The sequence below is a fragment of the Janthinobacterium sp. SUN073 genome, from assembly GCF_030397665.1.
GTDB lineage: Bacteria > Pseudomonadota > Gammaproteobacteria > Burkholderiales > Burkholderiaceae_D > Janthinobacterium.
This window is the reverse complement of sequence record NZ_JAPUBT010000007.1, coordinates 172,265-229,935: the sequence shown is the minus strand read 5'-3', so window position 1 is coordinate 229,935 and position 57,671 is coordinate 172,265. Positions and strand designations below refer to the sequence as shown.

Annotated in this window: 50 protein-coding genes and 1 tRNA gene (2 of these 51 running past the window's edge); 12 read left to right on the top strand and 39 right to left on the bottom strand. The window is 62.2% G+C overall.

What is annotated here, in order from left to right:
* The 4 genes from O0882_RS19640 to O0882_RS19625 form a co-directional block, all read left to right on the top strand.
* Positions 1–335 carry the 3' end of a LysR substrate-binding domain-containing protein gene (locus O0882_RS19640; RefSeq protein ID WP_289950681.1) on the top strand. It extends 595 nt beyond the left edge of the window, so 335 of the gene's 930 nt are visible here — the last part of the coding sequence; the start codon falls outside the window, past its left edge; it ends in the stop codon at positions 333–335.
* A 74-nt stretch (positions 336–409) separates the two neighbouring features.
* Positions 410–1,552, top strand: coding sequence for a hypothetical protein (locus tag O0882_RS19635; protein ID WP_289950679.1), 1,143 nt, complete (start codon positions 410–412; stop codon positions 1,550–1,552).
* Positions 1,553–1,794: 242 nt separating this feature from the next.
* Positions 1,795–5,391: an indolepyruvate ferredoxin oxidoreductase family protein gene (locus O0882_RS19630; RefSeq protein WP_289950676.1), complete on the top strand. Its 3,597-nt coding sequence runs from the start codon at positions 1,795–1,797 to the stop codon at positions 5,389–5,391.
* A 263-nt stretch (positions 5,392–5,654) separates the two neighbouring features.
* A complete protein-coding gene (locus O0882_RS19625; RefSeq protein WP_289950674.1) occupies positions 5,655–6,563 on the top strand; it encodes a hypothetical protein in 909 nt (302 codons plus the stop codon).
* A gap of 26 nt (positions 6,564–6,589) precedes the next feature.
* On the opposite strand, the gene O0882_RS19620 is transcribed toward O0882_RS19625, so the two are convergent.
* Positions 6,590–7,612, bottom strand: a complete 1,023-nt coding sequence (locus tag O0882_RS19620) for a substrate-binding domain-containing protein (RefSeq protein WP_289950672.1) — start codon at positions 7,610–7,612, stop codon at positions 6,590–6,592.
* 436 nt (positions 7,613–8,048) lie between these two features.
* On the opposite strand from O0882_RS19620, the gene O0882_RS19615 reads away from it, so the two are divergent.
* Entirely contained in the window at positions 8,049–8,381 is a 333-nt protein-coding gene (locus tag O0882_RS19615; protein WP_289950671.1) for a hypothetical protein, read from the top strand.
* A gap of 1 nt (position 8,382) precedes the next feature.
* Here the strand turns inward: O0882_RS19615 and O0882_RS19610 are convergent, their stop codons facing one another.
* Positions 8,383–9,426: an MBL fold metallo-hydrolase gene (locus tag O0882_RS19610; RefSeq protein WP_289950669.1), complete on the bottom strand. Its 1,044-nt coding sequence runs from the start codon at positions 9,424–9,426 to the stop codon at positions 8,383–8,385.
* Between the two features lie 151 nt (positions 9,427–9,577).
* On the opposite strand from O0882_RS19610, the gene O0882_RS19605 reads away from it, so the two are divergent.
* Complete coding sequence (locus O0882_RS19605; protein WP_289950668.1) at positions 9,578–10,201, top strand: TetR/AcrR family transcriptional regulator; 624 nt, start codon at positions 9,578–9,580, stop codon at positions 10,199–10,201.
* On the opposite strand, the gene O0882_RS19600 is transcribed toward O0882_RS19605, so the two are convergent.
* Together O0882_RS19600 and O0882_RS19595 are read right to left on the bottom strand one after the other, a co-directional pair.
* Positions 10,174–11,271, bottom strand: coding sequence for an exo-alpha-sialidase (locus tag O0882_RS19600; protein ID WP_289950665.1), 1,098 nt, complete (start codon positions 11,269–11,271; stop codon positions 10,174–10,176). The genes O0882_RS19605 and O0882_RS19600 overlap by 28 nt on opposite strands.
* A gap of 1 nt (position 11,272) precedes the next feature.
* Complete coding sequence (locus O0882_RS19595) at positions 11,273–11,542, bottom strand: MoaD/ThiS family protein (protein ID WP_289950663.1); 270 nt, start codon at positions 11,540–11,542, stop codon at positions 11,273–11,275.
* A gap of 92 nt (positions 11,543–11,634) precedes the next feature.
* Here O0882_RS19595 and O0882_RS19590 point away from each other — a divergent pair, with 92 nt between their 5' ends.
* Positions 11,635–11,946 (top strand): hypothetical protein, encoded by a 312-nt coding sequence (locus O0882_RS19590; protein ID WP_070258491.1) that lies wholly within the window; start codon positions 11,635–11,637, stop codon positions 11,944–11,946.
* A 1-nt stretch (position 11,947) separates the two neighbouring features.
* On the opposite strand, the gene O0882_RS19585 is transcribed toward O0882_RS19590, so the two are convergent.
* The 13 genes from O0882_RS19585 to O0882_RS19525 all read right to left on the bottom strand — a co-directional run bounded on the left by O0882_RS19585 (position 11,948) and on the right by O0882_RS19525 (position 25,091).
* Positions 11,948–12,244, bottom strand: a complete 297-nt coding sequence (locus O0882_RS19585) for a 2Fe-2S iron-sulfur cluster-binding protein (RefSeq protein ID WP_289950661.1) — start codon at positions 12,242–12,244, stop codon at positions 11,948–11,950.
* 9 nt (positions 12,245–12,253) lie between these two features.
* Positions 12,254–13,405, bottom strand: a complete 1,152-nt coding sequence (locus O0882_RS19580; RefSeq protein ID WP_289950660.1) for a Gfo/Idh/MocA family oxidoreductase — start codon at positions 13,403–13,405, stop codon at positions 12,254–12,256.
* Positions 13,406–13,414: 9 nt separating this feature from the next.
* Positions 13,415–14,467, bottom strand: coding sequence for a sugar phosphate isomerase/epimerase (locus O0882_RS19575; RefSeq protein WP_289950658.1), 1,053 nt, complete (start codon positions 14,465–14,467; stop codon positions 13,415–13,417).
* 79 nt (positions 14,468–14,546) lie between these two features.
* Complete coding sequence (locus O0882_RS19570) at positions 14,547–15,518, bottom strand: substrate-binding domain-containing protein (protein WP_289950656.1); 972 nt, start codon at positions 15,516–15,518, stop codon at positions 14,547–14,549.
* Between the two features lie 61 nt (positions 15,519–15,579).
* Positions 15,580–16,590, bottom strand: a complete 1,011-nt coding sequence (locus O0882_RS19565) for an ABC transporter permease (RefSeq protein ID WP_289950655.1) — start codon at positions 16,588–16,590, stop codon at positions 15,580–15,582.
* The gene (locus tag O0882_RS19560) at positions 16,571–18,058 is read right to left on the bottom strand and encodes a sugar ABC transporter ATP-binding protein (protein ID WP_289950653.1); all 1,488 of its coding nucleotides are present in this window, start codon (positions 18,056–18,058) and stop codon (positions 16,571–16,573) included. Before O0882_RS19560 ends, O0882_RS19565 begins: the two co-directional genes overlap by 20 nt.
* On the bottom strand, positions 18,058–19,083 hold the full coding sequence (locus O0882_RS19555) for a LacI family DNA-binding transcriptional regulator (RefSeq protein WP_289950651.1): 1,026 nt from the start codon (positions 19,081–19,083) through the stop codon (positions 18,058–18,060). The genes O0882_RS19560 and O0882_RS19555 overlap by 1 nt, the downstream gene beginning before the upstream one ends.
* Before the next feature lie 117 nt (positions 19,084–19,200).
* Positions 19,201–19,788 carry a hypothetical protein gene (locus tag O0882_RS19550; protein ID WP_289950650.1) on the bottom strand — a complete coding sequence of 196 codons (588 nt, stop codon included), beginning with the start codon at positions 19,786–19,788 and terminating at the stop codon, positions 19,201–19,203.
* Positions 19,789–19,816: 28 nt separating this feature from the next.
* Positions 19,817–20,728 (bottom strand): glycerophosphodiester phosphodiesterase family protein, encoded by a 912-nt coding sequence (locus O0882_RS19545; RefSeq protein WP_289950648.1) that lies wholly within the window; start codon positions 20,726–20,728, stop codon positions 19,817–19,819.
* Positions 20,703–22,343 carry a hypothetical protein gene (locus O0882_RS19540; RefSeq protein WP_289950646.1) on the bottom strand — a complete coding sequence of 547 codons (1,641 nt, stop codon included), beginning with the start codon at positions 22,341–22,343 and terminating at the stop codon, positions 20,703–20,705. The genes O0882_RS19545 and O0882_RS19540 overlap by 26 nt, the downstream gene beginning before the upstream one ends.
* A 1-nt stretch (position 22,344) precedes the next feature.
* Entirely contained in the window at positions 22,345–23,202 is an 858-nt protein-coding gene (locus tag O0882_RS19535; protein WP_289950644.1) for a hypothetical protein, read from the bottom strand.
* Positions 23,203–23,229: 27 nt separating this feature from the next.
* Positions 23,230–24,267: a hypothetical protein gene (locus tag O0882_RS19530; protein WP_289950642.1), complete on the bottom strand. Its 1,038-nt coding sequence runs from the start codon at positions 24,265–24,267 to the stop codon at positions 23,230–23,232.
* Positions 24,264–25,091, bottom strand: coding sequence for a hypothetical protein (locus O0882_RS19525; RefSeq protein ID WP_289950640.1), 828 nt, complete (start codon positions 25,089–25,091; stop codon positions 24,264–24,266). Before O0882_RS19525 ends, O0882_RS19530 begins: the two co-directional genes overlap by 4 nt.
* Before the next feature lie 125 nt (positions 25,092–25,216).
* On the opposite strand from O0882_RS19525, the gene O0882_RS19520 reads away from it, so the two are divergent.
* The 4 genes from O0882_RS19520 (at position 25,217) to O0882_RS19505 (ending at position 29,652) form a co-directional block, all read left to right on the top strand.
* Positions 25,217–26,602 carry a caspase family protein gene (locus O0882_RS19520; RefSeq protein WP_289950639.1) on the top strand — a complete coding sequence of 462 codons (1,386 nt, stop codon included), beginning with the start codon at positions 25,217–25,219 and terminating at the stop codon, positions 26,600–26,602.
* Positions 26,603–26,687: 85 nt separating this feature from the next.
* Positions 26,688–27,509: a hypothetical protein gene (locus tag O0882_RS19515; RefSeq protein ID WP_289950637.1), complete on the top strand. Its 822-nt coding sequence runs from the start codon at positions 26,688–26,690 to the stop codon at positions 27,507–27,509.
* A 31-nt stretch (positions 27,510–27,540) separates the two neighbouring features.
* Positions 27,541–28,272 (top strand): hypothetical protein, encoded by a 732-nt coding sequence (locus O0882_RS19510; RefSeq protein ID WP_289950633.1) that lies wholly within the window; start codon positions 27,541–27,543, stop codon positions 28,270–28,272.
* Between the two features lie 114 nt (positions 28,273–28,386).
* Positions 28,387–29,652: a DUF6445 family protein gene (locus O0882_RS19505; protein WP_289950632.1), complete on the top strand. Its 1,266-nt coding sequence runs from the start codon at positions 28,387–28,389 to the stop codon at positions 29,650–29,652.
* Positions 29,653–29,714: 62 nt separating this feature from the next.
* Here O0882_RS19505 and O0882_RS19500 read toward each other — a convergent pair whose 3' ends face one another.
* The 20 genes from O0882_RS19500 to O0882_RS19405 all read right to left on the bottom strand — a co-directional run bounded on the left by O0882_RS19500 (position 29,715) and on the right by O0882_RS19405 (position 54,055).
* On the bottom strand, positions 29,715–30,656 hold the full coding sequence (locus O0882_RS19500; RefSeq protein ID WP_035823672.1) for a LysR family transcriptional regulator: 942 nt from the start codon (positions 30,654–30,656) through the stop codon (positions 29,715–29,717).
* Between the two features lie 93 nt (positions 30,657–30,749).
* Positions 30,750–31,724: a glycoside hydrolase family 43 protein gene (locus O0882_RS19495; protein ID WP_289950630.1), complete on the bottom strand. Its 975-nt coding sequence runs from the start codon at positions 31,722–31,724 to the stop codon at positions 30,750–30,752.
* A gap of 3 nt (positions 31,725–31,727) precedes the next feature.
* Positions 31,728–32,702, bottom strand: coding sequence for a galactofuranose ABC transporter, permease protein YjfF (gene yjfF / locus O0882_RS19490; RefSeq protein WP_289950628.1), 975 nt, complete (start codon positions 32,700–32,702; stop codon positions 31,728–31,730).
* Positions 32,699–33,769 (bottom strand): ABC transporter permease, encoded by a 1,071-nt coding sequence (locus O0882_RS19485; protein WP_289950626.1) that lies wholly within the window; start codon positions 33,767–33,769, stop codon positions 32,699–32,701. Before O0882_RS19485 ends, yjfF begins: the two co-directional genes overlap by 4 nt.
* The gene (locus tag O0882_RS19480; protein ID WP_289950623.1) at positions 33,766–35,319 is read right to left on the bottom strand and encodes a sugar ABC transporter ATP-binding protein; all 1,554 of its coding nucleotides are present in this window, start codon (positions 35,317–35,319) and stop codon (positions 33,766–33,768) included. Before O0882_RS19480 ends, O0882_RS19485 begins: the two co-directional genes overlap by 4 nt.
* A gap of 9 nt (positions 35,320–35,328) precedes the next feature.
* On the bottom strand, positions 35,329–36,291 hold the full coding sequence (locus O0882_RS19475) for an ABC transporter substrate-binding protein (protein ID WP_099761061.1): 963 nt from the start codon (positions 36,289–36,291) through the stop codon (positions 35,329–35,331).
* Between the two features lie 159 nt (positions 36,292–36,450).
* A complete protein-coding gene (locus O0882_RS19470; RefSeq protein ID WP_289950620.1) occupies positions 36,451–37,485 on the bottom strand; it encodes an arabinan endo-1,5-alpha-L-arabinosidase in 1,035 nt (344 codons plus the stop codon).
* Between the two features lie 23 nt (positions 37,486–37,508).
* Positions 37,509–39,038, bottom strand: a complete 1,530-nt coding sequence (locus O0882_RS19465) for a glycoside hydrolase family 43 protein (RefSeq protein ID WP_289950619.1) — start codon at positions 39,036–39,038, stop codon at positions 37,509–37,511.
* 94 nt (positions 39,039–39,132) lie between these two features.
* Positions 39,133–40,683 (bottom strand): alpha-L-arabinofuranosidase C-terminal domain-containing protein, encoded by a 1,551-nt coding sequence (locus tag O0882_RS19460; RefSeq protein ID WP_289950618.1) that lies wholly within the window; start codon positions 40,681–40,683, stop codon positions 39,133–39,135.
* A 241-nt stretch (positions 40,684–40,924) separates the two neighbouring features.
* Positions 40,925–41,692, bottom strand: a complete 768-nt coding sequence (locus tag O0882_RS19455) for an SDR family oxidoreductase (RefSeq protein WP_289950617.1) — start codon at positions 41,690–41,692, stop codon at positions 40,925–40,927.
* Positions 41,693–41,726: 34 nt separating this feature from the next.
* Positions 41,727–43,304, bottom strand: a complete 1,578-nt coding sequence (locus tag O0882_RS19450) for an aldehyde dehydrogenase (NADP(+)) (RefSeq protein WP_289950616.1) — start codon at positions 43,302–43,304, stop codon at positions 41,727–41,729.
* A complete protein-coding gene (araD1, locus tag O0882_RS19445; RefSeq protein WP_289950614.1) occupies positions 43,301–44,293 on the bottom strand; it encodes an AraD1 family protein in 993 nt (330 codons plus the stop codon). Before araD1 ends, O0882_RS19450 begins: the two co-directional genes overlap by 4 nt.
* 12 nt (positions 44,294–44,305) lie before the next feature.
* Entirely contained in the window at positions 44,306–46,048 is a 1,743-nt protein-coding gene (locus tag O0882_RS19440) for an IlvD/Edd family dehydratase (RefSeq protein WP_289950612.1), read from the bottom strand.
* 196 nt (positions 46,049–46,244) lie between these two features.
* A complete protein-coding gene (locus tag O0882_RS19435; protein WP_289950611.1) occupies positions 46,245–47,315 on the bottom strand; it encodes an aldose epimerase family protein in 1,071 nt (356 codons plus the stop codon).
* A 17-nt stretch (positions 47,316–47,332) separates the two neighbouring features.
* A complete protein-coding gene (locus O0882_RS19430) occupies positions 47,333–48,280 on the bottom strand; it encodes a glycoside hydrolase family 43 protein (RefSeq protein ID WP_289950610.1) in 948 nt (315 codons plus the stop codon).
* Between the two features lie 24 nt (positions 48,281–48,304).
* Positions 48,305–49,657, bottom strand: a complete 1,353-nt coding sequence (locus O0882_RS19425) for an MFS transporter (RefSeq protein ID WP_289950609.1) — start codon at positions 49,655–49,657, stop codon at positions 48,305–48,307.
* 194 nt (positions 49,658–49,851) lie between these two features.
* Positions 49,852–52,509 carry a TonB-dependent receptor gene (locus O0882_RS19420; RefSeq protein ID WP_289950608.1) on the bottom strand — a complete coding sequence of 886 codons (2,658 nt, stop codon included), beginning with the start codon at positions 52,507–52,509 and terminating at the stop codon, positions 49,852–49,854.
* A 244-nt stretch (positions 52,510–52,753) separates the two neighbouring features.
* Positions 52,754–53,332 (bottom strand): PIN domain-containing protein, encoded by a 579-nt coding sequence (locus O0882_RS19415; RefSeq protein ID WP_289950607.1) that lies wholly within the window; start codon positions 53,330–53,332, stop codon positions 52,754–52,756.
* Positions 53,332–53,886, bottom strand: coding sequence for a helix-turn-helix domain-containing protein (locus O0882_RS19410; protein WP_289950606.1), 555 nt, complete (start codon positions 53,884–53,886; stop codon positions 53,332–53,334). The genes O0882_RS19415 and O0882_RS19410 overlap by 1 nt, the downstream gene beginning before the upstream one ends.
* Positions 53,887–53,979: 93 nt before the next feature.
* Positions 53,980–54,055, bottom strand: a tRNA-Arg gene (locus O0882_RS19405).
* Between the two features lie 199 nt (positions 54,056–54,254).
* Here O0882_RS19405 and O0882_RS19400 point away from each other — a divergent pair.
* On the top strand, positions 54,255–54,818 hold the full coding sequence (locus tag O0882_RS19400; protein WP_289950605.1) for a c-type cytochrome: 564 nt from the start codon (positions 54,255–54,257) through the stop codon (positions 54,816–54,818).
* Between the two features lie 113 nt (positions 54,819–54,931).
* Here O0882_RS19400 and O0882_RS19395 read toward each other — a convergent pair whose 3' ends face one another.
* Together O0882_RS19395 and O0882_RS19390 are read right to left on the bottom strand one after the other, a co-directional pair.
* The gene (locus O0882_RS19395) at positions 54,932–56,845 is read right to left on the bottom strand and encodes a methyl-accepting chemotaxis protein (RefSeq protein ID WP_289950604.1); all 1,914 of its coding nucleotides are present in this window, start codon (positions 56,843–56,845) and stop codon (positions 54,932–54,934) included.
* Positions 56,846–57,063: 218 nt separating this feature from the next.
* On the bottom strand, positions 57,064–57,671 hold the 3' portion of the coding sequence (locus tag O0882_RS19390) for a M13-type metalloendopeptidase (RefSeq protein WP_289950603.1). 1,462 nt of this gene lie beyond the right edge of the window; the window shows 608 of its 2,070 coding nt (coding positions 1,463–2,070); its start codon lies off the right edge, out of view; its stop codon occupies positions 57,064–57,066.

Sequence of the window (57,671 nt, the reverse complement as noted above, 5' to 3'; positions counted from 1 at the left end):
ATGGCGTGCGCCCGCGCATCGACAGCCGCGCGCGCGAACTGGGCCTGGAGACGGCGAACGTGATCGAGATCAACTCGATCGCCATCCTGAAATCGGCCATCCTGGCCGGCATGGGCGCCACCATCTTGCCGGCCGCCCCCCTGCTGGCCGAACTGGACAGCGGCGCCATGCGCAGCTATGCCATCCACAGCCCCGTGCTGTCGCGCACGGTGGCCCTGTGTGCGTCGAAGAACATTCCCCTGACGAATGCGGGCAACGCCGTGAAAAACCTCGTGCTGCAAGTGGCCGCCGAGCTGTGCGGCAGCGGGCGCTGGGTGGGGGCACACGTGCTGTAACGAGCATTATTTTTCCAGCAATAATTTCTCAAAAGAAATAAAATGATGGTCTTATTCATTTCACCATCGTCATCATGTTATTGCTTACCACTTCCTTGCGCCGCCTGGCGGCAAGCGCCGCCCTGCTGCTGCTGATGCAGGGCGCCCAAGCCGCGCGCCCTCAATCCGAATTTCCCTTGCGCGAGGTGCTGCTCGGCGATGTTGCGCAGCCCATCGAAAGAAAAGAAATCGAGGTGGTGGTATTTATTGCGCCGGAAAGTTGCACGCCCAAGACCCATGAAAGTACCTGGGGCACCATCGTCTCGTCGGACAACACGTCCCTGTTCAAAAGCTGGGCTTGCCGTGCCTATGTCGACGCTGCCAAGGATCCGAAAGAAGAATTCGCCTTCGTCCCCATGCCGCCCGCGTTCAAGCAGCCATCCATCCTCGACACCGTGCAGGGCCTGCCTGCCAGCACGACGGGGCGGCGCTACGTGGCTCTGGTGGACTGGAAATATGCCGATACCACGCTAGGAAAATGCAATAGCTTTGGCTGCTACTCCAGCCTCGTCATGCTCATTGAAACGGTGGTATACGACCGGGTTGCAGCCAAAACGATCTGGCATTCCATCGAAACGACACGCGCCGCGATGAAGGGACTCAGCTACGATGTCAAAGAGGCAAATCGTATAGGGCCACTGCACGTCGCCATTACGCTGAACGCGATCATCGAGCGCAAAACCGTGCAACAAGCCGAGGAACAAGGCATGCGCCGTACGACCGCCCTCGAGCCGTCGAATGTGCCAGGACAGGCGGGCACGGCACTCAACAAAAAAGCCAATCTGATCTTCTTTAACCGCATGCCGCAAGAAACAGTGGATAGCGAGAAATTCGACAGTGGCAGGAAATTCTATAATATCGAGGCCAGCCATCTGCAGGGCCGCGCGAAAAAAACCTCTTACTATAATGACTCCAGGACCCATGTGGCGCTGGAACTGCCGCCGGGCACATACGAAATCGCCTTCTACAAAGACCGCAAGACCTTCGATATCAAGGAAAATGGGCCTCCCGTCTACCTAAGCTTTGATAACGGCATCTTCAGCACCATCAGTATTAATGAACTCAGCCCCCAAAAAGCCCTGGAACTGACGCAAGACTCGCTCAATGCCCTGCTGCCCGAGTTGACGCCAGTGGCCTATCCATTGCGCGCACGCAAGCTGCAATGGACGCAGCCCTAAGCGTGCCCTGCATGCATGGCCTGTCTTGCGGCGCAAGGCAGGCCATCATTTTTTCTTATACCCCCATCGCCAAAGCGTATTTGCCCCTTCCCCTCGGTCGTTCTACACTGACCACATTAACTATTTTAAATTTAAAATAGTTATGTGCCGCCCACACGCGGCCATCCCGTCTGCACAGCGCGCGCCTTACCGGGTGCGCCCCTTGTACAGCCGCTATCTGAAACACCCTTTTGGAGACAGCCATGTCCGTGACCACGGAAAACGGCTCCGCAGCGTTCGCTAGAAACGCCGGTGCCGCGCCATCTACGCCCCCCGACACTTCCCGTTTGACCAGCGTCAGCCTCGACGACAAATATACGGCCACTTCCGGCGCCATCTTCCTGTCCGGCATCCAGGCCCTCGTGCGCCTGCCCATGATGCAGCGCCTGCGCGACCAGGCCGCTGGCCTCAACACGGCCGGCTTCATTTCCGGCTACCGCGGTTCGCCCCTGGGCGGCCTGGATGAAAACCTGTGGAAAGCGAAAAAGCAGCTGGAAGCGCACCACGTGCAGTTCGTGCCTGGCGTCAACGAAGACTTGGCTGCCACGGCCGTCTGGGGTTCGCAGCAGGTGGACCTGATCGGCCCGGCCAAGTACGACGGCGTATTCGCCATGTGGTACGGCAAGGGCCCGGGCGTGGACCGCTGCGGCGATGTCTTCAAACACATGAACCATGCGGGCACATCCAAACTGGGCGGCGTGCTGCTGGTGGCCGGCGACGACCATGGCGCGTATTCGTCGACCCTGCCGCACCAGTCCGACCATCTGTTCTCCGCCTCGATGATCCCGGTCTTGTATCCGTGCAATGTGCAGGAATACCTGGACCTGGGCATCCACGGCTGGGCCATGTCGCGCTTTTCCGGCTGCACGGTAGCCTTCAAGGCTCTGGCCGACACGGTCGAGTCGTCGGCCTCCATCGATGCCGACCCGTTCCGCGTGGAAGTCAAGATCCCGCAGGATTTCATCATGCCCGAAGGCGGCCTGAACGCGCGCCTGTCGAGCATCCCGCTGGGCCAGCAGGCGCGCAGCCAGGAAGCGCTGATGCAGGACTATAAGATCTACGCAGCCCTGGCCTACGCGCGCGAAAACAAGCTCAACCACACCACCATAGCCAGCCCGAACGCCAAGCTGGGCATCATCGCGTCCGGCAAGTCCTACCTGGACGTCCTGGAGGCGCTGGAAGAGCTGGGCATCGACGAGCAGATGGCGGCCGACGTCGGCATGCGCCTGTTCAAGGTGGCCATGCCATGGCCGCTGGAACCGGACAGCGTGCGCGAATTCGCGCAAGGCCTCGATGAAATTTTAGTCGTGGAAGAGAAGCGGCAAATCGTCGAATACCAGCTCAAGGAACAGCTGTACAACTGGCGCGACGACGTGCGTCCGCGTGTCATCGGCAAGTTCGACGAAAAAGGCGAATGGGTGGCGCCGCGCGGCGAATGGCTGCTGACCTCGAAGGCGGACTTTTCCGTCTCGCAAGTGGCCAGAGTCATCGCCAGCCGCATCGCGCGCCTGATTTCCGACCCCGTCACCTGCGACCTGATCAAGGCGAGATTAAGTTTCCTCGACGCCAAGGATGCGGTATTGAAAAAGGCCGTGAACACGCCGTTCCGCCCCGCGTTTTACTGCTCCGGTTGCCCGCACAACACCTCGACCAAGGTGCCGGAAGGCAGCCTGGCGCTGGCCGGCATCGGCTGCCACGTGATGGCCACCTCGATTTACCCGGAAATGAACAAGCTGACCACGCACATGGGTGGCGAAGGCGCGCCGTGGATCGGCCAAGCCGCATTCTCCGAACTGCCGCACGTGTTCCAGAACCTGGGCGACGGCACCTACTTCCATTCCGGCTATCTGGCCATCCGCGCCGCGCAGGCGGCCAAGGTCAACATCACCTACAAAATCCTCTACAACGACGCCGTCGCCATGACGGGCGGCCAGCCTGTCGACGGCTTGATTACCGTACCGATGATGGCGCAGCAGGTGGCGGCCGAAGGCATCGCCCGCATCGCGCTGGTGACGGAAGATTTGAGCCGCTACAGCGACCGTTCGAACCTGCCCGCCCACGTGACCTTGCACGACCGCAAGGACATGGATGCCGTGCAGCGCGAATTGCGCGAAGTGCAAGGCGTGTCCGTGCTGATCTACGACCAGACCTGCGCGGCCGAGAAACGCCGGCGCCGCAAGAAAGGCGAATATCCGGACGTGGCCAAACGCATGGTCATCAACGACGCCGTCTGCGAAGGCTGCGGCGACTGCGGCGTGCAATCGAACTGCGTATCGATCTTGCCGAAAGAGACGGAATTTGGCCGCAAGCGCACCATCGACCAATCCTCGTGCAACAAGGATTATTCGTGCGCCAAGGGTTTCTGCCCCAGCTTCGTCACCGTCGAAGGCGGCAGCCTGAAGAAGACAAAAACGGGCGCGGGCAAGACGGGCGAGACGGACAACTTCGGTCCGCTGCCGGAACCTGTCTTACCCGCCTGCGACGCGCCGTACAATATCCTCATCAACGGCATCGGCGGCACGGGCGTCATCACCGTGGGCGCGCTGATGGGCATGGCGGCCCACCTGGAAGGCAAGGGCGCGTCCGTGCTGGACATGACGGGCATGTCGCAAAAGAACGGTTCCGTCACCTCGCACGTAAAAATCGCCAAGTCCCCCGCACATATCCGCGCGCAGCGCATCGCCACCGGCGAAGCGGACCTGATTCTAGGCTGCGACATGCTGACGGCCGGCGCGCAGGATGCCGTGTCGAAAATGCGTCCTGGTAGAAGCCTGGCCGTCGTCAACCTGCACGAGCAGCCGCCGGGCACGTTTGCGCAAAATGCCGATTGGCAATATCCGACGGCGGAAGTGCGCCAGCTGATCGAGGAATCCGTGGGCGGCGCGGACGCGGCCGACTTCATCGACGCGACCAAACTGGCGACGGCGCTGATGGGCGACTCGATTGCCGCCAACCTGTTCATGCTCGGTTACGCCTGGCAAAAGGGCCGCATCCCCTTGACGCAAGCGGCCCTGCTGCGCGCCATCGAACTCAATGGCGTCGGCATCGAGTCGAACAAGAAGAGCTTTTTGTGGGGCCGCCGCGCCGCCGTGGATGTACGCAAGGTGACACAAATCGCCACGCCGTCGCAAGCGATCCTCGTGCAAATGCCGCAAAGCCTCGATAGCGTCATCAAGAAGCGCGTGGAATTCCTCACCGCGTATCAAAATGCCGCGTATGCGGATGGTTATTCCACCTTGGTGAAACAGGTGCGCGACCGCGAGAATACCCTGGGACTGGGCCAGAAGCTGTCGACCGCCGTGGCGAAGAACTACTTCAAATTGCTGGCCTACAAGGACGAGTACGAAGTGGCGCGCCTGTACACGGATGGCCGTTTCGTGGAGCAGTTGCAGCAGCAGTTCGAGGGGAATTTCTCCGTGAAATTCAATCTGGCGCCGCCGCTGTTCGCCAAGAAAGATGCGAAAGGGCATCTAGTGAAAGCGGAATTCGGTTCCTGGATGTGGCGCGCCTTCAAGCTGCTGGCCAAAGCCAAGGGCTTGCGGGGCGGCACGTTTGACATCTTCGGCTACACAGCTGAACGCAAGATGGAACGCGCCCTGATCGTCGAATACCGCGAACTGCTGGCCGGCCTGCTGGTCAACCTGACGGCGGAGAATGTGGCTACCTGCGTGGAACTGGCATCCCTGCCCGAAAAAATCCGCGGCTTCGGCCACGTCAAGGAAGCGGCTGTCGATACTTACCGCAAGGACAAGGCGAGGTTGCTGGCGGTGCTGGCACAAGGTAGCAAGAGCGCGGCGTAAACCCTGCCGCATGCAGCGCGTGGTGCCCTGCGCCGCTACCGGGATGTTGCCGGTGGCGGCGTTTTTACGTTCAGGGCTGGTAATCGTTGCAGGTCCATTTTCATTGTAATAAAGATATATTTTATGTAAGATTCATGCGCGCAAGTGCCATGTGAACGAAGACGCTCGCCTATCCCGACTCAACGCCCCAGGACAAACAATTGGATTTCATCGATTCGTACAGAGCGCCCGCCTGCCGTATTGTCGCGGCAAAGGAGAGTGCCATGAAAGCAATGCTGTGCCTCAGTTTGCTGGCTTTCTGCTCTGCGAGTGCGGCCAAAGAAAATAAGTGGCAATCATTTACCTTCAGCAAGACCGTGTTGCAAGATGGCACCGTTCTGGGGGCAATACTATTGCCTGTTCGCCTGGACGATCAACGCTGCTTGATGCAATTTGATACAGGGGCGGGACGCAGCATACTCTACCAATCCTTGAAGCTTGCTCCCCCTCATGCCCAGCATGCGACTGCTTCCTATACGCTTCAAATCGGCACCTTCAAGTTGCCCACACCGTTCTTGCCGCAGTCGCCAGCAACGGCTGGAACCGGGACCGTGGCCACATGCAAGGCAACCACGCTCATTGGAACGCTGGGAAATGATGTATTGCAAGATCAGGCCATCAGTCTGGATCTTTCCCAACAGCGCTTTCGCATTGGCAAGAATGGGACTGAAGCGGAACCCAATGACACGATCGTGGATCTTGAAATAACAGCGGCACATGATGGCTTCGTGCCCATGGTCAAAGCCGAGGGATTCGCGACTGGCACGCAAAACCTGCTGTTTGACACGGGCAGTGCAAGCATGGCACTCGGCATCTTCCGGGAAAGTGACTGGCTGCAGGCAGTGGGCCGGACGAGCCGGGAAGGCGCGCAGGTGATAACCGCCAACGCCTGGGGCAAACCGCTGACGTGCTTTCAAGCTCCCATCACGCGCAATATCCGCGTGGGCCTCTTCACGCTACCGGAGGGCGCCGTGGCCAGTTACTGCACCAAGGACAATGTTGCCGTCTTTGCTAGCAGACCCGAATTCGGCCTGCTAGGCTTAAGTCCGTTCGCAGACAAAACGCTCGTCATTGACTTCATGAAGAGCCGATTGCTGATACGTGCGAATACGACGGACACGCCTGGAAAATAAATACGCAGCGCCTCTCTTGCCGCGCCTTACGTATCTGACGCGTCCGCGCAACGCCCCACGGTCGCCCCAGGCAACAGCACCGGTTGCCAGATTTCCTGCAGCCGTTCCGGCGGCGTGCCGGCCAGCAGGGATTGCAGCATTTCCACCATCTTGGCGCCGGCGCGGCGCAGGTCGGGCTGGTCGATGGTGGTGACGTTGATGCCGATCAAGGTGTCTTCCACATTGCCCCAGACGATGACGGAGATTTCCTTGCCGATTTCGATGCCCGCATCCATCAGGGCACGCACCACGCCCACGCCGGACAGGTGGTTGTCGACGATGACGGCCGTGGGACGGGGCGAACAGGCCAGCAATTGCTGCATGGCCTGGTAGCCGCTGCGGCGATCAAAAGTATTGTCGAGCAAATAGTGGGGGTCCAGCGGCAAGCCCGCCTGCGCCATGCAGCGGATAAAGCTTTCCTTGCGCTCATAGGCGAAATGCAAGTCCAGCGGCGCGCTCAGCAGGGCGATGCGCTGGTGGCCATGCGCTGCCAGGAAGGACACGGCCAGGTCGATGCCCGTGTCGTTATCGTAGTCAAAATACGCGTACGGCGCGTCGATGCGCGTGCGGCCATTCGCGACAAAGGGAAAGCCCACCTTCGTCAGGTAGGCGATGCGTTCATCGACTACTTTGGTGCGGCCCACCACCAGGCCATCGACCTGGCGCCCGCGCACCATGGTTTCATACGAGGGCTGTTCATTCTGCGGCGACACGGGGGCGATGATGAGACTCATCTTCGACGCTTCCACGGCGTCCGACATGCCATTCACCACGGAAAGAAAGACGCTGTCGCCCAGGTCGCTGGGCAGCAGGGGATAGATCATGCCCAGTACATTGGTACGGCCGACGGCCAGGCTGCGCGCCAGCGGGTTGGGCCGGTAGCCGACTTTCTTGGCGGCGGCCAGGACGATTTCACGGGTGCGGGAATTGACTTCCGGATAGCCGTTCAACGCCCTGCTGACTGTCGTTTTCGACATGCCGAGGGCAATTGCGAGGCTCTTGAGATTCATGTGTTAACTACCTGTCTGTATGGCAAAAAAAACCAACTCTGACCGTCAATTATAGCCCAGAGCGCCCAGCAGGCCGCGCATTACCGTGCGTCACCATGGTAAAAAAACAACAACACATTGACTATTTAAAAAGCAATGTTTTAAATGTGACCAGTCCTGTCATCTTCGCAGCGGGGTATCTGCCGTGGCAGACAGACAAAGGAAAGCAAGGGAAGCGTGCACTCACTGTGACCATAGAATCGCCAGCTTCGGCATGCCAGTTCGGCAACACAGGGCGCGCAGAAAAATTATCAAGAAAACATAATTAACTGGAACTGTGCGAGAATTTGTCCTACTCTTGATTCAGGTAAAGATTACCTGCAGACATGTCGCGCCCCCCCGGCCTGCATTCTTCCTCTTCTGCGCACGCCTGGACATACTTTCAAAGGTGAACAATGTGGTCACGCTAACGTCCGTCAACAATCTGTCAGCCTCGCTGGCCACGGCGCAACGCCGGGTCGAGCAAGGCCAGAACCAGGTACAGCGTGACAGCGAACAGCTGGCGCAAAGCCGCCAGTCGCTGGCGCGGGAACAGGAGTCGTTGAGCCAGACGCAGCGCAGCAGCCAGCAAGCCCAGGCCGATGCCCCTGTCACCGTGAAGGCGCCGCAACTGGACCAGGCGATCAAGGTGGCCGTGCCGCAGCAAGCGCTCCCCGCCACGCCGAAAAGCACGCCTCAGCTGAACAGCTATGGCCAGACCCTGGGCCGCCTGATCGACGTGACGGCGTAAATTACCGAAGCATCTCTTCTTCCAGCATCGCCAACCACCACTTCTCGCCCTGCTTCGGCTGCCGTAAATCCACCGTCTCGCCCATCTGCGGCGTGGCCAGGTGCACGCCCTGCTTGGCCGCCAGCCCCGTGATGCGGTCGAACGGTTCATGCCAGGCGTGCAGCCCCAGGTCAAAGGTGCCGTTATGCACAGGCATGAGCCACTTGCCGCGCAAGTCCAGGTGGGCTTGCAGGGTTTCTTCCGGCTGCATGTGCACGTCCGGCCACAACTTGTCATACGCGCCCGTCTCGATCATGGTCACGTCAAACGGGCCGTACTTGTCGCCGATCTGTTTGAAACCGCCGAAATAGCCGGAGTCGCCGCTGAAAAACACGCGCACGTCCGGCGCGTCGATGACCCACGACGCCCACAGGGTTTGATTGCCATCAAACAAGCCGCGCCCCGAGAAATGCTGCGAGGGCGTGGCGACGAGTTTCACGCCGACAATCGTGGTGCCCTGCCACCAGTCGAATTGCCGCACCTTGGCAGCCGGCACGCCCCAGGCAACCAGGGTATCGCCCACGCCCAGCGGCGCAACAAAATGTTCGGTCTTGGCGGCCAGTTGCAGCACGGCGGCATGGTCGAGGTGGTCGTAATGGTCATGCGACAGGATGACGGCCTTGATCGGCGGCAAGTCAGCGATGCTGATGGGCGGCTGGTGGAAACGCTTCGGACCTGCCCATTGCACGGGCGAGGCGCGCTCGGAAAATACGGGATCGGTGAGGAAGAATTCGTTGTTGAGTTTCAACAGCAGGGTCGAGTGGCCGAGGCGAAACAGGCTGTTGTCCGGCGCGGCCAGCAATTGCGCCTGGGTCAAGGCTTGCACGGGCACGGCAGCGGCCGGCACTGTGCTGTCGGGCTTGTCAAAGAGAAAGGTCCACATCAGCTTCAGCGTTGCCGCCGTGCCCAGCGTGTGCATCTGCACGGGATTGCGGAACTTGCCGTCGTGGCGTTGTAAGGATTCAACAAGCGCCGCAGGCTCGGCGCGCAAAGTGCAAGAACTCATGATGATCAGGACTCCCAAGAATAAGATGCGATGCATATGCGATCCGGTCTATAAAACACAAGGATTAAATTACACTACACAGTGTAGTTCCTATTTCTGGCAAAGTAAACCAGGAGGTGTAAAATATTGTTTTCAAAGGAGATTTCCCGCCATGGCCGCACCGCAACGCCTCACCGACCGCAAGCGCGTCGCCATCGTCGATGCCGCCATCGCCGAGTTCCGCGAGCACGGTTTTGACGCGACCAGCATGGACAGGATCGCCGCCACGGCCGCCGTTTCCAAGCGCACCGTGTACAACCATTTCCCCAGCAAGGACGAACTGTTCGCGGAAATCCTGCGGCGCATGTGGGAAAGCAGCGTGGCCCAGCCCGCCGTGCCCTATCTTGCGGACCAGCCGCTGCGCCCGCAGGTGCTGGCCCTGGTCGAGCAGAAAATGGGTTTGCTGTGCGACCCGGCATTCATCGACCTGGCGCGCGTGATCTTTGGCGAAACCATCCACTCGCCCACGCGCGCGCAAGCGATGGTGGCGCGCCTGAATGAAAAGGAAACGGGCCTGTATCTCTGGATCCGCGCGGCGCAGCAAGATGGGCGCATCAAGGCGGGCGAGACGGTGGAAGTGGCGCACCTGCTGATGTCGCCTTTAAAAACCTTTGCATTCTGGCCACAGATCACCCTGGGTGAGCCTCTGCTGGGCCCGGCACGCCGGCGCGAAGTGGCGGAACTGGCCGTCGATATCTTCCTGTGCTACTACGGCGTGGCAAAACAGACGGCATAAACGGGCGGCAAGTGGGCAGAGATGGTCTGCCAATGCTCGCCCTCGTCACTCGAATACCAGGCGCCGCCCGTCGTCGACGCCATCAATAAACCGCGCCCATCGTCGGCCAGCGCCAGCCCATGGCGGTAGATCAGGTCGTAGCAATGCTGCTGCGGCAATCCCGCGCGCAACACCTCAAACGTCTTGCCACCATCGCGCGTGCGCGTCACGGCCAGCGCGCCGTCCAGCGGAATGCGCAACACGTCCGCCTGCGCGGGCACGAACCAGGCCGTGTCGCCATCGCGCGGATGCACGGCCACGGCAAAGCCGAAATGCGACAGCGGCGCCGTGGTGACTTCCTGCCAGTGCCAGCCCGCGTCCTGCGAGCGCCAGATGCCGTTATGGTGCTGGCACCACAGCGCGTCCGGCGTGCCGGCGCTGCGCACGATGCGGTGCGGGTCTTGCACGGCTTCGTTTTCATCGAGCTCGGGCGGCATGTAGTCGGCGCGCATGCCCGTCGCGCTCAAGGCCCAGCTGGCGCCGCCATCGCGCGTTTGCCAGACGCCGCCGCAGGACACGCCGACCAGCACCTTGCTGCTGTCGCGCGGATCGACGCAAATGCTGTGGATGCCGGGCACGTCATAGCCGCCGCCAAACCATTGCGCCCGCTGCGGCACGTGCCACAAGGACTCGACCAGCTGCCAGCTGTCGCCGCGGTCGCTTGAGCGGAACAGGCCGCCAGGCAGGGTGCCCGCCCACAGCACGCCGGGCTGGTCCGCGCCGCCGGCCGCCAGCGACCAGATCTGCCGCAAGGTCCAGTCCACCGTATCGCCGCTGTCTTCCGGCTTGGCGGGATAGGCGGGCACGGCGATCTCTTGCCATGTGGAACTGTCCCTGTCCAGGCGGTGCAGCTTGGCGCCGAAGTGCCCAAGGTTCAGGGCCGCGTACAGGGCGCCGTCACGGCCATCGTGCAGCAGCATGGAGACGGGGTCGCCGGCAAACTGCACCAGCGCCAGCTGCCAGGCGTCGGCCGCATCGACATCGAACTGGAACAGCCCCTTGCGGGTGCCGAGATACGCGCGTTGGCTCATGTCAACCTCCGGAAAGTGCCTGCAAAATATACACCTGGCTGTCGGGCCGCAAGACGTCGTCCAGCACGCGCCGCTCGCGGCAGCGCGCGCCATCGATGAAGATCACCACGTTGGGGCGCAACGCGCCCTGCTCGTCGAGCACATAGCCACGCAGGCGCGGCTGCTGCGCAAACGCGGCATCCAAGGCGGCGCGCAGGCGTGGCGCGGCCACGTCCACGGTGGGAGCGTCCAGGAAACGTGCCAGTTGCTGGGTAAAATGCAGATGCGCCATGCTGCCCTTCGACGTCGTCGGCCTCGACTCATTCTAGTCCGCTGTGCGGCCAATACAATTAAAATAGAGGCAAGCACACAAGGAGGCCAGGCATGACGATTACCCCGGAAGAACTAGCGGTGCTGATGCAGGAAGTGGAAGTGGCCGATCCCATCGATTTTGCCGACCTGCCTTTCGACGAGCAGGAATTGCGCGGACTGATCGCCAACCACCTGTGCGAGATGGCCGATGCCATGGAAAGTTTCAGCCCGGAAGATCGTAACCTGGCCCTGCTGGCCGTGGCGGCCAAGCTGGTGCTGGAAAACCTGGTGCTGCACGTGCAACTGCTGCGCCGCCACGGCTTGCCCGTGAGCGACAGCGTGGACGCGCTGCTGCAGCGGCTGAAGGGTGGCAAGCCGTCGTGAATTAATTGCCCGTGCGTACGGCGCGCGCCTGGATGGTGAGATCGCTGTCCGCCACGGCCACGCAGGGCAGGATGTAGCCGTCTAGCCGCTCATCGGGACTGATACCGGGCCAGTCCACCGTGTAGCGGATTTTTCCTTCGGGCATGTGGCACAGACAGGTGCGGCAGGTGCCGTTGCGGCAGGAACTGAGCAGGCGAATACCGGCCAGCTCGGCGGCAGCCAGGATGGTGCTGCCCGCATCGGCCGGGAATTGCCAGCCTTGCGGGACGATGGTGATGGTAAAGGGAGGCGCGCTCATGCGCCCAGTTTAACAGTCCGCCAGCGTGGTCCAGCTCGCGCCAGCCGCATGGCTGCGCAGCACGGCCTCGGCAAAGGCCAGGCCCGCCACGCCATCGGCCACCGTCGGCAGCCAGCGGGCCGCCTCCGGCACGGGCAAGCCCGCTTGCAGGGCGCGGATGGCCAGGGCCGCATCCAGGTACAACTGGGCGAACGCTTCCAAATAACCTTCCGGATGGCCGGCCGGCACGCGCGTGGCGTGGCGCGCGGCCGCACTGTCGACCCGGCCCGGGCGCAGCAGATGGCGGTTACCGCCCTGCGGCGTACACCACAGCGCGTTCGGCTGTTCCTGGTCAAAGTCCAGCTGCGCCTTGCTGCCGAACAAGCGCAGGCGCACCGTGTTTTCGCAGCCCGTCGCCACCTGGCTGGCCCACAGGGTTCCCTTGGCGCCATTCGCATAGCGCAGCATCACCTGCACGTGGTCGTCCAGGGTACGGTGCGGAACAAAGGTCGACAGCTCCGCCAGCACGGCATGCGGCGTCAGTCCGCTGACGAACTGCGCCAGGTGATACGCGTGCAAGCCCACGTCGAGCAGGGTGCCGCCGGGACCGGCCTTGTGCGGGTCGTTATGCCAGTTACCCTCGTTCATGCCGCCGGCCGCGATCGCGTCGGCCAGCCAATCCTGCGAATACTCGACTTGCACGAGGCGCAGCTCGCCGATCTCGCCCGTCTCGACCATGGCTTTCGCATGGCGCAGCAAGGGATAACCGCTGTAGGTATGCGTGAGCGCAAACAGCAGGTTCTGACGTTGCGCCAGCGCCGCCAGCGCCCGGCCCTCCGCCAGCGAGATGCCCAGCGGCTTGTCGCAGATCACGTGGATGCCCGCCTCCAGGAAGGCCGTGGCGACGGGCGCATGTAAATGGTTCGGCGTGACGATGGCCACGGCCTCGATGCCGTCCGCCCTGGCAGCCTCGGCCTGCGCCATGGCGCGGTAATCGCTGTAGCAGCGCTCCGGCGCCAGGTGCAGCGCGGCGCCGCTGTCGCGCGCGCGCTGCGGGTCGGACGACAGGGCGCCCGCCACCAGCTCGTACTGGTCGTCGATGCGCGCCGCGATGCGGTGCACGGCGCCGATGAACGCGCCCTGCCCGCCCCCTACCATGCCCAAGCGTATCCGTCGCTGCATGTCGTCTCCCTATTTCAAGCCAAGCAAGTGATGGATTTGATCCTGGTCAACCGCGCTGCCCGCGAAATCGTCGAACGCGTGCTCGGCCACGTGGATGATGTGTTCGCGGATGAAACGCGCCCCTTCGGCCGCGCCATCTTCCGGGTGTTTCAGGCAGCATTCCCATTCCAGCACGGCCCAGCCGGGGAAATCGTACTGCGCCAGCTTGGAAAAGATGGCCTTGAAATCGATCTGCCCATCGCCCAGCGAGCGGAAGCGCCCGGCCCGGTCTTGCCAGTCGCCATAGCCGCCATACACGCCCTGGCGCCCGTTCGGCCGGAATTCCGCATCTTTCACATGAAACGCCTTGATGCGCGCATGATAAATGTCAATGAAAGCCAGGTAATCGAGCTGCTGCAGCACGAAGTGGCTGGGGTCGTACAAGATCGAGGCGCGCGGGTGATCGCTGACGGCGGCCAGGAAGCGCTCGAAGGTCACGCCATCGTGCAAATCCTCGCCCGGATGCAGTTCATAGCAGAGGTCCACGCCAGCCGCATCGAAGGCATCGAGGATGGGCAGCCAGCGTTTCGCCAGTTCCGCGAATGCCGTTTCCACCAGGCCGGCGGGGCGTTGCGGCCACGGATACAAATACGGCCAGGCCAGCGCGCCGGAAAACGTCACGTGCGCCTGCAAACCCAGGCGCTGCGAGGCGCTGGCCGCCCACAGCAATTGCTGCGTGGCCCAGGCCGTGCGGGCAGCCGAGTCGCCACGCACGTGCTCGGGTGCAAAGCCGTCGAACAACGCGTCGTAGGCGGGATGCACGGCGATCAGCTGGCCTTGCAAATGCGTCGACAATTCCGTTACCTGCAAGCCGTGGCGCGCCAGCAGGGCTTTCACATCGTCGCAGTACTGCTGGCTATTGGCCGCTTGTTCCAGGTCGAACAGACGTGGCGCCGTGGGCAGCTGCAAGCCCTTGTAACCGAGGCCGGCCGCCCACTGCGCCAGGTGCTCGAGCGAGTCGAACGGCGGCTCGTCGCCGAGAAACTGGGCCAGGAAGATGGCCGGGCCCTGGATGGTTTTCATGTCAATGTCCTGTTAACCCAAACCGAAACCCGGGGTCGTACCCTGAGGGTACGACCCCAGCCCTTGCTTTGGGGTGTCGTTAAAAAGGCGAGTTCGGAAAGTAAAACTGCTTGGCGTTCTCGCGCGTGATCAGCACCGAGGGGATGATCGTGTTGGCCGGCAATTTATCACCTTTCAGGCGCGCTTCCGTCGTCAGCTTGATGGCGTCGTACATGAACTTGGGCGAGTACGACACGTCGGCCACGATCAGCGGGTCGGAACCGTCCATGATCTTTTTCACCGCGCCCTTCGCGCCCGCGCCGCCGAACACTTGCTTGATGTCCGTGCGCTTGGCTTGCGCGATGGCTTTTTGCACGCCGATGGCCATGTCGTCATCGGCGGCCCAGACGGCGTCGATCTGCTTGAAGCGGGTCAGATAATCCTGCATGACCTTGAAGGCATCGTCGCGGTTCCAGTTGCCGTACTTGGCGTCGAGCACCTTGATGTCGGGATGGCCTTTCATGACGGCAGAAAACGCGTCAAAGCGCTCGTTGTCCAGGGTGGTCGGCATGCCGCGCAGCACGACGATATTGCCCTTGCCATTCAGGCTCTTCGCCAGGTACTCGGCCGGCAGCTTGCCAAACGCCGTATTGTCGCCCGCAATGTACGCATCCTGCGCCTGCGTGTTCGTCAAGCCGCGGTCCACCACGGTCACGTACACGCCCTTGTTTTTCACTTGCGCCACGGGCTGCGTCAGCGAGGCCGACTCGATGGGGAAGATCACCAGGGTGTTGATCTTGTTCACCGTCAACATGTCCTGCAACTGGTTCGCCTGCTCGGGCGCCGTGGCGGCCGTCTTGACGATGATTTTCAAGCCCGGATGGGCTTTTTCCAGCTCCGCCTTGGCCTGGTTCGCCCACCACACGATGCCGGACGTGAAACTGTGCGTGGCCGTGGGAATGGCCACGCCGACGACCAGCTTCTCCGCCGCCTGCGCCGGCCCCATCGCCCACGCCTGCATCACCAGCACTGCCATCCCTGCTACCCCTGCTACCCGTCTAAAGCTCTTCATGCTGCTCTCCTCCAAGGTTGTGGGCGCCCGGTGGCCGCCCTTTCAGAACGCCGCTGTGTTTTTATTTGCGGCCTCGCTGCAGGAAGGCGACGGCGATGATCACCACGCCTTGCACTGCGGCATTCAGGTAGACACTGATGATGCTGGTCAAATTCAGGATATTGCTGATCACGGACAGCAGGATGGCGCCGATCACGGTGCCGACGATGCGCCCTTCTCCCCCTTTCAGGGCCGTGCCGCCCACGACGACGGCGGCGATCGCTTCGAGTTCCCACAGCAAGCCCGTCGTCGGCGTAGCCGAGCCCAGGCGCGGCACGTACAACACGGTGGCGATGCCCACGCAGACGCCCAGCAGCATGTAGGTGGCGATCTTGACTCTGTCGACGTTGATGGCCGCATAGCGCGCCACTTGCTCGTTGGAACCAATCGCCTGCACGTGGCGGCCAAAGGTGGTGCGATTGAGAATGATGGCGCCGGCCGCCGCGACGAACAAAAAGATCCAGATCGGAATCGGCGCGCCCAGCACGCTCGTGTAATACACGGGGCTGTACAGCTCGGACAGGGTGGCGTCCAGGGTCAGGGCACCGCCGTCGGCCAGGTAAGTGAGCACGGCGCGGAAGATGCCCAGGGTGCCCAGGGTGACGATGAACGGCTCGATATTGCCCTTGCTAATGAGCAAGCCATGCATCAGGCCGAATCCGGCGCCCAGGATCAAGGCCATGGCGATGCCCAGCACCAGCATGGTGATCGGTGCCAGGTCGCCGCCTGCGCCTTGCGCCAGCGCATTCATGAAATAGATCATGCAGCCGGCGATCAGCGCCGCCATCGAGCCGACCGACAGATCGATGCCGCCGGAGATGATGACGAAGGTCATGCCCACGGCGATGATGCCGATAAACGCCGTGCGCGTGAGCACGTTCATCAGGTTGTCCAAGGTGGCGAAGTCGCCGTTGAGCAAGGTGCCCGCGATGCACAGCGATAACAAGCCCAGCACGGGGCCAAAGCCCTTGATGCGCGCGCCCAGCTTGGCGACGGTGGATACTTCAGTAGTGTCAGTGCGTGCCGGTTGCATGGGCAATCAACTCCTCTTCGGTCAGGTGGTCAGCAGACAGGGTGGCTTGCAGGGTGCCGGCGCGCATCACGGCGACCCGGTGGCACAGGCCGATCAATTCGATCAGTTCCGATGAAATCACGATCACGGCGCGCCCTTCGGCGGCCAGGCGGTGGATCAAAAAGTAAATGTCGCGCTTGGCGCCCACGTCCACGCCACGGCTCGGTTCATCGAGCACGACGACACGGGGGTCCGAATGCAGGTATTTCGCCAGCGCCAGCTTTTGCTGATTGCCGCCCGACAGCATGCGCGCGCGGCTGTCGAGGTCGCCCGTGCGGATATTGAAGTCAGCCACGGCCTGGGCCAGCGCAGCTTTTTCCGCCGCGACATCGAGCCACGGCCGCGCATAGCGCCGCAGCGTCATCATGGTGAGGTTTTCGCGCAAGCCCAGGTTCACGTGCAAGCCCTTGCCCTTGCGGTCTTCGCTCAAATACGTCATGCCGTGCTGCATGGCTTGCTTGGGCGTGCGGATGTCCACGGGCTGGCCATTGAGCTCGATCAGCCCCGCGCTGCGCGGGCGCAAGCCCAGCACCGCCTCGAACGATTCCGTGCGCCCCGCGCCCACCAGGCCCGCAAAACCCAGCACTTCACCGGCGCGCACCTCGAACGACAAGTCTTTCGACCAGCCGGGGACGCTCAAGCCATCGACCTTCAGCAGGATCGGGGCGTCCGGCGCCAGTGGCACTTTCGCGGGAAACATGTCGGACAATTCGCGCCCCACCATCAGGTTCGCCATTTGCTGGCGCGTGAGGCTGGCCGTCGGCTCGCGCGTGACGAAACGCCCGTCGCGCATGACGATGACCTCGTCCGTGTTGCGCTCCACTTCGTCGAGCTTGTGGGAAATGTAGAGAATGGTGACGCCGTCGCTTTTCAGCTGCGCCATGACGGCAAACAAACGTTGGGTCTCCGACGACGTCAGGGTGGCCGTCGGTTCATCCATGATCAGGAAGCGGGCGCGGCGCGACAGGGCCTTGGCGATTTCCACAAGCTGCTTTTCGGCGACGATGAGGTCGCGGATTTTCGTCTCGGGCGACACCTCCAGCCCCACCTGTTTCAGGTAGCGCGACGCTTCTTCGCGCATGGCGGCTTCGTCGAGCAGCCAGCCACGGGTTTTCTCATGGCCCAGGAACATGTTTTGCGCCACCGTCAGGTGCTCGGCCAGGTTGAATTCCTGGTGGATCAGCACGATACCGGCGCTTTCCGCCGCACGCGAACTGGTGAAATGCCGGGGCTGGCCATCGATCAGCAGCTGCCCTTCGCTCACGCTCTCGTAGCCGGCGAGGATTTTCATCAGGGTCGACTTGCCGGCACCGTTTTCGCCCAGCAAGCCATACACGCGCCCGGGCGACAAGGTAAAACTGACGCCATGCAAGACGCGCACGGGGCCGAAATCCTTGCAAACCCCCTCGAAACCGACGGCAACGCTCACTATGCACTCCCTCGCAAAATTAATCGGTGTTGCAGCAGCACGCCAGGCACGCTGGCCGCCGGGTTAGCCAGCCGCTGCAGCAATAATCGCGCCGCCGTCTCGCCCAGTTCGCGCATCGGCTGGGCGATGGTGGTGAGACCGGGAGCTATCTGCGCGGCGATGGCGATATCGTCGAAGCCAATCACGGCCACGTCTTCCGGCACGCGTTTTCCCAACTGGCGCAGCGCGCTCAAGACGCCGATGGCCAGGGTGTCGGAGACGGCAAAGATGGCCGTGGGCGCGTCTGGCTGGGCCATCATGCGCAAGGTGGCGGCCGTGCCCGCCTCATAGTCGAGGCTTTGCACCGTGTGCACCCATTGCGGCCGCACGGGCAAGCCGGCGGCAGCCAGGGTGTCCAAATAGCCTTGCTGGCGTTGCCGCGCATACAGATAGCGCTCGTCCGAATTGATCAGGCCGATGCGCGTGTGGCCGCGCGACAGCAGATGTGCGACGGCGTCGGACGCGGCGCGGTGGTTGTCGATGCCGACATAGGGCACGGCCACGGCGGGGTCGAATTCGCAGCAGGCCACCCACGGCAGGCTGACGGATTCATGCGACAAGGCATGCTGCACCGTGTCCGGGTCGAGGCAGATGGCGCCGTCGGCGCGGTGCATGCGCAGCAAGTCGAAATAGGAACGCTCGCGGCCCGCATCCGCGCCCGTGTCGCACAGCAGCACAAAGTAGCCGTGTTCGCGCGCCACCGTGTCGATGCCGCGCACGATCTGCGCATAGAACGGGTTGCCCACGTCGGGCACCATGGTCAGCAGCATGCGGCTCTCGGCCGTGCGCAGGCTGCGCGCCAGGTGGTTCATGCGGTAGCCGAGCGCCGCCACGGACGCGAGCACCTTGTCGCGCGTGGGCGCCCGCACCCCTGCCTGCTCGTTCATCACGCGCGAGACGGTGGCCACCGACACCCCCGCATGCGCGGCGACGGCGCTGATGGAGACGGTTTCTGTCGGCAAAGAGGATGGAACGGCTGGCGGCATGGGATTTTTCATATAAATGTAATCGATTACATTTATAGGCCAGTCGCGCGCGCGATGCAAACATTATCGATGCTGCAATGCGCAAAAAAACGGCCCCGTGCGAGCCGTCGGAAACAGCTATTTCTGGGGCTGCAAGGCGTTCTGCTGCACAGCAAAACCGGCGCGCACGGCGGCGAGGGCCGCCACCCACAGGATCAGGCCAGCACCGAGGCAACCGACGGGATGGATGGGGCCGTGGCGCACGGTGAGCGGATAGCCGATGGCCCACACGCACAGGGCCATGCCGATGGCCAGATGGCGGCGCGCCTTGAACAGCCAGGCCAGCGGAAAGAAATGCAGGCCCACGATCAAAATGACGGCGGGGATGAACCACGCCTGCAAGCCCAGGTTTTTCAAGACATTGCCGACGATGAAGATGGCGATCCATTGCCCCGCGTTCACGATATTGAATAGCCGGCCCACGCGCTTGGCCTGCGGCGATTGTTCCGCCGCCGCATGCGCGGCCCGGTGGCGGCGAAACTGCCGCCACGCCAGCATGAACAGCAAGACGGTGATGCCGGCAACCGGCAGCAACCTTAACGGCTGCGCACCATACGTCTGCACGCACCAGGCGGCCACCCAGACGCCGCCAAACAGGGAAAAGAACATGGCGCCAATGGCACTACGGGCAAGCGCGGCGGCAGGGTCGGGCTGTGGCAGGGTCATGGCAGGATCTCCCGGTCAATCAAAGTGATTACTTCATCATCGCGCAAAACGTTTCGGGATTGCCGTCAAGAATGACACCGCTGGGCCAGCGGTGGCTGCGCTGCTGGGCGCGCAGCAAGGATGCGGCCAGGGCCGAGTCGCCATCGACGGCGTAGACGAAGACGGGCATGTTCAGGCTGGCCGCGTCGGCCAGCAAATTCGGATTGGCGTCCAGGCTGCGCGCATCCACGTGCACGCCGGCGGGCATGCCGATCTGCTGCTGCACGCGCTGCAGCCACGGTTTGTCCAGCTTGGGTGGGCGGGCATTTTTCGCGATGTAGCGGCTGACCCGGTTCGCGCCGGCCGCCTGTGCGTTGCGCGCGTCAAACACGAGTAAACCCAGGTAGCCTTGCGGGTCGGCGCGGCGCGCGCACGCGAGGTTGTTCGGCACGCCCGAGGTCAAAAACCAGTTGCCATGCTTGATGTTTGCCCGCAATTGCCCCACCAGGGTGGCGATCGGCGCGCATGACGACACGACATCCTTGATTTCCGCGTTCAGGGTCTTGGCCGGGAATGCGGTGGCCAGGTCGGCGACATCGGTCACAAAAGGCGGCGTTTCCGCCGTGAGCACGCCGCGGTTCTTCATGCTGGCGGCGCGCCAGTCGTCGGCCGTCAGTTGCTTCACGGTGCGGGGCGAGCCCGTGTCGACGACCCGGCCCGTCAACAGATCGTGGTGCACCACCCAGCTGCCGTCGCCCAGCAGTTGCAAATCCGTCTCGACGCCGTCCCAGGTGCCGAAATACGTGTTGCGCAGGGCGCTCAGCGAGTTTTCCGGCGCATTGCCGGCGCCACGGTGGGCGTGCACCTTCATGCCCAGGCAGTCGGCCTGGACAGCCGTACTGGCCATGCAGAGCAGCAAGGCCAGGGCGGCCGCCTTATTTTTTTTCTGGGTGATAACCATATTCGATTCCCTGCAAAACATTGATGCGGATCGCTTCGTTGACGGGGTAGCTGTAGCCCTGCCCCACCGCCACGACGTGCGTGATATTGGCCAGCAAGCCCTTGCCGGCGATTTGCCAGCGCGTGCTGTCGTCGGCCGCCTGGCGGTTCCAGTCCAGCATCTGGCGGAACAAGTCGCTGCGCGTGACGTTGTTGTCGAGCAAGGACAAGATGCCCCAGGTTCCCAGGAAGGCGCCGGCCAGCACGCCCGTGGCGATCCACGCGGAACGGCGGCTCAGCTGGCCATCGGCGCCCGCCTGCTCGCCCCGGCGCGCCGCCAGCACCAGCAAGCCCACCGTGGCGATCAGGTACAGCAGTTTCGAAAAGTGGCCGATGGCGCCCAGCAGCGAGAAGAACAGGGCCACGGGCGGCACGATGGCCGCACGCGCCGCTTCCTTGCCCTCTGCATAGTACTTGCCGCCCACTTCGAAGTCGCTGCGGCTGGCGCGGTATTCCACCAGCTTTTCCGCCGTCTGGCGCGCGGCGAACTGGTCGAACAGACGGCTGAACTCGGCGGGGCTGGCATACGCATCCTGCACCACGGCGCCCTTCGGCAGCCGCAAGCCCTTGCTCGCTTCGCTGCCGTCGCCGCCGTCCGGCCCGTCGCGCAGCACGGCCTGGATGCCGGGGCGGGCCACGAAGGCGGGGAAGGACAAGCCGGGCGGAATGCGCTCGCCCTTGATGTTCAAGCCCTTGTTGGCCGCTTCCGACGCATAGCGGCGCTTGACGGCGGCGCGGAAACTCAATTGATCGGCCGGATGCCAGTTGGCCGAGACGGGCACCTTTTTACGCACATTATTGACTACCGCCGCGCGCCGGCGCGCCGGCACCGATTCCGGTTGCCAACCATGGCGCGACAGGCTTTGCCGGTAATCGTTCCAGGCCGATTCCTGCTGCTGGCGCAAGCCCGCATCGTCGTCGGGAATGATACCCGAATACAATTTCCACTTCTCGTGCACCTCGCCAATCGCCTGCTGGTACTTGTCATAGTAACCGGCCGCGCCGCCGGCAATCTTGCGGACGTTGAAATTGATCAACTGTTCCTTGGCGGGCTCCATGCGCTCGTCGAGATGGCCGACCGAGACGGCCAGGAAGGGGAACAGCGCCAGGAAAGCCTTGCCTTCGGGCTTGGCAAACAGGGTGGGATCATCGACCAGGCCCTGCAATTGCAGGCTGCCGCCCACCAGCGAGCGCTGCATCAGGGTGGTGTTGAAGGCCAGGCGGCGAAATTGCGCATCGCGCGTTTCGACCAGTACCGTGACCGTGGTTTTCAAAATGCCGAATACGACCGCCGCCGTGGCGACGCAGCAGAAGATGATCTTTTTCCAGCTGGGGCCGCTGCCATTGTTCTTCAGGCGGCGGCGCCACATCAGTTGCAGCACCACCAGGGCGGCGGCGATGCCCGACAGGCTGCGGCCATAGAATTCCACGCCCTCCACGTCATGCGGCTTGACGTCGCCGCCCACCACGTCGAGCAGACGGGCATTGAAGCCCAGCTCGAAGCACAGATAAATGATCGTCAGGACGATCAGGATCAAGGTCTGCCGGATTTGCAGACTGCGCAAACTCGCGGCCATCTTATTTCCTCAAATCGATGACGACGGGCTTGATCTCTTCGGCCTGGAAGATCATCGGCGCCGCCGGTGCAGAAACTGCGCTGCGCGGTGCGGGCAAGCCGATGGCGGCGGGCGCCGCCGTCCTGGCCGGGGTCTCCTGGCGGCGCGGCCTGGCGCTGGCGCGGCTGCCCGTTTTCGGCGCGGCGCCGGGCGCCGGAGCGGCGGCCGGCGGCGCGGGAATCACGCGGCCGCTGTCGTTGCCGGGCATGTTAACGATGGAGGGGCCCGTGCCGCGCAAGGCGTCGTCGGCAAACGGCTGGGCGCGCGTATCGACGCCGGGCGGCACGGCCACGCTGGCGTTGAGCAAGCGATTGTCCGTGTAGATCATGCGCGACAGGCGGTTGTAGTTGGGAAAGTCGATATTCAGCGATTTCGCGTCCGCCGCCAGCTCCACGCGGGGGCGGTCCTTGCAATTGCCGACCGTCCACTGCAGCACGTCCGTGCCCTGGAAAGCCAGCACTTCATAGCGGTAGGCGCAGCCGCGCTCCTGCGTTTCCACGATCACCACGGTGCGCTCGCCCACGTTTTCCACCCTCGCCACGCGGGCCGTGATGGCGTTGGCCAGCGGCACGACGCGAAACGCCTGCGACAGCTTGATCGAATACTTGCCTTGCGGGTCCTTGCGCAAGGTGCCTTCCGTGCCGTCGCGCAGGCGGAAGGTGGACAGCGGCGTGCCGAACAGCTCGGCCGTATCGATGCCCATCAGCACGCCGCCACGGCCGTTCGGCGTCATGGCGCAACCCGTCAACAGGACGCCGGCGGCCAGGCCCATGGCCAATTTGCGCCAGTGCGCGGATGCAAAATTCTTATACGTTGTCATGCTTTATAACTCTCTCTTATTTCTGAATCAGGGATTGATCACGGCCAGGGGATTGCCCGGTCCCGGTGGCGGCAAGACTTTCTGGCGGTTGCGCGACAGCACAGTGAAGGCGCCCAGGGTGTCCGGTCCGGCGACGATTTCCAGCTGCTCGCGCTGCAGCCAGGTGCGGATTTCCGCTTCTGTTGCCTCGGCGCGGAACAGCACGCGCGTGCGCACGCCCGTCTCGACGCCGCTACCGCCGTTGCGGAATTCCGCATTGCCGACCACCGCCTGATCTTTCGGCAGGAACAACCAGGCCGATTGCACCACCATCACGCTGGCGGCCACGGCCGTGACGAGCTTCAGCCAGCGGTTCGCATTGGCCGCCCGCATCGGCGTGGCGATCGGCACCGGCGTCTGTGGCGCGGCGGCATCGGCCGGGGCGATCTGCAACTGCTGCAGCCCCTGGCGCAGCAATTGCCGGTACGCCACGCGGCCATCCTTGCCCAGTTCGCTCGACAAAGGCGTGCCCGTCAGCGCATAGTCGCCGCCGGGCAAGGCCACGCGGGCGATCACGCCGGGCGCCGCTGCCGCCCGATTCGCGCGGCCCTGCGTTTCCAGCCAGCGCACCGCCTGCAGGCGCTCCTGGCTGAACACGCCCAGGCAGGCGCCCAGGTCCGTCACGGCCAACGTCACGGGCATGTCGCACAGCACCAGCCCCGCACGCGGGTCGGCGGGCGCGTCGCGCTGCTCGACCACCAGGCCGCAGGCATCCGCATACGAAGCATCTGGCGTGACGAGCCAGCCGCGCCAGCGCTGCCGCGAGCTGTCCCAGGCATCAAGCAGCACGGCACCAAAGCCGGGACAGCGCGCCAGCAAGTGGATCTGTCCGCCCGCGATGGGCCGCGCGGCCAGCGGCGCGGCGTCGCTGCGGCGCGCAAAGCGTTCCATTAAGTGTTCCGGTATGGCAATGCCGCGCCAGTCGGGGGTATCGCCGCTTACCTCCGCGTCCAGCAATTCGGCGGACGATGGGGGAGATGGCAGGCGCGCGGCAACGATGGCCAGCGAGGGCGTCAATGCAGTCATGCCGGTGGCCTTTCATCAGGGTTCGGGGAGGTGGCTATCGGGTCCAGGTGCAGGGATAACGCAGCCACGCACAAGATATCCAAAACTATTTGCGCCGCCTGCATATCGCCCGCGCTCAGGGCATCGCCCACGCGCAGCTTGAGCAGGTTCAAGACCCAGCTGCCCAGCAAGGTGGCGCGGTGGGCCGGTTCGACGATCTGGCGCCCGGCGCTGTCCGCGTCACCCTTCTGCCTGTGCACCAGGCCCAGCTTGCCACCGTGGTAATGCGCGGAAGCGATCTGCTCGGCCAATTCCTTGACGGGCACGCCGCCGCAGCCGCAATGGCGCAGCAGCAAGATCAAGTCACGCGGCAAGGTGGCGATAAAAACGTCGGCCGCCTCGCGCACTTGCTGCGGCGTCAGCTGGTAGTCGCGCAGCGGTTCTGCATAGGCGTCAGGCGCCGGCAAGTCGCAGCCCTCCCGCGCATCGGCATCTTCGTCATCACGCTGCTTGCGCAACTGGTCGATGATGAAGCGCTTGAAGTACAGGAACAAAGCACCGATGTGGTGGGGCGCGGCGTCGCTGTCGCTGTGGAGGACTTTTTCGATGAAGAACTGGTGGCGCAAATCCGCCAGGGAATCACCGAGCGAGGCCGCCTCGCGCGGGCGGCACGGCGCCAGCGCGGCGATGACGCGCTGGTAAAACTCACCCAGTTCGCCTTGCGACAGCTGCGGACGGCGCGTCCAGAAAGCATGAATCCGTTCAAATTGTTCCGATTGCACAGCCGGTCCGATCGTGTGTTGGGGCGGCACGCGCCACTGGCCGGCGGCGATGCGCACAGGCAAACAAGCAATGCGCTGGCCAGACAAGAGAAACTTGTCAGTAAGGTAAAATGCATTTAAGCAATTTTCTCATATCACAGTAAAAATCGCTAACTTTTGTTACTTTCACGACAATTCCCGAGAAGCCCATGCATCGCCTGATTCCCCTGTTGTTCTCCATCCTGTTTTTGCTAGGCAGCAATGTCGCACAGGCAGCAGTGCCAGCGGCTCCCGGCAAGCGCATCGCCCTGGTGATCGGCAACGCGGCCTATCCGCAGCCGCTATTGAATCCCGTGAACGATGCGCGCGCCATGGCCGAGCGCCTGCGCCGCCTGGGCTTTGAAGTACTGTTGCGCACGGACATCAATGCGCAACAGCTGCAAAAGGCGTCGGCCGAGTTTTCCACGCAGGCACGCGGCGCCGATATCGCCCTCGTGTTTTACGCAGGCCACGGCGCGCAGGCGGGCGAGGCCAATTACGTGTTGCCGCTGGGCGCCAACATGAATGCACTGAGCGCGGCGGCCATCGCCGCCCAGGGCATCTCCGTCTCCAGCCTGGCGGGCGATTTACAACGCACGGGCGCGCGCGGCGCCGTGCTGATCCTCGACGCTTGTCGCCAGGAATATACGCGCGGCGGCGCCATGCTGCCCGTGCCCGGCGGCAGCAATGCGGTCAGCCACGGTTTTGCCGACACGCAAGCGCCACGCGGTGTGGTGATCGCCTATTCGGCGGGACCGGGCGCCCTGGCACGCGATTTCTGGTCGCCCGATTCGCGCAACAGCCCCTACACGAGCGCCCTGCTCGACGCGCTCGATGCGCCCGGCTTGCCGATGAGCGACGTCTTCTCGCAAGTGGCGGCGCGGGTCGCCGCCATGACGCACGATGTGCAAAAACCCCGCGTCTCGTTCGGCGAAACATCGGCGCGCCTGGTGCTGAACATGGGCAGCGGCAAGGGCGTCAGCCAGGCAACACCGGGCGTGCTGGCCGGCGCGCAAGGCCAGGGCGGCATGCGCGCACCGGTCCCGGCGCCAGCGGTGGAAAAGCCGGCCGCCCCCGGCGCCAAGGTGTGGCCTGGCAACGTACTGCAAGATATCAACTATGAAATCCGCATGCAGATCGCGGCGCGGCCATTTCCCCGCCAGCAGCTGGAAAAGCGCGCACGCGGCGGAGATCTGGTGGCGCTGACGGCGCTCGGCTATGGCATCGGCGGCGGCGATGCTGGCGTCAAACAGCCGAAGGCGGGCATACAGTGGCTGGAAAAGGCGGCGGCCAAGGATTTCCCGATTGCCCAGACCTATCTGGCCGAATTGCTGATGGTCAAGGGCGATCCTGCCTCATTAAAACGCGCCGGCGTGCTGCTGGACGCCGCCTCCCAGGCGGGCTACACGGCTGCGCACGCCTACAAATTCGACCTGGCGCGGCGCACGGGTGCGCCGCCGCAGGATGCGGCCCGGCATTTGCAGGATGCCTTCATGGGCTTGATGAAGGATTACCAGGGCGCCGCCAAGGACGTTTTACAGGCGCCGAAAAAATAGTTTCAAATAATTTTAGATTTCCCTGAACTGCCCCCGTTATCCGTGGGTACATGCAATACAGCATGACAGTGACCAGGGAAATCCCATGCAAACATCGATCCCAGCAGCAAGCACCACCGGCCAACGCGGCCGCATCATGACCTACCAAGCGAGCGGCCTCGGCACCGTCAGCATGGATGGCGTGCAATATCCATTTGAAGTCAGCAAGCACTGGCGCTCGGACACCGCACCAGCCCTGAATGCCGTGGTTGATGTCTGCCTCGATGCCACCGGCGCCATCGAGACCCTGCGTGCCGTTTCTACGCAGCAATTGGCACAGGAAGACATGGCCATCGCGGCAAAACTGGCGCGCGCCAAGGGCCATCAACTGTGGAGCAAGGCCGTCGCCATGCTGGGCCTGCCGGTACTCGCCAGCATCGGCGCCCTGCTGGCAGGCGCCTTCCTGTTCAATGTGCTGGACATGCGCCTGTATGGCAACAGCAGTTTCAGCTTCTGGGAAATGCTCGGCATGCCCATCGACAATCTGGAGCGTCTGTCGCAAGGGGCCAGGAGCAGCTTTACCTCGGGCCGCTTCTTCTTCCTGCTGGCGATCGGCGCCTGTTTTACCAGCCTGTTCATCCACAACGCCAAGGCCGCCCTCGGCAAGGCCGCCCCGCTGCTCTTCCTGCTGATCTACACCGCCAAGCTGACCATGACCGTGCGCGACTCGGTCAGCGCGTCGACCGCCGGCGTGCAAAGCCTGCTGGGCGGACGCAACAATGAGATCGCCAGCCGCATGGCCGATGAAATGCTATCCCAGGTCTGGCACAGCATGTCGTTCGGCGCCGGCAGCTACCTGTTGCTGGCGTCTGCCACCGTCCTGGCCGCCTACGGCTATGGCGAATACAAGCGCAAGACCATCGGCTAAGCCACCTCACACATTCACTCAAGGACATATCATGAACCGTACCCTCCCCGCCCTGCTCGCCATCGCCCTGCTTCTGTCCGCCTGCGGCAAAACCGACTCCGCCGCGCCGACCGCCCCTGCCCCCGTCGCCACCAGCACGGCCGACCTGGCCGCGAAAGCGCAAGTCAAGGCGGCGGCCGCCAGCCTGCCGCAAGCGGACGCTGCCACGCCAAGCGCCAGCTATGTCGACATCACCAGCGGCAACCAGTTGATGTACAGCTACATCGCCCTGTCCGGCGTGCCGCCCGATTATGCGGCCGTGGCGCAGCGCATCTCGCGTGAATATGCGGGCAGCAACGACGCCTTCCGCAAGCAGGAAGTGCTCGACGCGCTGAAACCGCAGATCGACGCCAAGGTCAATGAGACCAAAACGAAGCGCTACCTGCGCTACCAGATCAACGGCCAGGGCGCGCTGTCGCCGTACGCGATGGACAAGGCCGCCTTCCCCGCCAAGTTCGCCGACGCGGGCACGTATTACTACATGTACGACAACGGCGACTACAAGCTGGCGTTCACGAATGGCGACGGTTACTCGCTGCTGAAAGTGGACCAGGAGGCGGCGCGCAAGATCGAGGCGGCGCGCAGCGGCTACAAGGACTTCGCCATCGTCGTGTATGCCTACGCCCAGGAAGCGGACATGGCCAGCAACCAGGTCAAGGCGCAGATCGTCAAGGTGGCGATCAAGCTGAACGGGCAGGAAATTCCTGTGCAGCAAGCGCTGTAAACCCAAGGGCAGGTACCGGGGTCGGACCCTCAGGGTCCGACCCCAGCCTTCGTTTGGGTTCACGACCTCGCCACTTGCAGTTACACTATTCGCCAACAACATCGAGAGTGAGACATGGGCGAACAGACACTGGCGGAACAACAGCTGGCCAAGGGCCGGCAACTGCAGCAGCAAGGCAAGCTGATCGAGGCGATCAACGCTTACCAGACCGCGTATAAACAGGACCCGGCCCTGGCCGAAGCGCAGCATTTCCAGGGCCTGGCGATGCTGGAGCTGGGCCAGGGCACCCTCGGCCTGGGCCTGTTAAAACTGTCGCTCAAGCAACAGCCGGACAATGCCCTGTTCCACTACAACCTCGGCAATGTAATGCGCGGTACGGACAACGAGGCGGCGCTGGCCAGCTACGCCACGGCGGCGCGGCTGGCGCCGCACGAGCACGATTTCGCCATCAGTCACGCAGAATTGCTGCTGGGAAAACAGCGTCTGATGGAGACCATCGCCGAACTGGAACGGGCCCACGCCCTGCGCCCGCAGCGTTGGCAAACCCTGCAGGGCCTGGCCGAGCTGTACTACCGCACGGGACAGCAGGCACTGGCGCTGGAGCGTTACGCGCAGGCCCTGGCGCTGCACCCGGCACTGGAACAGACGTGCCGCATCGGCTTTGCCAGCCCGCAAGCGGAACAGACAGAAACGCTGACACCGCTCGACGTCGCGCCATCGCTGCAGGATTTCCTGCGCGAAACGGATTTGCACATCCTCGACGATTTCCTGCCCGACCCCACCGCCTGGCGCGCCCAGGCGCTGGCTCTGCCATTCGAGCAGCAGCGCTATGCGGGACAGAACTATCCGGGCAGCCAGACGGCGGGCCAGCCCAGTCAAGCCATCATGGAACGCATCGCCACGGCGCTGGGCCGCCCCATCCGTTTCATTTCGCCCGACAACGGCTCGTATCGCCTCAGCTATGCGGACGCCATGGCGCGCACGGATATCCACGTGGACAATGAGACGGGGAATAATTTCAATTTCTATGCGGGCGTGCTGTATCTGAACCCGCCCGAGCAGTGCCAGGGCGGCACCACCTTCTGGCGCCACCAGCCCAGCGGCTGGTACCGGCGCCTGCCCGAGGCGGACGTGAAGGCGGGCGGCTACGCCAGCTTCAAGGATTTCCAGAAACGCTGGCTGCCAAACAGTAAAGTACAGAAATTCAACGACTTGCAGGAACAGCGCGACAGTTGGCAAGCGCTGCTGGAAGTGCCGATGCGCCACAACCGATTGATCGTGTACAAGGGCCACTACTTTCACTCGATCAGCAATGTGTTTGGCGACACGCCGGAGAATGGGAGATTGGTGCAGCTGTTCTTTTTTGAAGTGCCCGACTGAACCCCAAAAGCAAGATCCGGGGTCGTACCCTGAGGGTACGACCCCAGTATTTGCCGTTGGGTTTAATACATGTCCGCGGCGGTAGCCCGTACAGCCTTCAACAGCATATCCGCGCCCGGCGACAGCAGATGATCCTGTTGGCGGATGATGCCGAAGGCATCCATCTTGCATGGCAGCTCGATGGGCAAGATGCTCAGCACGTTCAACGATTCGTAATAATGCGCCACTTCCGTCGGCATCACGTGCAGGGAATCCGTCTGCTGCAGCAAGGACGTGATCAGCAGCAAGGCGGTGGTGTCGACCACGTCGACGGGCGGCTCCAGGCTGGCGCGGCGGAACATCATGTCGAAGCGGTGGCGCAGGATGCTGCCTTGCGGCGGCAAGATCCACGGCTGGCCCGCCAAATCTTTCAATTGCAGATTCTTGCGCGACAGCAGCGGGTGGCCATTGCGCGCCACGGCGCTGGCCGGCTCTTCCGTCAACTCCTCGTAGATGAGGCCCGCGCTGCTTTCCTTTTCCAGGATGCGCCCGATCATGAAATCGAGCGTGCCGTGCTGCAGCATGTCCATCAGGGTGTTGCTGTGCTCCAGGTGCACGCCGATGCGCATCAAGGGCGCCTGCTGCTTGATGCGGGCAATCGCGCGCGGCAGCAAGGCCATGGCCGGCGTCATGATGACGCCCACTTCCACCTGGCCCGTCAGGCCCGACTTCAGGGCGACGATGTCGTCATGCGCCAGGGACAGGCTCGTCAAGGCCATGCGCGCGTGGCGTATCATCGTTTCGCCGTAGATGGTCGGCTCCATGCCGCGCGGCAACCTGTCGAACAGGCGCACGTCGAGCATCTCTTCCAGGTCCTTGATTTGCTTGGACGCGGCTGGCTGCGTCATGTGCAATTCTTCCGCCGCGCGGTGGATGTTGCGCTGTTCGTCAAGGGCGATCAACAGCAGCAATTGCCGCGTCTTCAGGCGGGCTCGCAAGAACCAGTTGGGGTTGAGGGTATCCATGAATAAATCATATCATGATCGATATCAGTTTTAACTCAATATCGATATTCCAGATATCGGTGTGTCTCCTTTTTGAGCGTCGTCAAACTGCGTTCAGGATGCCTTGCAGGCGGCGCTGGGGTTGGCTGCCGGGCCAGCCGTTTGATGGATGAATTCGATCGTGCCATCGGCCTTGTATTTCAGCTCTTCCACGGCCACGGAGCGCCGGTATTCTCCGCCGCCGGGCAACTTGTCGTTGTGATAGAAGATATAGGACTTGCCGTTAAATTCGATGATGGCCTGGTGGATAGTTTTCACCACGGCATTCTTGTCCATGATGGGGCCACGGAAATGCCACGGCCCCGTGGGCGTAGGCCCTGTCGAGTACGCTGTTTCTTCGGGGAAGTTGCGCGAGTACGACAGGTAGTAGGTGCCCGCATGCTGGTGCATGTAGGCTGCTTCCGTGAACGCATCCATGCCGAAGGTCAATATCGGGCCGTCGAGCTCCGTCATGTTCGCTTTCAGCTTGGCATACTTCAAGACCGTGTTGCCCCAGTAAATGTAGGCCTGGCCATCCGTATCGATGAAGACGGCCGGGTCGATGTCGTCCCACGGGATCGCCGTCTGTTTCGTCATGTCGTTCGTGATCAGGGCGCTGCCGCGCGCGTCGACGAACGGCCCCGTCGGGCTGTCGGAGACGGCCACGCCGATGGCCTTGCCTGGGATGGTTTTATGGTCGACGGTCGAATAGAAATAGTATTTATTGCCGCGCTTGACGATGTCGCTGGCCCACGCATCCTTGCCGGCCCAGGCAAAAGTGGAAAAGCGCACGGGCGAACCGTGATCCGTCCAGTTGGCCATGTCGCAGGAGGAATACACGCGCCACTCGTTCATGCGGTAATCCGTGTCGGTAGCGCTCGCTTCATCGTGGCCGACGTACAGGTAGACCCTGCCATTGTCGACCAGCGCGGCCGGATCGCCCGTGTAGATGTTTTTCACGATGGGGTTGGCCGCCTGCGCACCAAGTGCGGCACAGGCGAGCGCTAGCGCCATGCCGATGGCTACGGCACGTTTATTCTGCTTCAACATCAATTAACTCCCGTTGGTATGTTTCTGGCCCATGGCCATCAGTCTTTGCACGACGCAAAAGACGAACAGCAAGCCGCCGATGACGATCTTGGTCCACCACGAGCTGAGCGTGCCGTCAAAGGCGATCAGCGTCTGGATGGTACCCAGCACCAGCACGCCGGACAGCGCGCCAGCCACGTAGCCGTAGCCGCCGCTGAGCAGGGTGCCGCCGATGACGACGGCGGCTATCGCGTCCAGTTCCGTGCCTTGCGCATGCAAGCCATAGCCGGACAGCATGTAGAACGAAAACAGCACGCCACCCAGCGCGGCGCAAAAGCCGCTGAAGGCATAAATGAAAACCTTGGTGCGGCCTACTGGCAAGCCCATCATCAGCGCCGACTGTTCATTGCCGCCGATCGCATACACAGCACGGCCGAACGGCGTGGCGTGCGCCAGCCAGATGGCCAAAAGTAACGTCGCCACGGCGATCACCACGCCGGGCGAGACGAAGCCGCCCAGGAAACCCAGCTGCGTCTGCGACATGGCCACGAACAGCGGGTCGGTGATGGTGATGGAATTGATGCTGATCAAGTAGCACAGCCCCCGCGCCAAAAACATGCCGGCCAGGGTGACGATGAATGGCTGCAATTTGAAGTAATGGATCAGCGCGCCCATGCCGGCGCCAAACACGGTGCCCAGCACCAGCACGGTGGCGACCACCAGCAAAGGCGGCCAGTGCGCCACGTTGAGCAGCCAGGCGGCGATCATGGTCGACAGGGCCAGCACGGAACCGACGGACAGATCGATGCCGCCGGAAACGATCACGAAGGTCATGCCGACGGCAATCACCAGCAAAAAGGCGTTATCGATCAATAAGTTAAAAATGACTTGCGTCGACAGCAGGCCCGGATAGGCGGCGCCGCCCAGGCCCAGCATCACCACCAGCAGCAAGACCGTGACGAGCGAGGTGAAATACGGGGTGTGCAGCAAGCCCTTCATGCTTTTCTCCGATGCAGCAATTGCTTGAACTCCGACGATTGCGACAGGCAGACGAGGAAGACGACGACCGACTTGACGACCATGTTCACTTCCGGCGGCACGCCCAGCGAATAGATGGTGTAGGTCAGGGTCTGGATGATGAGCGCGCCGATCATGCTGCCCACGAGACTGAACTTGCCGCCGGCCAGGGACGTGCCGCCCAGGGTCACGGCCAGGATGGCGTCCAGTTCCAGCATCAGGCCCGCATTGTTCGCGTCGGCGCTCTTGATGTTCGAGCTGATCATCAGCCCCGACAAGCCAGCGCAGGCGGCGCAAAACACGTAGACGAAAAAGATCAGGGTCGCCGTCCTGATGCCGGCCAGGCGCGCGGCGACAGGGTTGATGCCGACGGCCTGGATGAACAGGCCCAGCGCCGTTTTGCGCATCAGCACGGCCGTGATGATGAAGACCGCCGCGACGAGGAACAGCGAGAACGGCAAGCCGAACAGGTAACCGCTGCCGATGAAGAAATACGGCTGGTAGTAGACGGTGACGATCTGGCCATCCGTCAGCAGTTGCGCCAGGCCGCGCCCCGCCACCATCAATATCAAGGTGGCGACGATGGGCTGCAAGCCGAGACCGGCCACCAGCACGCCATTCCAGGCGCCGCACAGCAGGGCCGCGCCCAGGGCCGCCGCCAGAGCCCAGCCCATGGGGATGTTGCTCACGTAGGTCGGCACGCCGTTGTCCATCACCATGGTGCCGCCGATCAGCATGGCGGCCACGGTGCCGGACAGGGCCACGACGGCGCCCACGGAAATGTCGATGCCGCGCGTGGCGATCACCAGGGTCATGCCCAGCGCGGCCAGCATCAGCGGCGCGGCGCGGTTGACGATGTCGATCACGCTGCCGTACAGATGGCCATCGCGGATCTCCAGATGGAAAAAGCCGGGGATGGCGAAGAAGTCGACCAGCAACAGCAGAAACAGCGCGGCCAGGGGGCGGCTCAAAGGGTGGTGCAAGACGGTATTCCCCGTAAAAAAAGCCGGGCGCGCCAAGGGCACGCTGGAGGGTGTGGATAAACTCATGTGGCGTCTCCGGCGATCACTTGCAGCACGGAACTGTCGTCGAGTTCGCCGCGCGCATAGTCGCCGCAGGCCTTGCGGTCGCGCATGACCAGAATACGGTCGCTGCAGCGCAACACTTCCGGCAATTCGGACGAGATGAACAGAATCGCCATGCCCTTGCGGCACAGTTTGCTCACATAAGTCATGATTTCCTGCTTGGCCCGCACGTCGATGCCGCGCGTGGGTTCGTCCAGGATCAGCATGGCGGGCGAGGTCACCAGCCAGCGCGCCAGCAAGGCTTTCTGCTGGTTGCCACCCGACAGGCTGCCAATCGGCGTTTCGATACTGGCCGTCTTGATACCGAGCGCCTTCACATACTCGTCGGCCAGCGCCTGCTGACGCTTGAACGGAATGGCGCGCAGCAAACCCGTGCGGGCCTGCAAGGCCAGGATGATGTTTTCGCGCACGGACAGCGACAAAATCGCGCCCTCGTGCGTGCGGTCTTCCGAGCAAAAGCCGATATCGCGCGCAATCGCGTCGCGCGGCACGTTGAAGTGGCGCGGCTGGCCCTGCATGGTGATGCTGCCGGAATCGGCCTTGTCGGCGCCAAACAGCAAGCGCGCCAGTTCCGTGCGGCCCGACCCCAGCAAGCCGGCCAGGCCCAGCAATTCGCCCTGGCGGATGTGGAAATCCATGGGCAGCAAGGCGCCCTTGCGGCCCAGGCCCTGCGCTTCGAGCACGGTGGGACCAAAGCTGGCCGCATCCGCCTCTTGCGCCAGATCCAGCGCCTGTTCCTGCGTGTCGGCCGCCACACCGATCATTTTATTCACCAGCGCCAGGCGCGACAGCTCGCTGCACGCATATTCCCCCTCGCGCTCGCCATTGCGCATGACGGTGATACGGTCGGAGATGGCGTAGGTCTGGTCGAGAAAATGGGTGACGAACAGAATCGCCATGCCCTGCCCCCGCAAACGGCGCAGCACGGAAAACAGCAGATTGACTTCCGCCTCATCCAGGCTGGACGTGGGTTCGTCGAGGATCAGCACGCGGGCCGAAATGTTCAGCGCGCGCGAGATGGCCACCATTTGCTGGATGGCCAGCGGAAAGCTGGACAGTTGCGCCGTGACATCGATATCGATCTGCAATTGCTGCAGCAAGGCACGTGCCTGCTGCTGCATGGAGCGCCAGTCGATGGGACCAAAACGCGCACCAAAGCGGCGCGGATAGCGGCCGATAAAAATATTTTCCGCCACCGACAGGTTCGGACACAGATTGACTTCCTGGTACACGGTGCTGATGCCGAGCGCCTGCGCGTCCGAGGTGGAGGCGGGGGCGATAGGTTTGCCATCGAGCAAAATCTGGCCGCTGTCGGGCGTGTAGACGCCCGTCAGCACCTTGATCAGGGTCGACTTTCCCGCGCCGTTTTGCCCCATCAGGGTGTGCACTTCGCCCGGATACAGGCGCAGGGCAACATCGCTGAGGGCTTTGACGCCGGGAAAGGCTTTACTGATGCCGCGCAACTCCAGCAGGGGAGCCGGCGCGGCGTTGTGATGCGCTTGCGTCTTCATCATGCGGCAAGCTTAGTACTTACGGTTCGGAAATTCCTTGGCGGCCACCTCGGCAGGGAACACGCCTTCCACCGTCGTGATGCGCGCTGGCACGGGCTTGCCGGCCACCACATCGCGGGCGATGGACATCAGTTGCGGGCCCAGCAGCGGGCTGCATTCCACGGTCACGTTCAGCTTGCCGGCGATCATGGCCTCGAACGCGCCTTTGACACCATCGATGGAGATGATGATGATGTCCTTGCCCGGCTTCATGCCCGCTTCTTCGATGGCCTGGATGGCGCCAATGGCCATGTCGTCATTGTGCGCGTAGAGCACGTTGATCTTCTTGCCTTCGGCCTTCAGGAACGCTTCCATCACTTCCTTGCCCTTGGCGCGCGTAAAGTCGCCCGTTTGCGAACGGATGATCTTCATCTTCGGATTCTTGCCCACCACTTCCAAAAAGCCCGCCTTGCGGTCGATGGCCGGCGCGGAACCGACGGTGCCCTGCAGTTCGACGATGTTCAAGGTGGCATCCGGGGTTTTCTTGGCGTGCTCGAGCAGCCATTGGCCGGCGCGGCGGCCCTCTTCCACGAAGTCGGAACCGATGAAGGTCACGTACAGCGATTTGTCGGCCACGTTGACGGCGCGGTCCGTCAGGATGACGGGAATCTTGGCAGCCTTGGCTTCGCGCAGAACGGTATCCCAGCCGGACTCAACGACCGGCGAAAAGGCGATCACATCGACTTTTTGCGCGATGAACGAGCGCAGGGCCTTGACCTGGTTTTCCTGCTTTTGCTGCGCATCGGCAAATTTCAGGGTGACGCCGTCTTTCTTGGCGGCCTCCTTGATGGAGACGGTATTGGCGGTGCGCCATTCGCTCTCGGCGCCTACCTGCGAAAAGCCCATGACGAGGGGCTTGGCGGCGAAGGCGGAAGAAGTAGCGGACAGTGCCAACAACATGGCGCTGGCGAGGAGTGTGCGGCGTGTCAATTTCATTCTTGTCTCCAGTTTTTTTTGGAATACCATCACAGCCGGATGCAGGATGGGCGGTTTTTTATGAACCCATGGTAGGAGAAAGCAACATAGCCATCCAATCAATTCTTTTTCGCTTGCGATACCGATTTACGTATCGCCTGGCATACCTCTCCTGGCCCCTCAGCGTTTGGCGGCCGGCAATTGGCGGCTTTGATAGCGGTTCAAATCGCGCGCATCGACTTGCGGCCAGCCGTCCTGGTCCCACGTCATGGGCAGGATCTTGAGCTTCTGCAAGTAATTGTCCGCCGTCTCATACGCGTGCAGCACCAGGTAATCCTTGCCGTCAAACGTGTACGCACTGTTGTGGCCCAGGCCTTGCCAGTCCTTGTCGCCCTGCAGCACCACGGTGCCGCCGCCCTGCGCCATGTCGCGGCCATCCTTGTCCAGGTACGGGCCTGTCACACTTTTCGAACGCCCCACGGCCAGGTGATAGGTGCTTTTTTCCTTCTGGCAACACAGGCCCCAGGAAACGAACAGGAAATAGTCATCGCCACGCTGGAAGATGAACGGCGCCTCGATTTCCTCGGGCGCGGGCTTGAATTCGCCCGCGCGTGGCGGCAGCGGCGCCCGGCGCGCCAGCGAGTGCCACTCTTGCGGTTCCGCAATCGTTTTCCAGTCCGCATTGAGTTTCACCAGCTTGATGCCGTTCCAGAACGAGCCGAACGACATCCACGGCGTGCCCTTGGCATCGGTGATGATGTTCGAGTCGATGGCGTTCCACTCGTCGCGCTCGGGCACCGATTGCAGCAGCATGCCCTGGTCGACCCAGCGGTAGTCGGGCGAGCGGGGGTTCAGCGTGGTGTTGACGGTCACGCCGATACCGGACGTGTTCTTGCCGAAGCCGGAGACCGAGTAGTACAGGTAATATTTGCCGTCGTGAAATTGCACGTCGGGCGCCCAGATATGGTCGTCAAAGCTGGGAGCGGCTGTCTTGGCCCACGTGGGCTGGCCCGCAAAGACGCGCCCTTCGGGCTGCCAGTCGAGCATGTTTTTCGAACTGTAAAAGGTGATGCCGGGGCCCGTGCTGTACAGATAATACGTGTCGCCTTCCTTCGCCATCACAGGGTCGTGCACGCTCACTTGCGCGGCATGGCAGGACAGCGCCAGCAAGGTGGCGGTAACAGCGGCCAGGCCGCGCTTGAGCGTTTGCATCATTGTTTTCCTTTGACTTTGACTTGTTAGTTGCCCGTGCGGGCGCCCCACAGCGACACGCCATCGGCGGACTGCACCGTGAACGTGACGACAAAGGCGCCAGCATTGCCATTCCACTGGCACGACAGCACGCCATGGAACAGGCCGCCGGACACCAGGGTAATGGCGATCAGATTGTTGCCCTGGTGTATCCACCTCCCCACCTGCGCGCCCGTGATGGTGCCGTCCGCCAGCAAATTGATGGTTTGCGACAGCTTGAGCACCGTGGAAATATCCTTGCCATGATTGACCAATTGATAGCTGCCCGCCACGTCCGCTGCCACCACTTGCGCCGCCAGCGACGTGGCGCTGCGACTCAATGGCACATAACGGAATGGCGCCGCCACCAGCCAGCCATCGCCATTCATGAACAATTCGTGCACGCGGATCTCGTGCAACTCGCCCGTATTCGGGAAGCGCGTATGGAAGATCAGGAAATACTGCTGCGTGGCGGCATCGTATACCGCCGAATTGTGTCCTGGCGACACATATCCCAGCGGCGTGCCCGTCTCGCCAGCGGCCAGCGCGAATTGATGGTTGCCCATCAGCTTCTGGCCAAAGGGCGCGATGCTGGCGTCGTCGAACAGGGGCAAGGCGGGGTTGGACTTGACCTGGCGCATATCGTTGCCCTTGCCATCCACGTACGGGCCGTCCGGCGCGCGCGAACGGGCCACGCGCATATTGTAGGCGCCGTTGGCATCCAGGCCGCCAAACGACGTAAACAGGTAGTAATACTGCGTTTGCGGGCTGTACAGCACGTAGGCGCCCTCGATGCGGCTATGGTTGCCGCCGATCACGTGCTTGCCATAGCCCTGCCCCGCGACAGGCAAGCCCGTGGCCGGGTCCATGGCGAGGATGAAGATGCCGCCCGAATACGAGCCGTAGATCATCCACAGCTTGCCGGCAGCGTCGCGGAAGATGTTCGGGTCGACCACGTTCGGTTGCGTCAGCGCATCGTAGATAGTCACGCCATCCTCGCTGATCTGGCCCCACATGCCCGATTTCAGGAAAATCTTCTGATTGACATATGGGCCTTCCACTTTGTCCGCCAGGGCCAGGCCCATGGCGGAACGGGGCGAATCGCCCTTGCAGCTGTTGTAGTACATGGCGAACTTGCCATTGTCGAGCGCGATCACGTCGGGCGCCCACAGGCCCGTCACTTGCGTCCAGGCAAAGGTGTCAGCCAGGCTGGTGACGACATTGTTGAACAGGGGGTTGCTGGCATTGACGCCGTCGGCCATCTTCGTCCAGTTCATCAAGTCGGTGGATTTGGCGGCCGCCAGGTGCGAGCCGAACACATAATAGGTGCCGGCCACCTTGATCACGGACGGGTCGTGCACGGAGACATTGCTAAAAATGATGGCGCCTTGTACTGGTGGAACGACAGCGGGAGGGACGACCGGCGGCACCACGGGCGGCGTGACGGAGACGACAGGCGCGCTATCGGACGAACCACCGCCACAGGCGGCCAGGGCCATGGCGCTACCCAGCGCCAGCACAGCTTCTCTTCTGTTCATGGAATACTTTCTCTACAACGTGCAGCACGATGCGGCTGGCCGGCGCGGGAAAGCTCCCGCACCGGCACAGAGTAGACAGCAGGAAGCCAGGCGTTTATTCGACGGCGACCACCACCACGGCCTTGGCCGGGATAGACACGGTCAGCTTGCCTCCTTGCGCCTTGGCATTGAACGCCACCGGCTGCACGGCTTGCGGTTGCGCAAAGCTGTTGACAGCATCCATCTTGCCGGCGGTCAGTACGCGGCCCGTGATGCTGGCCACTTGCTTGCCGGCCAGCGCCACATTGACGTCGACGGCCTTGTGCGGGTTCGTGTTGACCAGCGACAAGTACACCTTGCCATCCTTGCCGCGCGCGGCCGAGGCGCTCACTTCCGGAATGCTGACCTTGCCCAGGCTGTATTTGCCATTGCCAGCGATGGCGACCGGCAGGGAGGTGGCATCCTGGAACGGCACGTACATTTCAAACGCATGATACGTGGGCGTCAGGAAATATTTATCCTTGTCCGTGATGATCATCGCTTGCAGCACGTTGACCATTTGCGCGATATTCGTCATGCGCACGCGGTCCGCGTGTTGGTGGAAAATATTGAAGTTCAGAGCCGCGACCAGGGCATCGCGCAAGCTGTTTTGCTGGAACAGGAAACCCGTATTGGTGCCCGGCTCGACGTCGTACCAGGTGCCCCATTCATCGACGTACAAGCCCGTCTTTTTCGAGGGATCGTTCTTGTCGATGGCGGCGAGATTGTTCTTGATCAAGCTATCGATGCGCAGGGTGCGGCTCAGCGTGGAAATCCATTCATTTTCACCAAAGCCGGTGGCAGCGCCCTTCTTTTCCCAGATACCGGTCGGCACCGTGTAGTAGTGGAAACTGATGGCGTCCATCATGTTCGGCTTGATCTCGCGGCTCAGGGTGGCGGACCAGCTGATGTCGTCGTCATTGCCGCCGCTGGCGATGAATTTCGGACGCGCGCTTTCCGGCGTCTTCATGAAGGTGTGATAGTGCTTGTACAGATTGGCGTAGTACTGCGGGCGCATATTGCCGCCGCAACCCCAGGCTTCGTTGCCGATGCCAAAGTAATCGACCTTGTACGGCTGGGCGCGGCCATTCTTGCGGCGCAGCTCGGCCAGGGTCGATTTGCTGTCCGACGTCATGTATTCTAGCCACTCGGACATTTCCTGTGGCGTGCCGGACCCCAGGTTGCCGTTGATATAGGTTTGCGCGCCCAAGAGCTCGGCCAGGTCGAAGAATTCATGCGTGCCGACGGCGTTCGACTCTTCCACACCGCCCCAGTTGGTGTTGACCTTGGTCGGGCGCTTCTCGCGTGCGCCGATGCCATCCTTCCAGTGGTATTCATCGGCAAAGCAGCCGCCCGGCCAGCGCACCAGGGGCACGTGCAACTGTTTCAGCGCGCCCAGCACGTCATTGCGCCAGCCTTTGGTGTTCGGGATCGGCGAGTCCGGCCCCACCCACATGCCTTCGTAGATGCCCGTGCCCAGGTGCTCGGCGAACTGGCCGTAGACGTTCTTGTTGATCACGGGACCGGGCTTGGCCGCGTCGATGGTGACACTGACGGGCGCGGCAAAGGCGCTGCCGGCGGCCATGGCCAGGCTGAGGGCCACGATGCGGGTGTTGATGAATTTCATGCTGTCTCCTGTTTTTTAGTGAAAAGCAAGGGCCGGGGTCAACCCCCGGCACAATCTGGAATGGCGATGCCTCTCCTGCCGCAGGGTTGGGGCGGCATGAGGGGTGTTTCAAAAGGGGAAGGTAGCTGCGGGCAAACCCGCGCCAGACAAAACGCCCAGGGCTAGGCGCAGGGGCGAAGACAGTACGCTAGTACATCAGTACGATGACTTCCGCCCCTGCAACAACGCCCTGGACGTTTTGTCAAACCCAGCCGGCGTCGACGATGAACTCTTGACTGGAGCACATCGCTCCGTCATCGGAGGCGAGGAACAGCACCATGGCGGCGATGTCCTGAGGCATCAGCTTGCTGGGCAAGCACTGGCTTTTCTTGATCTCCACTTCCGCCGCCTCGTCGACCCACAGCTCGATCTGGCGCTGCGTCATGACCCAGCCGGGCGTGACGGTGTTGACGCGGATATTGTGGGCGCCATAATCGCGCGCCAGGCCCCGCGTGAGGCCCACGACGGCCGCCTTGGTGGTGGCATACACGGGGTAGCCGCCCGACTTCATGTGCCAGGAAATCGAGCTGACGTTGATGATGGAACCGCCGCCCCTGCGCTTCATGCCCTCGAAGACGGCCTGGCAGGTAAAGAACATGGGACGTTGATTGATCGCAATACGCTCGTTCCAGTATTCCAGGGTGACGTCCTGCGCCTGATGGCGCTGGTCGTTGGCCGCATTGTTGATGAGGATATCGAAGTCGCCCAGCTTCTCCGCCAGTTCCGCCATGACGGCTTGCAGCGATGCAATATCCGTGATGTCGCAATGACGGAACAAGGGCGCCGTCAGGCCCGCTTCGGCCAGGCGGCGGCACAAGGCCTCGCTCGCTTCCACGGCAATGTCGACAAACGCCACCAGCGCGCCCTGGGCCGCAAACTCCGCCACCAAAGATTCGCCGATGCCGCTGCCGCCACCCGTGATGAACACGCGCTTGCCCTGCAAGCTGCCATATTTCGCCAATTGCTTCATCTTGTCTCCGCCTGTGTATTTTTATTTTTGATGATTAAAGTTTGCCCAGCACGCCATCGTGACGGCGCCAGATACTGAGCGGATTATCATCGCGCAGCGACTCCGGCAGCAAGTCCTGCGCCAGGTTCTGGTAGGACACGGGGCGCAGGAAGCGGTTGATGGCCGCTGTGCCAACCGAGGTGCTGCGGCCGTCCGACGTGGCCGGGAACGGGCCGCCGTGCACCATGGCCGTCGACACTTCCACGCCGGTCGGGAAACCGTTGGCCAGGATACGGCCCACGCGGCGTTCCAGCACGGGCAGCAAACGGCGCGCATCAATCAGGTCGCCGGCATCCATCTGCAGGGTGGCCGTCAGCTGGCCTTCCAGGCTTTCCGTGATCGCCAGCAATTGATCCATGTCGCGGCAGGCCACCAGCAGCGAGGCGGGACCGAAGACTTCGTCGCGCAGATCGTGCCTGGCTAAAAATGCCGCGCCCGAGGTGACGAACAGGGCGGCGGCGCCCTTGCCTTCCTCGCCAGCGTTTTGCACCAGCGGTGTCACGTCGGCATGCTGCGCCAGCGCGGCCACGCCCTTGGCATAGCTGCTGGCGATGCCGGCCGTCAACATGGTGGCGGCCGGTGCCGGCACCAGCGCGTCGGCGGCGGCGGCGGCAAAGGCCGTAAAGTCGGCCCCTTCCAGGCCCAGCACGAGGCCGGGATTGGTGCAGAACTGGCCCACGCCCATCGTCAGCGAGGCGGCAAAACCGCTGGCGATCGCCGCGCCACGGGCGGCCAGCGCCTGCGGCAGCACGAACACGGGGTTGATGCTGCTCATTTCCGCATATACGGGTATCGGTTGCGCACGTTCCGCCGCCACCTTCATCAGGGCGATGCCGCCCGAACGCGATCCCGTGAAGCCCACCGCCTGGATGGCTGGATGGGCGACCAGGGTTTGGCCGATGCCATTGCCCGTGCCTGTCAGCAAGGCGAACACGCCTGCCGGCAGCTGGCAAATCTCGATGGCTTTGACGATGGCGCGCGCCACCAGCTCGGAGGTGCCAGGGTGGGCCGAGTGGGCTTTCAGCACGACAGGGCAGCCGGCGGCCAGAGCCGAGGCCGTATCGCCGCCGGCCACGGAGAAGGCCAGCGGGAAGTTACTGGCCGCAAACACGGCGACGGGGCCCAGGCCGATCATGCGCAAGCGCAAGTCAGGACGCGGCGGCGTGCGCTCGGGCAAAGCTGAATCGATGCGCGCATCGGTCCACGAGCCTTCGCGCAGCAAGCCGGCGAACAGTTTCAGCTGACCCACCGTGCGGCCACGTTCACCTTCCAGGCGCGCGCGCGGCAAGCCGCTTTCCGTCATGGCGCGCACGATCAAGTCGTCGCCCAATTCGCCGATTTGCGCGGCGATGGTGTCGAGAAAATCGGCGCGCTCGGCGTCGCTGGTGGCGCGGAAGGGATCGAACGCGGCTTGCGCCAGGCGGCAAGCGTCGTCGATTTGCGCGGCGTCCACCATGTGAAAGGCAGGCGCGATATGCGCGCGCGCGGCCGGGTCCCACGCTTCGAAAGAGCCGCCATTGCCCTTGACGGCAACGCCGCCGATCAATGCATCACCGGTGATATTGAAACTCATAATGTACTCACTTTCGCAAATGCGGTTGGGAAGACGTCGAGGCGGTTGCGCAAGGCAGGGCCAAAGGCCGGCGCTTCGATTTCAAAGGTTTCGCCCGGCGCCACGCTCACGCCATCGGCAAAGCTCAGGGTCGCCGTGCCAAAGAAGTGCACGTGCACGTCGCCAGGGCGCTTGAACAGCGGATACTTGAAGTGATGGTGTTCCAGGTTGGCAATCGTGTGCGACATATTGTCTTCGCCGCTGACAAAGGCCTTTTCCCAGCGCACATTGCCGGCCGCATCCAGCACGCGCGAGGTGCCGGCGATGTGCGCGGGCAATTCGCCCACCAGCAAGGCCGGACCCACGCTGCACATGCGCAACTTCGAATGGGCCAGGTACAGATAGTTCTGGCGTTCCGTGACGTGGTCCGAGAATTCATTGCCGATGGCGTAGCCGACCCGGTACGGCTGGCCATCGTCGCCGATCACGTACAGGCCGGCGATTTCCGGCTCTTCGCCGCCATCGAGGGCAAAGTCCGGCATGCGCAGCGGCTGGCCGCTGGCGCGCACGATGGAGCCGTCGCCTTTATAGAACCACTCGGGCTGGGCACCGGCCGTGCCGTCGGCCGGCTTGCCGCCTTCCACACCCAGGCGGAACATTTTCATCGAGTCGCTCAGGGAATCGGCATCGCCGCCAATCTTCTTGTGCATGGCGTCGCGCGCACCGGCACTGCCCAGATGGGTCAAGCCCGTGCCCGTCACGTAGCAGTGCGCTTCGTCGGCGTGGTCGAGCGGCGGCAACACGCGTCCGGCAGCGGCCACGTCCGCATAGACATGCGTGGTGTTGCCGACGGTGGCGTTGACCAGCTCCGCCAGGTTGACCTTTTTGCGGATAGCGTCTTGCGCCAGCGCATACGTCGTGTTGTAGCCTTCGATGACGCGGATGACGTCGTCTTGCAGCAGGCCGACGAGGCGGCCGCCATGTTCATTCGTAAATTGCAGCAACAGCATAATTGTCTCCGCTTAATGTGAGTGGCGCGGCACGGCGGAACCGCGATTGCCGACCAGGAAGTCGAAATCGCAGCCTTCGTCGGCCTGCAACACGTGTTCGATGTACAGCTGCTGGTAGCCGCTCTTTGGTCCGGGCGCGCTGCCCAGTTCGCGGGCCGCCAGGCGCTCGGCGATTTCCGCGTCGCTGATGTCGATGTTCAGGCTGCCGGCGTGGCAATCAAGGGCGATCATGTCGCCATCCCTGACGATGCCCAGCGGGCCGCCCGCCATGGCTTCCGGCGCCACGTGCAGCACGACGGTGCCGTAGGCCGTGCCGCTCATGCGCGCATCCGAGATGCGCACCATGTCGGTGATGCCTTGCGCCAGCAGTTTCGGCGGCAAGCCCATGTTGCCCACTTCGGCCATGCCCGGATAGCCTTTCGGGCCGCAATTCTTCATGACCAGCACGGAGTTCGCGTCGACATCGAGGTCCGGATCAAGGATGCGTGATTTGTAATGTTCAAAGTCTTCGAAGACGACAGCCTTGCCCCGGTGCTGCATCAGATGCGGCGAGGCGGCCGACGGTTTCAGCACGGCGCCGCGTGGCGCCAGGTTGCCGCGCAACACGCAAATGCCGCCATCGGCCAGCAGCGGGTTGTCCAGGGTGCGCACCACTTCATCGTTGTAGATCGGCGCTTCGACGCAGTTGTCCCAGATCGACTTGCCATTGACGGTCAGCGCATTCTTGTGCGGCAGCAAATCGCCCTCGCCCAGGCGGCGTATCACGGCCGGCAAGCCGCCCGCGTAGTAGAACTCTTCCATCAGGAAGCGGCCCGACGGCAGCAGGTCGACGATGGTCGGCGTGCCACGGCCGACCTTGGTCCAGTCTTCCAGCTCCAGGGGCACGCCGATGCGCCCGGCAATCGCTTTCAAATGGATCACGGCATTGGTCGAGCCGCCGATGGCGGCGTTGACCTTGATGGCGTTTTCAAACGCCTCGCGCGTCAGCACTTTCGACAGGCGCAGGTCTTCGTGCACCATTTCAACGATGCGGATGCCCGACATGTGCGCCAGCACGTAGCGGCGCGAATCGACGGCGGGAATGGCCGCGTTATGCGGCAACGAGGTGCCCAGCGCTTCGGCCATGCTGGCCATGGTCGAGGCCGTGCCCATGGTGTTGCAGGTGCCTGCCGAGCGCGACATGCCCGATTCGGCCGACATGAACTGGTGCAAGGTGATCGACCCCGCCTTCATCTGTTCGTGCAACTGCCACACGGCCGTGCCGGAACCGATGTCCTTGCCGTTGAGTTTGCCGTTCAGCATGGGGCCACCGCTGACGACGATGGTGGGAATGTCGACACTGGCAGCACCCATCAGCAACGCCGGCGTGGTCTTGTCGCAGCCGACCAGCAGCACGACGGCGTCCATCGGGTTGCCGCGGATCGATTCTTCCACGTCCATCGAGGCCAGGTTGCGCGTCAGCATGGCTGTCGGGCGCAGATTCGATTCGCCGTTCGAGAAGACAGGGAATTCCACGGGGAAACCGCCCGCCTCCAGAATGCCGCGCTTGACGTGTTCGGCCAGCTGGCGGAAATGCGCGTTGCACGGGGTCAGTTCGGACCAGGTATTGCAGATGCCGATGATGGGTTTACCATGAAATTCGTGGTCAGGTATGCCCTGGTTTTTCATCCAGCTGCGGTACATGAAGCCGTTCTTGTCCTGCGAGCCGAACCACTCGGCCGAGCGCAGGGCTACCTTCTTTTTTGTCTCAGACATGCCATTCTCCTGGTTGTGCCATGCCGGATCTAAGGTCGTCGGCCCGGGCAGCGATGTTGGAATACTAAAGAATCCTGCCATGCCTTTCCAATCAATTTTTAATGCGTTCCGATATCGAAAACGGTATCAGCATGCGCCAATGAAAACGCCCTGCGGGCGCGTGGCGGCAGGGCGTGGGCTGTTTTGGCCGGGGTGCCTACTCGGCAGAAAAGCGGTACACCGTGTGCGTCTGATACACCTGGCCCGGCCGCAAGATGGTGTTCGGGAAGTGGGACTGGTTCGGCGCATCCGGGAAATGCTGGGTTTCCAGGCACAGCGCGCCACGGTAACTGTGGGCGCGCAGCTTGCCGTGCTGGCTGCCGTCGAGGAAATTGCCCGAATAAAACTGGACACCGGGCTCCTGCGTGTACACCTGCATCACCCGGCCCGATTGCGGCTCGCGCACGCTGGCGGCGAGCGTCAGCGCCTGGCCTGGCTGTTGATTGAGCACAAAGTTATGGTCGTAACCGCGCCCGATGCGGATCTGCTCATGCGGCAAGTCTATGTTGTCGCCGATGACGGTACTCCGGCGCAAGTCGAACGGCGTGCCCGCCACGTCCGCCAATTCGCCTGTGGGGATAGCCCCCGCATCGACGGGCAGGTAGCGGTCCGCGTTGATCATCACCTCGTGGCCGAGGATGGTGCCCTGCCCCGCCAGGTTGAAATAGCTGTGGTTGGTCAGGTTGATCGGTGTGGCCTGGTCCGTCACGGCGTGGTAGCGCAGGTGCAGCGCGTTGTCGTCGTCCAGTTCATAGGTCAGCGTCACGTCGAGCTTGCCAGGGTAGCCATCTTCGCCGTGCGGGCTGCTGCGCGTCAACGTGATGCCGACCGCGCCATCCTTCGTGAACGGCTCGGCCTGCCACATCACTTGATGAAAGCCCTGCGTTCCACCATGCAAGTGATTCGGCGGGTTATTCACGGCCAGCTGGTAATCCTTGCCGTCCAGACTGAATCGTCCCTCGGCGATGCGGTTGCCGTAGCGGCCGATGACGGCGCCCAGGAACGCGCTGTTGGCCAGGTAGGGTTCGAGACGCTCGAAACCGAGCACCACGTCGGCAAACGTGCCATCGCGGTCCGGCACCTGGATTGCGCTGATGATGGCGCCAAAGTCGAGCACCTTCACTTGCATGCCCTGGCGGTTCGTCAGGGTAAACACCGTCACGGGCTGGCCGTCGGGCAGGATGCCGAACGGCGCTGGCGTCACTGAAGCAGTATCAACTGGGGTCATGGCGTCGGGTCCAGGTTTTACAGGGTCGATGAACGGCCAAACACGGGCATGCCCTGTGCATCCCAGCGCAGCGGTTTGACGAACGTGTGGCGGTCCGGGTTCCACAGCGGGTCGCCGACAATTTCCGTGTAGGTGCGGGCATGGTACACCAGCAACACGCCGTCGCCATCGTCGGCCGTGGTGAAGCTGTTGTGGCCTGGGCCGTAAATGCCGTGCTCGTAGCAGGTGGAAAACACGGGCTCGGGCGACTTCGTCCACGCCGCCGGATCGAGCAAGTCGGCGGACTCGTTGGCCCACAGCAAGCCCATGGCATAGTTTTCATCGGTGGCGCTGGCCGAGTAGCTGATGAAAATCTTGCCGTTGCGCTTCAGCACGGACGGTCCTTCGTTGACCCAGAAGCCGCGGATTTCCCAGTCGAATTCCGGTTTGCTCAGCATCACGGGCGGGCCGGCCAGTTGCCACGGCGTGGCCATCGGCGCGATGTACAGGTTGGAATTGCCCTCGATGGCCACATCTTTCTGCGCCCACAGGTAGTACAGCACGCCGTCGTGCGTAAAAGTGGTGGCGTCCAGGCAGAAGGTGTCGATGCCCGTATCGATCTGCCCCATGAATTCCCACTCGCCTTCCATTGGGTTGGCGTTGGTATTGCGGATCGCATACATGCGGTGCTGGAACAGTTTATCTTTGATTTCGCGGCTGGGTGCGGCGGCGAAATACACATACCAGGCGCCCTGATTGAAATGCAGCTCGGGTGCCCAGACCAGCTCGCTGTATGGCCCCGTTTCCGGCTTGTGCCACACGTCGAGCGTTGGCGCGCCGGCCAGGCCGGCAATGCTGTCGGCGCGGCGCAGTTCGATGCGGTCGTACCGGGGCACGGAGGCCGTAAAGTAATAGTAACCGTCGCTGTGACGGTAGATATGCGGGTCGGCGCGCTGTTCGATCAGCGGTTTCAAGATGTCTGCCATGTTGTTTACTCCACTCAGTTATTCTTACGCGGCGACAAAACCGCGCTTGTGCATCTCTACCTTGACGCCACGGTAATAGTCATCGCTGATGCGGTACTTGAACATCAGCAAGCCCATCAGCAAGTGAAAAAAGCCGGGGATGATCGACAGCATCAGGGCGATGCCGTTCAGGGCGAATTGCGTTTGCTCATGGTTGGGCTGGTAGTCGAAATAGGACAGCAGCATGCCGACCAAAAAGCCCGCCACGGCCATGCCCGCCTTCTGGCACACCGAGATGCCGCCAAAGGCGAAACCGGAGACGCGCTTGCCCGTCTTGACTTGACCATAATCGATGGTTTCGGCAATCGCCGACCAGAACACGGGCGCGTGCAAGTCCACCACAAAGGACAGCAGGAAATACAGGGCGAAAGCCAGCACGGTGTCGCTCGGCTTCACAAAAAAGTAGATCGCCAGGCTGATCAGCGCGACGCCGATTTGCGAGTAGCGGAACAGCTTGACCTTGCAGTAAAACTTGGTGATCCAGGTCGAGGCGATCATCGCCAGGATGGCCGCCACCACGCCCGTGGTCAGGAAGGCGGCCACGGTTTCCGTGCTGCCGCCCAGATAGTATTTCGCATAATAAATGGCGACGGAGCCGCGCACCACGTAGCCGACCGTGCCCGTGACGCACACGCCGCACAGCACCAGCCACTGGTCGTTCTGCAGCAGCACCTTCAATTGTTCCAGCAACGATTGTTTTTCCACCACGTGCACGACGCGCTCGGTGGTGGTGAAATAGCAGAACAGGAACAGGGCCACGCCCATCACCGCCATCACGGCCATGGCCGCCTGGTAGCCGACGGCCGGGTTGCCGCCGCCCCAGCGCTGCGACAGGATCGGCACGACGATGGTCACCATGAAGGCGCCGATCTTGGCAAAGAACAGGCGGTAGCCATTGGCCGACAGGCGCTCGTGCGGATCGCTGGTCAGGCCGCTGATCAGCGAGATGTAGGGGATGCCCACGCCGGCCGTCATGATCGTCATCAGGATATACGTCGAATACGCCCAGATCAATTTGGCGTCATAGCCCCATTCCGGCGTGGTGAACACAAAAAACACGCTGACGCCGAACGGCACGGCCAGCCACAGCAGATACGGGCGGTAGCGGCCAGAGGCAAAGCTGTAGCGGTCGGTGATCTGGCCCATGACGAGGTCGGCGATGGCGCCGATGACTTTCACGGCCACGAACAGCAGGGCCAGGTCCGTGGTTTTCAAGCCATAGATATCGGTATAGAAAAAGGTGATGATCAGCATCATCGACGAGATGACGACATTGAGCGCCATGTCGCCCGCGCCGAAGCCGACCTTTTCAACGGTGGATAATTTTTGCGTCTCCATGCTTTCCGTCCATTCTTTTGATGATGAATCGTGTCTGACTGCCCAACTGCAACGCCAGGGGCGCTGCAGGCCGAAACCATGGCAACGCCCTTGGATACTGCTTTTTTCACTCATGTAAAACGTTCAGGGCAAGGCGCGTTGCCGAAGACAGTACGAGGAGTACGGCGAGGCAATGCAACGCAGCCATGGACGTTTTACATTTTCCAGCGTAAAGACAGGCCGACTGTCCTGTCATAACGGCGCGTATCGCGCGGATACACGCCTGCCTCGTTCCAGTAATCCTTGAATTTGGTGTCGAGCAAGTTATTGCCATCGAGGGTCACGGTGAACTGCTCGTTGATCTTGTATGACAGCGATCCGTCGAGCTGAGCTGTGGCCGCCACTTTCAAATCCAGGCCGGGGCCGCCCTGGTTGTAACTGTCGATGAATTTCGAGCGCCAGTTGTAGGCCAGGCGGGCCGACCACGCATCTTTTTCGTACAGCAACACCAGGTTGTAGGCATAGCGCGACACGCCCGTGATGGCATGGCTGCCCGTCTCGTCGTCGGTGCTGCCGCTCATGTAGGTGCCGTTCGCCTGCAAGCCCAGGCCGCTCAACAGGCCCGGCAAGCCGTCATAAAACTGCTGGTAGCCGATTTCCAGGCCCTGCAGCTTGCCGGCGGCCGTGTTGTACGGGCGGTCCACGTCGTAGGTCTTGCCGGCGATGGTTTCGCTGGCAATGCGTTGCTGGATATAGCCGTCGAACTTGTGGTGGAACACGGTGGCCGTCACGGAACCGGCTGGCGCGAAATACCATTCCAGTGCCGCATCGACATTGTCGCCCGTCACCGGTTTCAAATTCGGATTGCCACCCGCGCCCGTCGCCTTCACCGTTTCCGTCGAATTGACCAGGGCCACGCCCGGGTTCAGCTGTGCAAAGCCCGGACGGCTGATGGTGCGGCCCGCGGCGAAGCGGCCAACCAGGTCGGCGCGCAGCTTGATTTTCAGGGCCACGCTGGGCAGCACGTCGGTGCTGGCCGTATCGCTGATGACGGGCGTGTAGACGCCATCTTGCGAACTGTTGCCTTGCAGGCTTTGCTCGGTGCGCACGACGCGCACGCCCACGGTGCCGTCGACGGGGTAGGCACCCAGTTTAAAAGCGATCTTCGCCTTGGTGTAGATGGAATACGTCTTTTCCGTATCCTTGAAGAACGAGCCCGGGTCCATGGCGCGCGCCGCGCTGCTGCCCGTGACGGCTTGGCGGATGGTGCCCGTGTTATTAAGCAGGAAGCTGGCGCACGGTGTGTACCACTGCTTCAAGCCATAGTCGGGACCGCCGCTGGACATCGGTTCCGACAGGCAATTGAGGCCGGGAATCGACGTCACGCTCTGGCGATTGAACGGAAACGCGGCGCCGGACACGTCCGGTGCTTCCGCATTGCCTTCATAGCTCTTGATCGATTCGGCTTCGCGCTTGACGCCGCGCACGCCGACGCTGATTTCCTTGAAGAAGCCGCCGGCACTGGGCGTGTACGCCAGGTCGGCGCGCACATCGTTCGAGCTGCCCTTGTCTTCGCCGTAGCGGTCGAAAAAGCCCTTCAGATAGTAGTTCGACGGGTCTTGCAGATCGATGCCCGTGTAGTCGACGTGCAAGGTGCCGTTCCGGTTGGTATTGATGCTGGCATTCGGCACGACGGTAATCGCATCGAGAATCGGGTTGCGCCAGGTAAAGGTGCTTTGGGTGCTGGCCACTTCCGACGTGAAACGCCATTCCGGGTTGATATCCCACAAGCCGCCCACGGCAAATTGATGCGTCTTCGTCTGGTTCTTGTTCGCCTGCGTCGACATGATGGTGTTGACGTTTTTGGAGGTCAGCGTTTGCAGCTGGTTGCTGCCGGGAATCTTGGTCGCCGACACGGGCGTGCCCCACCATGGCAAGCCGACGAAGTAATCGGACTCGGCGTCGAGCAGGAAGCGTGTGGCCATGCCTTCGGCGTACAGTTCAACGTCGGCGTTCGGGCGCCATTGCAGCACGGCATTGGCGGTGCTACGGCGGCGGTCGCCCTTGATCGGCAACAAGCCCACCTGGTCCGGCCCAGTCAAACCGGGCGACAGGAAACTTTTATCCACGGGCGCCGTATTGAACGCGCGTTCTTCATGGTAACGGTGCTGCTGCTGTGACAAGCCCAGCAGCGCGCCCACTTCGCCGATGCCCGTCTTCCAGCGATTCGACAGCATGCCACTGATGTTCGGGTCGGTGGCTTTCGACTTGTCGCTGTAGACGGCACGTGTGTTGACGCTGGCGGTAAACTCCTTGAAATCGAACGGGCGATTCGTGCGCACGTCGATGATGCCGGCCACGCCGCCTTCGACCTGGTCGGCGCCCTGCGATTTGTACACATCCACGCGCTGCAGCATGGTGGCGGGAATGTCGGCCAGGTTGACGTAGCGGCCCGTGGTGGTGAACAGTTCGCGGCCGTTGAGCAGGGTCGTGACATCACGCAAGCCACGGATCATGACGGCGCTCGCTTCACCCGAATCGCGGCGGATCTGGATGCCGGAAATGCGCGCCAGGGTCTCGGCCACGTTATTGTCAGGGAATTTGCCGATGTCGTCAGCCACGATGGAATCGATGACCTGGTCCGAGCGCATCTTGATCTGCTGGGAATTTTGCGCCGAGCGGCGCACGCCGCTGACGGTCACGACCGACACTTCCGCCGCAGGCTCGGCGCTGGCATCGGCCGCCACCGCCTCCTGCGCCCAGACCGAAGCCGTGCTCAGCAGGCCGATACCGGCCAATGCCGCAACGGCAGCCTTCAAGGTGAATGGACGAAGGGAAGTGGCCGCGAGCGGACCGGTGGCGTGGCGCATCATGAATCTCCAGATATTGTATTGATATTGTTGTATCGCTTGCATGTCGTGCGCATGCTCGGCGTTTATCTTAGGGGCTGGGCGATAATCTCTCCAATCAATTTTTCCACTGTTTCGATATCAATTTTGATATCGGTGGCTGGAGGACTTTGGAGCTCGTCAACAGACAACGGCAGGGGCGTCAGGGACGTTTCAGGCAGGGCGGCGCCAAAAAAAGCAGCTCAAGTGGCGGAGCGGTGGAGCGGGGCTAGAGCAAGACAATCGCTGAACGCAGCAACTTGCCCAATTGCGGCAAGCCTTGCGCTTCGTAAGTGGCAATCAATTCGGCGGCGGATCTGGGCGGTTTGCGCAATCGCCCCCGGTTTTCCTTGACGACACTGAGCATGCGTATCGGAGCGAGCTCATACTGCGCCACCAGAAAATCATCGGGGTGCAAGACTTCAATGTTGTGCCCGCGCATGATCGCGTCCGGGAAGTCTTTGAGATTGAATGTGACGATGGCGTCTGCATGCCCCACGATCGCAGCCGCCAACACGTGCCGGTCGTCCAGGTCGGGCAAGATCAAGGTATCGATCAGGTATTCGTACGCTTCGATCACGCCATCCTCCACTGCCTCGGCCATCAGCGCGCTGGTGCGCGCCAACGCCGAAGGGTCGAGATCAGGCCGCTTGAGCAGCAAGTTGCGTTGCCACTCCTCCTGTATCTGCGCAGTCCAGCGTGCGCTGAAGATACCGTCCGCCGCCAAACTCAACAATAGATCGCGCAAGGGTGCCGGATATAACACACAGGCATCGAGGACGGCAGTGTAACGGTAGTATCCGGCCATCAATACCCCAGTTCAAGCTCCTGCGCCTGATCTGCCAAGGCTTGCAAGGCCTGTTGCGAGCGGCGCTTGCGCTCATCCTTGTATTGCACCACATCCTCAAAGCGCAGCCGGCGGTGCGTACCCACCTTATGATGGGGAATTTTCCCTGCTTCAAGCAAGCGCACCAGATACGGCCGTGACATATTCAGATACATGGCCGCTTCCTGGGTCGTCACATCAAGCTCTTTGGGCATGACCGTCACGGCCTTCCCTTGCGCCAAGGTGCCCAGCACATCCGCAAATAGGCGCAATACATTCGGCGGCAAGCGCAGCAAAGGGGCGTCGCCCAGGTCCTGCGCGCCCTCTTCCAGAACGGCAATCTGCACGGCACGCGAATGATCGAGCGCACTGACCAGGCAGCGCTGCGCCGCTTTCGCCAGTTCCAGGTCTTCCTTATTTTCCAGACGATCAATCACATTCGACATGGTATTCCTCCCTGCTTCCCGTTCCAGCTTACGAGCCAAACGCAATAAACGCAACCAAAATAGTATAACAATTTGTGCAGGAACAAGCACGACACGACACCAGAACGGCAAGGCGAACAGACACAGGGGGCCTCATCAACTGCGAACAGAGGGGGAAAAATGGAGGGAACGACGGGGACATCTTGGTGCGGCTGGCGGGGATCGAACCCACGACCCTTGGCTTCGGAGGCCAATACTCTATCCACTGAGCTACAGCCGCGTAGGGGGAATTTCTGAAGTGATGCGAAGGATACCGTTTTTCTTTACCTACGTCTACGGAAACTGTCGTATCGCTGGCAATTGCATGTCGCTGCTCAATTTTTGTGCCTATAATTGTGGGTTTCACAAAGGTTTACATCCAAGCATGTAAAAATGCTACCTTACACGGCCATCAGTTTCAAATCTGGACTAAGGACATCATGAGCGACGCACATAACGAACAACAATCAGCGATCAAAACGCCTAAGCAATTGCTTGCCGCCGTAGCTGGCTTCTTCCTCGTCACCGTCATCGGCATCATCCTGCTGGTACAGTTCGTCACGGCGCAAAAACTGACGGGTGCCGGGACGGACAGCCAGTCGCCGGAAGCCATTGCCGAGCGCCTGAGCCCCGTGGCCAACGCCGGCTTTACCTTCAAGGATGCCAGCGGTCCGAAGGTGCTGCAAGGCGGCGAAGCCGTCTACACGGCCACCTGCGTGGCATGCCATGGCGCCGGCGTGGCCGGTGCACCGAAATTTGGCGACGCGGGCAGCTGGTCGGCCCGACTGGCCCAGGGTTACGATACGGTCCTGAAGCACGCCATCGAAGGCTTGCGCGCGATGCCGGCCAAGGGCGGCAATCCCGACCTCGACGATGTGGAAGTGGCGCGCGCCGTGGTCTACATGGCCAACGCTTCGGGCGGCAAGTTCAAGGAACCGGAAGTGCCGGCACCGGCCGCAGCCGCTGACGGCGCTGGCGCACCAGCGGAAGAAGCCAAGAAATAAGCGCGATGCCGCTTCAGGCGGCGCGTTGAAGCGGCCCCAGGGGGTGCTTCGGATGTAAAAAAGCCGCCCGGTTCAACTGAACCGGGCGGCTTTTTCATGTCCGTTCGCGCGCGCTACAGCTTGAATGCGCCGATGATCTGTTCGAGCTTGCCGGTCTGCTCCTGCATCGAATGGGCTGCCGCTGCCGCCTGCTCCACCAGCGCGGCATTTTGCTGGGTGTTGTCGTCGAGCTGGACGATGGCCTGGTTGACCTGGCCGATGCCCGTTTCCTGCTCCTGGCTGGCCAGCAGAATCTCGCCGATGATGTTGGCAACCTTGTCGGTGCCGGCGACGATCTCGTGCATGGTGGCGCCAGCTTGGTCGACCAGCTTGGTACCGGCGTTGACGTTGTGCACCGATTCAACGATCAGCGCGCCGATTTCCTTGGCCGCCGTGGCCGAGCGGTGCGCCAGGTTGCGTACCTCGGACGCCACCACGGCAAAGCCGCGGCCCTGCTCGCCGGCCCGGGCCGCCTCGACGGCCGCGTTCAACGCCAGGATGTTGGTCTGGAACGCGATCCCGTCGATGACGCTGATAATGTCGGCGATTTTCTTCGACGAGTGTTCGATCGCGCCCATCGTTTCGACCACCTGCGTCACCACCGCACCGCCCCGCGCCGCCACCTTCGAGGCGTCCAGCGCCAGCCGGTTGGCCTCCTGGCCGCTGTTGACGTTCTGCCTGACGGTGCCGGTCAACTCCTCCATCGACGCGGCGGTCTGCTCGAGCGCGCTGGCCTGGCTTTCGGTACGGGCCGACAGATCCTGGTTGCCGCTGGCGATTTCACGCGAGGCCAGCGCGATCGACGCCGTGCTGGTGCCGATTTCGCGCATCATCTGCTGCAGCCGTTCGATGAAGGCGTTGAAGCTGCCGGCCACATCGTTGAACTCGCTGCCACCGCCGCCCGGCAGGCGCCGCGTCAGGTCGGCGTCGCCGGCCGACAGCGCATCGATATTGCTCTTGAGTACGCCCAAGCGTCCCATGAACAGGCGGATGCTGCCGATGAACATGGCCAGCAGCAGCAGGGCGATGGGGATCTGCACCATGCCCAGCTTGCTCAAGATGCGGTCGCTTTGCTCGGTCAGCTGGCTGGTCGGCAAACCGGTCGCCAGCACCCACGGACTGCCCGGTATCGCCTTCAGGAACAGCGTGTGGGGCGTGCCGTCGCTGCGATACTCCGATTCGGCCACGCCCTGCGCGTCCAGCTTGGGCAGCAGGCGGCCGATTTCCGCCACCATCGGCGAACTGGATGCCAGATCCTCGACTTTCTTGAGTACGATCTCGTCCTTGATATACGTACTGTTGCTGATGATCTTGCCGTCGCGTTCGACGATCAGGATCTGGCCGTGGATCGCTTTCTCCATGTCGGCCACCAGGCGGTTGAAAAAGCCCAGCGTGACATCGATGGTGGAAACGCCGTACAACTCGTTGTCCTTGTAGATCGGCATGGCGCAGTTGGTGCGCGGCTGCGCACTGGCGTCGTCCTTGTAGGCCTTGGCCCAGTCGCAATGCCCCTTGGCAGACTTGAGCCCGCCCAGATACCAGCTCTGCTCGAAGTACTTCAGCGACTCCGGCGAGTTCCAGTGGGTGTTGACGACCAGCTTGTTGGAGGCGTCGCGGGCGAAAAAGGTGCTGAACTTGTCGCGCTCGGGATCGCGCTTTTTCGGCAGCGGCCAGATGCCGCCGCCAAACACATTCGGATCGGAATACTGGTCGACCAGCCCCGGCAGCAGGACATCGATCGCCGCGCTGTCCATCAGCGCCACCGTCTGGGTGATGCTGCGCTGCTGCGCCTCCACCTGTCGCAACTGCTCGGTAATCCTGGTGGAAATTTTGCTGACGTCAAAACCGACCACCATGCCCTCGGTGCGTTTCAAATCCGGCGTGACGAAAAAATGGATGACAGCCAAGGTCATGACCAGCAACACCACAAAAACAAGACTGAACAGGGTGATAAAACGGGCTTGGCTGGTACGAAATATGTCTCTCACAATGTTTCCTTTTTGATGACATATGGGGCGCTACACAGGTTTATTCTTGTTTTCATCCAGATATAGGCGCTTCAATCTTCGTTGTCAACGAGCAAGGAAAATCACTGCCAACGCACGCAACACTTCGCTGTATACGGCTGGCAAGCAAGCAAAAAAAATGCCGCCCGGCGTAAACCGGGCGGCATTGCTAACATATTTCTATCCAGCCGAAAGATGGCTTACCACATGATGACGCGGTCTTTCGGTGGCAGATACATCTTGTCGCCCGGTTTCACGTCGAAGGCTTGATAGAAGCCGGGCTGGTTGCGCATGGTGCCGTTGGCGCGGAACTGGCCTGGCGAGTGCGGGTCCGTTTTCAGCAAGACCAGTTGCTGCGCTTCACGCATCTTCATGCGCCAGACCTGGGCAAAACCCGCATAGAAACGCTGCTCGCCCGTGAAACCGTCGATGACGGGGGCTTTCTTGCCATTCAGCGACAATTTGTACGCCTTATACGCGATCGCCACGCCGGAATTGTCGGCGATGTTCTCGCCCAGGGTCAGTTCGCCGTTGACGAAGTGGCCAGGGATGGGGCTGAAGCTGTTGTACTGCGCCACCAGTTGCTTGGTTTTCTTGGCGAAGTTTTTATGGTCGGCCTTGGTCCACCAGTCGCGCAGGTTGCCGTCGCCGTCATATTGGGCGCCCTGGTCATCGAAACCATGGCTGATTTCATGGCCAATCACGCCGCCGATGGCGCCATAGTTGACGGCGTCGTCCGCCTTGGCGTCGAAGAACGGCGCTTGCAGGATGGCGGCCGGGAAGACGATCTCGTTCAGTTCCGGGTTGT

Bases quoted from the DNA above. Each gene is read 5' to 3' on its own strand.
- O0882_RS19635 (WP_289950679.1), top strand. From the start codon at position 410: ATGTTATTGCTTACCACTTCCTTGCGCCGCCTGGCGGCAAGCGCCGCC.
- O0882_RS19630 (WP_289950676.1), top strand. From the start codon at position 1,795: ATGTCCGTGACCACGGAAAACGGCTCCGCAGCGTTCGCTAGAAACGCC.
- O0882_RS19625 (WP_289950674.1), top strand. From the start codon at position 5,655: ATGAAAGCAATGCTGTGCCTCAGTTTGCTGGCTTTCTGCTCTGCGAGT.
- O0882_RS19620 (WP_289950672.1), bottom strand. From the start codon at position 7,612: ATGAATCTCAAGAGCCTCGCAATTGCCCTCGGCATGTCGAAAACGACA.
- O0882_RS19610 (WP_289950669.1), bottom strand. From the start codon at position 9,426: ATGAGTTCTTGCACTTTGCGCGCCGAGCCTGCGGCGCTTGTTGAATCC.
- O0882_RS19605 (WP_289950668.1), top strand. From the start codon at position 9,578: ATGGCCGCACCGCAACGCCTCACCGACCGCAAGCGCGTCGCCATCGTC.
- O0882_RS19600 (WP_289950665.1), bottom strand. From the start codon at position 11,271: ATGAGCCAACGCGCGTATCTCGGCACCCGCAAGGGGCTGTTCCAGTTC.
- O0882_RS19595 (WP_289950663.1), bottom strand. From the start codon at position 11,542: ATGGCGCATCTGCATTTTACCCAGCAACTGGCACGTTTCCTGGACGCT.
- O0882_RS19590 (WP_070258491.1), top strand. From the start codon at position 11,635: ATGACGATTACCCCGGAAGAACTAGCGGTGCTGATGCAGGAAGTGGAA.
- O0882_RS19585 (WP_289950661.1), bottom strand. From the start codon at position 12,244: ATGAGCGCGCCTCCCTTTACCATCACCATCGTCCCGCAAGGCTGGCAA.
- O0882_RS19580 (WP_289950660.1), bottom strand. From the start codon at position 13,405: ATGCAGCGACGGATACGCTTGGGCATGGTAGGGGGCGGGCAGGGCGCG.
- O0882_RS19575 (WP_289950658.1), bottom strand. From the start codon at position 14,467: ATGAAAACCATCCAGGGCCCGGCCATCTTCCTGGCCCAGTTTCTCGGC.
- O0882_RS19570 (WP_289950656.1), bottom strand. From the start codon at position 15,518: ATGAAGAGCTTTAGACGGGTAGCAGGGGTAGCAGGGATGGCAGTGCTG.
- O0882_RS19565 (WP_289950655.1), bottom strand. From the start codon at position 16,590: ATGCAACCGGCACGCACTGACACTACTGAAGTATCCACCGTCGCCAAG.
- O0882_RS19555 (WP_289950651.1), bottom strand. From the start codon at position 19,083: ATGCCGCCAGCCGTTCCATCCTCTTTGCCGACAGAAACCGTCTCCATC.
- O0882_RS19550 (WP_289950650.1), bottom strand. From the start codon at position 19,788: ATGACCCTGCCACAGCCCGACCCTGCCGCCGCGCTTGCCCGTAGTGCC.
- O0882_RS19545 (WP_289950648.1), bottom strand. From the start codon at position 20,728: ATGGTTATCACCCAGAAAAAAAATAAGGCGGCCGCCCTGGCCTTGCTG.
- O0882_RS19540 (WP_289950646.1), bottom strand. From the start codon at position 22,343: ATGGCCGCGAGTTTGCGCAGTCTGCAAATCCGGCAGACCTTGATCCTG.
- O0882_RS19535 (WP_289950644.1), bottom strand. From the start codon at position 23,202: ATGACAACGTATAAGAATTTTGCATCCGCGCACTGGCGCAAATTGGCC.
- O0882_RS19530 (WP_289950642.1), bottom strand. From the start codon at position 24,267: ATGACTGCATTGACGCCCTCGCTGGCCATCGTTGCCGCGCGCCTGCCA.
- O0882_RS19520 (WP_289950639.1), top strand. From the start codon at position 25,217: ATGCATCGCCTGATTCCCCTGTTGTTCTCCATCCTGTTTTTGCTAGGC.
- O0882_RS19515 (WP_289950637.1), top strand. From the start codon at position 26,688: ATGCAAACATCGATCCCAGCAGCAAGCACCACCGGCCAACGCGGCCGC.
- O0882_RS19510 (WP_289950633.1), top strand. From the start codon at position 27,541: ATGAACCGTACCCTCCCCGCCCTGCTCGCCATCGCCCTGCTTCTGTCC.
- O0882_RS19505 (WP_289950632.1), top strand. From the start codon at position 28,387: ATGGGCGAACAGACACTGGCGGAACAACAGCTGGCCAAGGGCCGGCAA.
- O0882_RS19500 (WP_035823672.1), bottom strand. From the start codon at position 30,656: ATGGATACCCTCAACCCCAACTGGTTCTTGCGAGCCCGCCTGAAGACG.
- O0882_RS19495 (WP_289950630.1), bottom strand. From the start codon at position 31,724: ATGTTGAAGCAGAATAAACGTGCCGTAGCCATCGGCATGGCGCTAGCG.
- yjfF (WP_289950628.1), bottom strand. From the start codon at position 32,702: ATGAAGGGCTTGCTGCACACCCCGTATTTCACCTCGCTCGTCACGGTC.
- O0882_RS19485 (WP_289950626.1), bottom strand. From the start codon at position 33,769: ATGAGTTTATCCACACCCTCCAGCGTGCCCTTGGCGCGCCCGGCTTTT.
- O0882_RS19480 (WP_289950623.1), bottom strand. From the start codon at position 35,319: ATGATGAAGACGCAAGCGCATCACAACGCCGCGCCGGCTCCCCTGCTG.
- O0882_RS19475 (WP_099761061.1), bottom strand. From the start codon at position 36,291: ATGAAATTGACACGCCGCACACTCCTCGCCAGCGCCATGTTGTTGGCA.
- O0882_RS19470 (WP_289950620.1), bottom strand. From the start codon at position 37,485: ATGATGCAAACGCTCAAGCGCGGCCTGGCCGCTGTTACCGCCACCTTG.
- O0882_RS19465 (WP_289950619.1), bottom strand. From the start codon at position 39,038: ATGAACAGAAGAGAAGCTGTGCTGGCGCTGGGTAGCGCCATGGCCCTG.
- O0882_RS19460 (WP_289950618.1), bottom strand. From the start codon at position 40,683: ATGAAATTCATCAACACCCGCATCGTGGCCCTCAGCCTGGCCATGGCC.
- O0882_RS19455 (WP_289950617.1), bottom strand. From the start codon at position 41,692: ATGAAGCAATTGGCGAAATATGGCAGCTTGCAGGGCAAGCGCGTGTTC.
- O0882_RS19450 (WP_289950616.1), bottom strand. From the start codon at position 43,304: ATGAGTTTCAATATCACCGGTGATGCATTGATCGGCGGCGTTGCCGTC.
- araD1 (WP_289950614.1), bottom strand. From the start codon at position 44,293: ATGCTGTTGCTGCAATTTACGAATGAACATGGCGGCCGCCTCGTCGGC.
- O0882_RS19440 (WP_289950612.1), bottom strand. From the start codon at position 46,048: ATGTCTGAGACAAAAAAGAAGGTAGCCCTGCGCTCGGCCGAGTGGTTC.
- O0882_RS19435 (WP_289950611.1), bottom strand. From the start codon at position 47,315: ATGACCCCAGTTGATACTGCTTCAGTGACGCCAGCGCCGTTCGGCATC.
- O0882_RS19430 (WP_289950610.1), bottom strand. From the start codon at position 48,280: ATGGCAGACATCTTGAAACCGCTGATCGAACAGCGCGCCGACCCGCAT.
- O0882_RS19425 (WP_289950609.1), bottom strand. From the start codon at position 49,657: ATGGAGACGCAAAAATTATCCACCGTTGAAAAGGTCGGCTTCGGCGCG.
- O0882_RS19420 (WP_289950608.1), bottom strand. From the start codon at position 52,509: ATGATGCGCCACGCCACCGGTCCGCTCGCGGCCACTTCCCTTCGTCCA.
- O0882_RS19415 (WP_289950607.1), bottom strand. From the start codon at position 53,332: ATGGCCGGATACTACCGTTACACTGCCGTCCTCGATGCCTGTGTGTTA.
- O0882_RS19400 (WP_289950605.1), top strand. From the start codon at position 54,255: ATGAGCGACGCACATAACGAACAACAATCAGCGATCAAAACGCCTAAG.